Raw genomic sequence first — 57,671 nt, forward strand, 5'->3', positions numbered from 1 at the left:
ACCAGACGCAGGGATGCGCCGAGCTCGGTGACGATGGCACGCAGCTCACCGGCGGGCGATTCGCTGCGCAGTTCGTGCTGTTCTCCGGTGGGTGCGCTCATCGTTCCAGACTATCGATCGGGGTGGTGATCACGTCGAGGCCGGCGGATCGGAGGTCGTCGAGGGCGGCCGGCGTCGCGGCGGCGTCGGTGATGAGCGTGTCGACCTCGGCCAACCCGGCGATGCGGCCGAGGTGCACGCGCCCGAGCTTCGATGAGTCCGCGACGACGATCGCCCGATGGGCGGATCTGAGCATGCGCGTCTTCACGGCCGCCTCGGGAAGGTTGACGTTCGTGACACCGGCGGCGACGTCGACCCCGTTGCAACCCAGGAAGGCGATGTCGGCGTGGATGCGCTCGAGCACGACATCCGCCAACGGATCGACGAGCGAGTGCTGCAACGGGCGGAGCGCTCCGCCCGTGACGACCACCGTGAAGCGAGGGATCTCGCCCTCGAGCTCGAGGGCGATGGAGATGCCGTTGGTGACGACGGTGACGTCGTCGAGGTCGCTCCGGGCGCAGAGGGCGCGGGCGACGGCGAGCGTCGTCGTGCCGACGTCGAGAATGATGCTCTGGCCGCTCCGCACGAGCGATGCGGCCACCTCGCCGATTCGCTGCTTGGGCAGCACGGATGCGACAAGCGACTCCTCGAAGGACGTCTCGCGTTCGGCGCGATCAGCTGCCGCAGGCACCGCTCCGCCATGCACCCGCAGCACGTGACCGGCGTCGACGAGCGCGTCGAGGTCGGCACGGGCCGTCACGCCGGAGACGCCGAAGCTCTCCGCCAGTTCGCTGACCCGCACGAAACCCCGTTCAGCCACCGCGACGCGGATGCGCTCGCGGCGCACGACGGCGGGGAGGTTCTCATCCGTGGTCACGATCTCGATCTTTGCTTTCTTTGGTTTTCTTATCAAGTCGCAAGTCTTTGTTTCGACAAGCGAAGTCTTCTACAGTGGCAATGCCATGGACAACGACCTCCCTTCCTTCGTCGCCGACGACCGGATCGCGCGACGTCGCGACCTCCTCGCCGATGGACGCGAACTCATCTACTTCGACGACGCCGACACCACGCTCGGCCCCGACCGCGCCGTCGACCGGCGGACGCTCGACGCCCGCCCGGCGACGGCGACCATGCGGCAGGACGCCCTGACCGGCGAGTGGGTCTCCATTGCCGCGGCCCGCCAGAACCGCGTGTTCCTGCCGCCTGCCGAAGCCGATCCACTCGCTCCGCAGTCACCGACGAACCCCTCCGAGATTCCGAGCGACTACGACGTCGCCGTGTTCGAGAACCGCTCGCCGTCGTTCGGCCCCTTGCTCGAGGCGCCCGACGCGCCAAGGGGGTTCGACGACCTCGCCGCGATCGGCCTCGGCCGCACCCGCACGAGCGTCGGCCGGTGCGAGGTGGTGTGCTTCAGCCCGGAGCACACCGGCTCGTTCGGCACGCTCAGCGTCTCACGCGCCCGCACGGTGATCGAGGCGTGGGCCGAGCGCACCGCCGCCCTGTCCGCCCTACCCGGGATCGCGCAGGTCTTCCCGTTCGAGAATCGCGGGGAGGCGATCGGCGTCACGCTGCACCATCCGCACGGCCAGATCTACGCCTACCCCTACGTCACACCGCGCACCATGAGACTGCTCGCATCCGTCGCCTCCTACGGGCCGACGCTGTTCGCCGACATCCTCGCCAGTGAGCAGGCCGGCGAGCGCGTCGTCCTGCGCGGGGAGCACTGGACGGCGTTCGTGCCCTTCGCCGCACGATGGCCGATCGAGGTGCACATGCTCCCCCACCGCCACGTCGCCGACTTCGCCGGGACGACCCTTGCCGAACGCGACGAGCTCGCCGTCCTCTACCTGCGACTGCTGCGCGGCATCGATGCGCTCTACGAGACGCCCACCCCGTACATCGCGGCGTGGCACCAGGCGCCCGTCGACGTGGGTCGGGACGACATCCGCCTTATGCTGCAGGTGACGAGTCCGCGTCGCGCGGCCGACAAGCTCAAGTACCTCGCCGGCAGCGAGGCCGCGATGGGGGCGTGGATCGGCGACGTGACTCCCGAGCAGGCTGCCGCGGCCATCCGTTCCGCCATCGAACGGGCGGATGCGGCGACGCCCGTCACCGCAGAAGGAGCCAGCCGATGACCGACAGCAGCATCCTCACGCGCTTTCGCGACGCCTACGGGCGCACCGCGACAGGCGTGTGGTCGGCACCAGGGCGGGTCAACCTGATCGGAGAGCACACCGACTACAACCTCGGATTCGTCTTCCCGTTCGCCATCAACCGACGCACCGTGCTCGCGCTGGCGCCGCGGGAGGATCGTACGCTGCGGGTGGCGTCGTCGTTCTCACCCGACCCCGTCTCGATCTCGCTCAACGACCTCTCACCCGATCGCTTGCACGGCTGGTCGGCCTATCCGCTCGGCGTAGCCTGGGCGCTCGGGCAGGTGTCCCAGCTGCGCGGGGTGCGCACCGGGGTGGACGTCTACATCGACTCGAACGTGCCCATCGGGGCCGGCCTGTCGTCATCGGCAGCGATCGAGAGCGCCATGGCCGTGGCCCTCAACGACGTCTGGCGGCTCGACCTCGACCGGCGCACCCTCGCCAAGGCGGGCCAGCTCGCCGAGAACCGGGCGGTCGGAGCCCCGACCGGCATCATGGACCAGTCGGCCTCGCTGCTCGGGCGCACCGACTCCGGCGTCTTCCTCGACTGCCGGAGCCTCGCGGCCGAGGTCATCCCGCTCGGATTCGAGGATGCCGGACTCGAGGTGCTCGTGATGGACACGCACGTCAGCCACGCGCACGCGACCGGTGGGTACGCCGCCCGGAGGGCGTCCTGCGAGGCCGGCGCCCGCGCCCTCAAGGCGGATTCGCTGCGGGATGTGCAGCTCAGCGACCTCCCCGAGGCCGAAGAGGTGCTCGACGAGGAGACCTTCCGCCGCGTCCGCCATGTCGTGACCGAGAACCAGCGCGTTCTCGACACCGTGCGCACGTTGCGCGAGAAGGGGCCGCACGCCATCGGGCCGCTGCTCGACGCCTCCCACGTCTCGATGCGCGACGACTTCGAGATCTCCTCCCCCGAGCTCGACCTCGCGGTGTCGACGGCACAGGCATCCGGGGCCGTCGGAGCGCGGATGACCGGCGGCGGCTTCGGTGGCGCGGCCATCGCGCTCGTGGATCGCGCCGATACGCAGTCCGTGCGCGACGCGGTCGCCGCGTCCTTCGCGGAAGCCGGATACCGAGCGCCCGACACCTTCACCGTGCGGGCCGCGCAGGGCGCCGGGCGCGAGCAGTAATCCGCCGGCTCCGACCTCAGCCGGTGACCGCGCTCGGCTCGCCCCCGGTGATGCGCACCAGCTCGTCGAACGTGGTCGGGAAGACGGTGTGGGCGTGTCCCGCCGCGGCCCAGACGGTGTCGAAGCCGGCCAAATCGGTGTCGACGACGGTGCGGATGGCAGACGGATGGCCCACGGGGGCGACGCCGCCGATCACCTGACCGGTCGCCTCCTTGACGGTCTCCTTCGAGGCCCGCTCGATGACGCCACCCAGTCGCTCGCCGAGCCACGCCGTGTCGACGCGGTGGGCGCCCGACGTCAGGACCAGCAGCGGCTCACCGTCGATCGTGAAGACGAGCGAGTTGGCGATGGCGCCGACAGTCGTGCCGATCGCCGCGGCCGCAGCCTCAGCGGTCGGCGTCGCCACCTCGAACCACACGATCTCGGGCGCGAGACTGTGGGTGGCGAGCGCAGCGCGCACGCGATCGACGGCCGGATGCGACGTGTTGACCATGCCGAGATCCTGCGGTGGCGGCAGCTAGGGTGATGGCGTGAGTGTTGACGACGCGGCGATCATCCGAAGCCTGGCCGGCGTCTCCGGCCCCGACATCGCCGCCAGCGCCTTCGTTGCCGCCGGAGCAGTCGTCGTCGGCGACGTCGAGCTGCGCGAGGGATCGAGCGTCTGGTACAACGCCGTTCTCCGGGCGGAGGCCGCGCCCATCGTGCTCGGCGCCGGGTCCAACCTCCAGGACACCGTGGTGTGCCACGTCGACGCCGGCTTCCCACTCAGCATCGGCAGCGGCGTCTCGGTCGGGCACGGGGCCGTGCTGCACGGCTGCACCGTCGAGGACGACTGCCTCATCGGCATGGCGGCGACGGTGCTCAACGGGGCCGTGATCGGCGCCGGCTCGCTCGTCGCGGCCGGAGCCGTCGTGCTGGAGGGCACCGTCGTGCCGCCGGGATCGCTCGTCGCGGGCGTGCCGGCCAAGGTCCGGCGCGAGCTGTCCGATGAGGAGCGCGACGGCATCCGTCGCAATGCCGATCACTACCTGCGGCACGTCGCCGAACACAGCGCTCCCCTCGACTGAGACGGGCGGATGCCGACGAGCCGCCGTCAGGGGCGCCCGGCCGGCTGCGGCAGCTCGAGCGGCGCGGCGTCCTCTCGCGCACCCAGGAGCGTCCGGAGTGCCTTACGGCCTCGTCGCAGGGTCCAGCGGACCGGAGCCCCGATGACGGCCGCCGCCGCGCCGAGCGTTCCCGTGTCGTAGGTACCGAGCACTCGCCGCCGTTCGTAGGCCGACCGCAGGGCTCCACCGGTCAGGTTGTGGACGCGGGTGCGCTGCGGCAGCCCGGACGCGGCGCGCCGGTCGGCGAGGGCGTTCAGGTGCGACGCCCAGTCGTCGAACTCGTCGCCGTGGAAGTAGTTGTCGTCGAGCCACGCGGGGTCCGGGTGCCGGTAGCGACCGGCGATGAGCTCGCGCGACGAGGCGAGCAGCCCGCTGCCGTCGAAGACGGTGTTGATGAGCGCCCGGTCCACACCGAAGTCGTCGACCATCACGACGGGCACCCCCAGGGCGATCGCCTCCAGAGCGGCCGTCGAGCTGATCGTCACGAGGGCGGCCGCCTGGGCGAGGTGCTCGGCCATGGGCCCATCCTCGACGACCAGATTGGCCGGCCGGCCGGCCAGCCGCGCGAGGACATCCGGCTCCGAGAGCAGCTCGGCGAACCCGTACTCCTCTCGGTGGGTCTGGGCCTCTCCGGCGATCGCCCGCACCTTGACGACGACTCGGTGCTCGGGTTGGGCACGGGCGGCGTCGGCGAGCCAGCCGAGCAGCCGGATGCGATCCTCGCGCTCGGCGGGAACCTTGGCCTGCGCCGCGAAGACGACGGCGTTTCGGATGGCCGAAGCGGAGCCGACCGACGCCAGGAAGGGGAAGGTCGCCAGTCCGAACGCGACGTCGACTCCGAGGTCGGCCGCGTTCGCGCCGAAGTCGCGCACCTCGCGCCGGCTGTGCAGCACGATCAGGTCGACGAGTTCGCGGAAGATCACGGCCTTGCGCTCAGCCGGGATCGTGATGCCCGGGAACCCGCTGAGAAGCACAGGACGATTCGGCATCCGCATGATCAGCGGCGAGACGACCCTCACCAGCGGACCGCGGAGCGAGAGCAGCACGGCATCCGGCTCGTCCGCCGCGATGAGGGTCACGAGGTCATCGACCGCCGTCTCGCCGACGACCTCCGGCGCGAACCCGGTTCCTTTCAGGGCGATGCGCAACTGCCGAGGGCTCGGCATCACCGGCGAGCGCAGCACGACGACGCGCGCCGTCCAGTCGGCGGGCAGTCGCGCCGCGAGCGCGGCCCCCCACTTGACGTACGAGTCGGAGTCGGCGATGACGAGCATCCGACGCGGCGAGCTCACGGGGTGAGCACCCGACGGAGCTTGGCGCGGGGCGCGATCTCGCCCGGGTAGACGCGCTTGATGCCGTCGCCGAGCGCCTCGCTGATGATGCGGATGTCGCGGACGAGGTGCTCGAGACCCTGCGGCTCGAGCGATGCGGCCTGATCGGAGCCCCACATGGTGCGATCGAGCGTGATGTGGCGCTCCACCGCGACCGCGCCCAGCGCCACGGCGGCCAGCGAGATCTGCAGCCCGCGCTCGTGCCCGGAGTAGCCGACCGGCACGCCAGGGTAGAGGTCGCGCAGGGTCGGGATCATCAGCAGGTTGGCCTCCTCGGTCGGCATGGGGTAGCTCGAGGTGGCGTGCATCAGGATCAGCCGCTCGCGCCCGAGCACATTGACGGCGGCGTCGATCTCCTCGATCGTCGACATGCCGGTGGAGAGGATGACGGCCTTGCCGGTCGCCGCGATCGCGTCGAGCAGCTCGAGATCGGTGACGGATGCCGAAGCCACCTTGTGGGCGTTCACCCCGAGGTCCTCAAGGAAGTGGACAGAGGGAACGTCCCACGGTGAGGCGAACCAGTCGAGGCCGCGGAGGGTGGCGTAACGGCCCACCTCGACGTAGGCATCCCGATCGAACTCGACCCGGCGACGGTAGTCGAGGTAGCTCATCGTGCCCCACGGGGTCTCCCGCTGAACGTCCTTCATGTGCTCCGGCGTCGCGAGCTCGGGCGTGCGCTTCTGGAACTTGACAGCCTGCACGCCCGAATCCGCGGCGACGTCGATGAGACGCTTGGCGATCTCGACATCGCCGTTGTGGTTGAGCCCGATCTCGCCGATCAGGTAGACGGGGTACTCGGATCCGATCGGGGTGTCTCCGATGTGCACGGTCGCGGTTTTCATGTGGGCTCCTCCTGGGTGATGGTTCTGCCGGCGAGCACGCGCTCGGCGAGTTCGCGCACGGCTCCGCGGCCGCCCGCTGCGGACAGCACGACATCGGCCGCTGCCAGGACGGCGGGATGCGCATCCGCCACCGCGACAGCGCACCCGACGGCGTCGAAGCAGGGCAGATCGGCGAGGTCGTTGCCGAGGTAGGCGACGCGGTCGAGGTCGATGCCCGCTCCCGCCGCCCAGGCGAGGAGCGGCTCGCGCTTGGACTCTGCGCCCGAGATCGCCTCGACGCCGAGCTTCGCGGCGCGGGCGCTGACGACCGGGTTGCGCTCGGCGGAGAGGATGAGCAGGGGAATGCCGGCCTCGCGCAGCATCCTCACCCCGTGTCCGTCCCGGCGGCTCACACGCACGCTCTCCTCGCCCGACTGCGTCACCGTCACGGTGTCATCGGTGTGGACGCCGTCGAAGTCCGTGACGACGGCATCGATGCCGGGCAGGGCATCCGCTCCGCCTCGGCGACTCGTCGCGAGAGCCGAGGCCAGCCGCAGGTCCGCGGGGGTGTCGATCTCGATGGCGTCCGCCTCGTCGACGACCTGCACGCCGATGCGCCCGAAGAAGCGATGCCGGGCCGCACGGAACCCCGCCGCGTCCATCACGTAGAAGGCGCCCGTCTCGCGGTACTCGGGCGGTCGATCCTGCCGCCGTAGCCGCTCGGTCGAGCGATGGTTCACGCCCTCCACTCCTCCGTCCGCATCGCGCCAGAGGAACGCATGGCTCGGTGCGGCGGAGAAGACGACGTCCTCGGTGCCCGCGGTGACGCGGGCGATCGCTGCGCTCAGCGCGTCCTGGTCGATGAAGGGGCTGGTGGCCTGCAGGAACACGACGACGTCGGGCTGGGCCTCCAACACGTCGAGCGCGTGCAGGAGTGCGGACTCGGAGCTCGCCGAGTCATCGGCGAGTTCCGCCGGCCGCTCCAGTGTCTCCGCGCCCGCCGATCGAGCGACACGCGCGATGGCCTCGTCGTCCGTGCTGACCACGACGCGGTCCACGCCCGCCGCGGTGGCGGCCCGCGCCGCCCGGGCGATGAGCGGGACGCCCCCGACCGGTGCGATGTTCTTGCCCGGCAGTCCCTTCGATCCGCCGCGCGCCGGGATGAGGGCGAGGACGAAGGGCATGCAGCGAACCTATGTGCGCCCTATGAGCCAGGGGCGACGCGCACATGAACGCGAGCGCTACACGAGGTTGCCGAGAGGGGCGCGGTCAGCCGAGCAGCTCAGCCGCCTTGACGACGTTGGAGAGCAGCATCGCGCGCGTCATCGGACCGACCCCACCCGGGTTGGGTGACAGGAAGCCGGCGACCTCGCTCACGTCGGGCCGCACGTCGCCGGTGAGCCGGCCCTTTCCGGTCGCGGGATCCTCCACGCGGGTGATGCCGACGTCGAGTACCGCCGCGCCCGGCTTGACCCAGTCCGCCGTGACGAGGTGGGGCACGCCGACCGCCGCCACCACGATGTCGGCTCGGCGCACCTCGGCGGCGAGGTCGACGGTACGCGAGTGCGTGAGCGTGACGGTGGCGTCGAGTCCCTTGCGGGTGAACAGCAGCCCGAGGGGTCGACCGACGGTGAGGCCCCGGCCGATCACGGTCACGTGCCTGCCCGCGATGGGCACGTCGTACCGCCGCAGCATCTCGACGATGCCGGCGGGCGTGCACGGCAGCGGCGAATGCAGCTCGCCCTCGATGCCGAGCACCAGGCGCCCCAAGTTGGTCGGGTGCAGTCCGTCGGCATCCTTGGCTGGATCGATCGCCTCGAGGGCGGCGTGCTCGTCCAGACCCTTCGGCAGAGGAAGTTGCACGATGTAGCCGGTGACCTCCGGCGCGGCGTTGAGGTCGTCGATCGCGGCGAGCACATCGGCCTGGGTCGCGGATTCGGGCAGGTCGACGCGGATCGATTCAATGCCCACCTCCGCGCAGTCGCGATGCTTTCCGGCAACGTAGGCGCGCGATCCGGGGTCGTCGCCGACGAGCAGCGTGCCGAGACCGGGACGGATGCCGCGATCGTGCAGCACGCGGATGCGCTCGGCGAGCTCGCCCTTCACGGCGGACGCGGTGGCGACGCCGTCGAGCGTGACCGCCACCACTACTGCACCAGGCCCGGGTAGAGGGGGAAGGCGGACGTGAGGGTCTGCACGCGCTCGCGGAGGGCGGCGACATCCGCTCCGGGCTTGAGGGTCTCGGCGATCACGTCGGCGACCTCGACGAACTCCGTCTCGCCGAACCCGCGGGTGGCGAGGGCGGGCGTTCCGATGCGCAGGCCCGACGTGACCATCGGCGGGCGCGGATCGAACGGGACGGCGTTGCGATTGACGGTGATGAGCACGTCGTGGAGCGCATCCTCGGCCTGCTGACCGTCGATCGGGCTGTTGCGAAGGTCGGCGAGCACGAGGTGCACGTCGGTTCCGCCGGTGAGCACATCGACGCCGGCCTCGCGCGAGTCGTCTGCGACGAGACGGTCGGCCAGGATCTGCGCACCGCGGATGGTGCGCGCCTGCCGGTCCTTGAACTCATCGGATGCCGCGATCTTGAACGCCGTCGCCTTCGCGGCGATCACATGCATGAGCGGACCGCCCTGCTGGCCCGGGAAGACGTTGGAGTTCAGCTTCTTCGCCAGCTCCATGTCCCGGGAGAGGATGAAGCCCGAGCGCGGGCCGCCGATGGTCTTGTGAACCGTGGAGGACACCACGTCGGCGTGCGGAACCGGCGAGGGGTGCAGGCCGGCCGCGACGAGACCCGCGAAGTGCGCCATGTCGACCCAGAGCTTGGCGCCCACCTCGTCGGCGATGGCACGGAACGCGGCGAAGTCGAGCTGGCGCGGGTACGCGCTCCAGCCGGCGATGATGACCTGCGGACGGTGCTCGAGCGCCTTGTACCGCACGACGTCCATGTCGACGAGGAAGGTCTCGGGGTCCACCCCGTAGGCGACCGCGTTGTAGAGCTTGCCCGAGAAGTTGAGCTTCATGCCATGGGTGAGGTGGCCGCCGTGGGCGAGCTCGAGGCCGAGGATGGTATCCCCCGGCGTGGCGATGGCCGAGAGCACGGCCGCGTTGGCCGTGGCACCGGAGTGCGGCTGGACATTGGCGTAGGCCGCACCGAACAGGCTCTTCGCTCGCTCGATCGCCAGCGACTCGGCGATGTCGACGAACTCGCAGCCGCCGTAGTAGCGACGGCCCGGGTAGCCCTCTGCGTACTTGTTGGTGAGCACGCTGCCCTGCGACTGCAGCACGGAGACGGGCACGAAGTTCTCGCTCGCGATCATCTCGAGGTAGTCGCGCTGACGCCCGAGCTCCAGCTCAAGCACCTCGGCGATCTCGGGATCGACCTCCGACAGAGGGGCGTTCATCATCGAGCGTGAAATGGCGGTATCTGACACGGGCGTCTCCTGACTCATCGGTAACGGATCTCTCTACGTCGTGGCCCAGGCGAACGGCCACCAACCGATTCAGTCGCTCCCCGATGGTCACCCATCCGAACGCCAGTTGCGACGCGTCGAGCTTAGCAGTCCGTCACTCCGAGCGACCCTCTTGCGAATTAGTAAGGACGCCTGACATACTCGGCGAAACGAGGAGGACGGATGCGCTCCACCCGGCTGCTCGCAATCGGTTGCACCCTCGCCGCCATCACCGCCCTACTCGCCGGGTGCACCGCAGCACCCGCATCCCCGGAGAACGCCATGCCGCGCATCGTGCCCCAGCCCGCCACCGTCAGCGCTCAGGACGGCGGCCGTTTCGAGCTCACGTCGTCGAGTCGCATCGTCGCGTCGGGCGACGGCGGCCGGGCGGTCGCGGAGTTCCTCGGGGAGCGCCTGCGCACCGCGACGGGGTACGAGCTCGCCGTGAGTGACGGGACGGATGCCGGAGCGCATGACATCTCGCTGGCGATCACGCCGGATGGCACCTCCGCCGAGCCCGAGGCCTACGGCATCCGCTCGTCGACTGAGGGGATGCAGCTCACCGCCGCGACCGCCGAAGGGCTGTTCCGCGGCGCGCAGACCGTTCGCCAGCTGTTCGATCCGACCATCGAGGGGCAGGTGCCCGTGCAGCAGGACTGGACGGCACCGGCCGTCACGATCGCCGACCATCCGCGCTTCGCCTATCGCGGCGCCGGTCTCGATGTGGCGAGGCACTTCTTCTCCGTCGCCGACGTGAAGCGCTACATCGACGACATCGCCCTGCTGAAGATCAATTTCCTGCACCTGCACCTCACCGACGACCAGGGCTGGCGCATCCAGATCGACGCGTGGCCGAAGCTCACCGAGATCGGCGGCACGGGTGCCGTGGGCCTGGCCAGCGGCGGCTTCTACACGAAGGCCGACTACGCCGAGATCGTCGCGTACGCGGCCAGTCGCTTCATCACGATCGTCCCCGAGATCGACCTGCCCGGCCACACCAATGCGGCACTCGCCAGCTACCCGGAGCTCAACTGCGATGGCGTCGCGCCCGCGCCGTACACGGGCATCGAGGTGGGATTCTCGAGCCTGTGCATCGACAAGGACGTGACGTACACGTTCGTGTCGGACGTGCTGCGCGAGCTGGCCGCCATGACGCCGGGCCCCTACCTGCACCTCGGCGGCGACGAGTCGCTGTCAACGCCGCCGGCCGACTTCGAGCGCTTCATCCAGCGGGTGACGACGGATGCCGCCGCCCAGACGGGCAAGACGATCATCGGCTGGCACGAGATGGGCAAGGCGACGGGCCTTCCCGCCGGCACCATCGGTCAGTACTGGAGCTTCGTGCAGCCGCAGGAGGGCGCAGAGGATGAGACACGCACCTTCGTGAACGGCGGCGGCAAGATCATCTACTCCCCCGCCGATGTGGCCTACCTCGACATGATCTACGACGACGACACCCGGTTCGGACTGTCGTGGGCGAACGGGCCGACATCCGTCCACGAGGCCTACATGTGGGATCCGACCGAGATCGTGGACGGCATCGGCGAGAAGGACATCCTCGGGGTGGAGGCTCCGATCTGGACGGAGACGCTCACCAATATGGACGATGTCGAGTACATGGCCTTCCCCCGCTTGGGATCGATCGCCGAGATCGCCTGGTCGCCCGCACCGAAGGATGGAAAGCGGGACTGGGATGCATTCGCCCCGCGGGCGGTCGCCCTGTGCAACCGGCTCGCGGCACTCGGGGTGGGGTTCTATCACGCGCCCGAGCTGCCCTGGGACTGAGCGCCCCGCCGCCGTCCCATCCACGAACCTGGATTCAGGCAATAGCTCGCCATTCAGGCGCCATTCGAGCATTCCTGCCTGAATGGCGTGCTATTGCCTGAATACGAGGTGTGGGCGTCCGTCCTCCCCACCGCCCCCAACCGTGCAGTCCTCCCCAGATCCGCGGACATCCCGCCTCCGTGACGCCCGAACACGAGCACCATCGAGGGATGCGCCTCGTGGACTGGATTGATGAGCATGACGGCATCCGTCATGTCGATGACGCGTTGGGTGCCGGGTACACGCGCTACGCCATCCGCCGTGCGGTCGAGCGCCGTACAGTTTCACGGATTCGCCGTTGGTTGGTGACCCCGACCGCTCGAATCGAACACCGGCGCGCGGCATCCATCAGCGGACGCGTCGCGTGCATCAGCGCTGCTCGCGAACTCGGGCTCTGGACAATCGACGACGGACGATTCCACGTGGCCGTCGCTCACGGCGCATCTCGATTCGACGCCGGCGATGCCGTGGTGCACTGGGGCGCCGGGCCGGTCGATCCTCACCGCTTCGAACTGGTCGAGCCCGTCGTGAACGCCATGGTCCAGCTGGCGGACTGCCAACCGCTGGAGAACGCGCTGGCGACGTGGGAGTCCGCGCTGCGCACCGGCACGACCACGCTGTCATTCCTCGAGCGCCTGCCATTGCGGAGCGCCGCTGCCCGGCGCGTGCTCGCCGGTGCGTCACAGCTCTCCGCCTCGGGCATCGAGACGATTCCGGTGGCGCGCTTGCGACGGATCGGGATCGTGGTGCGCCAGCAAGTCCTCATCGACGGCCACCGCGTCGACGGACTGATCGGCGAGCGCCTCGTGCTGCAGATCGACGGCTACGACTTCCACCGCACCGCTGCCCAGCGCCGGGCGGATATCGCGCACGATCGAAGGCTGACCCTCATGGGATACACCGTCCTGCGGTTCGACTACCGGCAGGTGCTTTTCGAGTGGGACACGATCGAGGCGGAGGTGCGCCACGCGATGGCCGTCGGGCTCCACGCGGCGTGATGCTCCGCGTCGCTCCCGCATCGCACGCGGCTCAGGCACTCGTGCGCGATGCAGGCTCGAATGCCGAGGATGTGCCTGAACGACGCGCTATTGCCTGAATCGCGTACGGTGCCTCCGCGCCACCCTGACTCGCGAGGCCGACGCGCCATTGCCTGAATCACGCGCGGGGCCTCCGCGCCACCCTGACTCGCGAGGCCGACGCGCCAGCCTGAATCGCGCGCGAGACCCCCCTCCACGTGAACCCGCGCAGCCCACGGGCCAGCCTGAATCACGGGCGAGGCCTCCCCCGGCCTGACCCGCGGGGCCGACGGGCTAGCCTGATCGCACGAGCGGCGTGACGAGCGCAGCACCGGGATGCGAGATGGGCGGAGGACGAGCGGATGGCCGGCACGGGATTCACCAGCAACCTGCTGCGGCCGACGACCGGGGAGGAATCGCACCGCGTCACGTTCGTCGAGCTGTTCTTCGACCTCGTGTTCGTGTTCGCCGTAACGCAGCTCTCGCACAGCATCCTGGCCGAGCCGACGCTGGCGGGATTCGGCGAGGTGCTCATCCTCGCCGGCGCGGTGTGGTGGGCTTGGGTGGACACCACGTGGATCACCAACTGGCTGAATCCCGAACGCGGCGCCGTGCGCGGAATGCTCATCGTCCTCATGCTGTGCGGCCTGCTCATGTCGAGCGCCATCCCCGAGGCCTTCGCCGACAAAGGCTGGTTGTTCGCCATCGCGTTCGTCGCCATGCAGCTCACGCGCACCACGTTCGCATTGTTCTCGTTCATCGAGCAGCGCCGCCGTGAGAATGCGCTCAACGTCGCGCGCATCCTGGGCTGGTACGTGTTCTCCGGTGCCCTGTGGATCTGGGGCGGATTCGCCTCCCACGACGCCCGTGTCTGGATCTGGCTGGTCGCCCTGGCGGTCGAATTTTCCGGACCCATCAGCCGATTCTGGCTGCCCGTGATCGGCCGCTCCCCCGTCGAGACCTGGCAGGTGTCGGGCGAGCACATGGCCGAGCGCGTCGGCTTGTTCTTCATCATCGCTCTCGGCGAATCGATTATCGTGACCGGGTCGGTGTTCGCCGCCCAGCCCGTGAGCGGCGAGGGCATCGCCGCTCTGCTGGCCGCGTTCACCGGCACTGTGCTGCTGTGGCTGCTCTACTTCGCCCACGGCGAGCGCAGCGGCTCGACGTTCATCTCCCGCGCCAGCACCACCGGCACTGTCGCACGCACGACGTACACCTACATCCCCATCCTCATGGTCCTCGGCATCGTGCTCTCGGCGGTCGGCGACGACCTGGTGCTGGCGCATCCGCTCGGCCATCATGGCGCGACGGATGCCGGCAGCGCCGCGGTCATCTGCGGCGGGGCGGCGGTCTACCTGTTCGGCACCGCGCTGTTCAAGAAGTCCATCGGCGGCCCCTGGCTCGTGACGCACCTTGCGGGAGTGCTGGCCCTCGTCGCACTGTTCCTCGCGCACGACGCCCTCAACCCGCTCGCGCTGACGTGGAGCGTCAACGGCGTGCTCCTCGTGGTGGTCGCGATCGACGAATGGCGCTTCCGGCGGATGGCCGATGCGGAGGACGAGTCGGTCGAACTGGGCTGAACCCGCCCTATTTCACGCTTCCCGCGGTCAAGCCTCCGACGAGGCGCTTCTCGATGAGCATGAACAGCACCACGACCGGGATGATGGCCACGACGGAGACGCCGAACACGTACTGCCAACTGGTCTCGTATTGCCCGACGAACTTGGTCAGCGCCACCGAGAGGGGCTGGTTGCCCGCCGTGGAGAGGATGACGAGCGACGCGGCGAACTCGTTCCAGCAGGCCACGAAGGTGAACACGATCGCCGTCACGATGCCCGGCCAGACCAGCGGAAGGTTGATGCGGAACAGCACCGCCACGCGTCCGGCGCCGTCGATCTGCGCCGCCTCGTCGACCTCGCGCGGCACGCCGGCGAAGAAACTGTGCATGATCCACACGGCGAAGGACAGATTGAACGCCGCGTTGACGAGGATCATCGCGAGCCAGGTGTCGCTGATGCCGAGCGTGATGAACTGCCGGAACAGCCCGGAGGTCAGCACCGCGGGCTGCAGCATCTGCGTGACGATCACGAGGAAGAGGAACACCATGCGTCCCGGAAAGCGGAACCGTGCGGTGTAGTACGCGGCCGGGAGGGCGACCAGCAGCACGAGCAGGGTCGCGCATACGGCTATCACGATGGTCGAGATGAGGTTCTGCGGCAGCGGCGTCTCGGGCGTCGACCACATCGTGATGTAGTTCTCCCAGTGCCACTCCGTGGGGAAGTAGGTGGGGTTCACGCTGCGGATCTCGGGCTTGGTCTTGACCGACCCGAAGAACATGATCGTGTACGGGAGGATGAAGACCAGCAGCACGACCAGACCGGCCGCCATCCGCCAGGCGACGCGGCCGGCCGAGACCTGGTCCGCGGTGTACCGGCGCTTGCGTCGTGCGGGCGGCACGACGGACTCGGATGCCGGCGCGGGGGCGGGGGCGGTGACCGTCATGCTCAGACCTCCTTCATGGGCTTGACGGCTCTGACGTAGACCGCGACGATGACGAGCACGATGAGGAAGGCGACGACGCTGAGGGCACTGGCCACGTCGATCCTGTGCTGGTTCTGGATGTACTTGAAGATGAGCGTCATCACCGTGTCGGCGTCGTAGCCCGGGATCGATCCGGTCATCGTCTTCAGGATCGGGAGCGAGTTGAAGACGTTGATGATGTTGATGAGGATGGCGACCGAGAGCGCACCGCGCAGTTGCGGGAGCACGATGCCGAAGTAGGTGCGCGCCGGACCGGCGCCGTCCATCTTGGCCGCCTCGAGCCCCTCGGCGGGGATGGTCTGAAGTCCGGCCAGGATCGTATAGGTCGTGAAGGGCAGCGATACGAACACGGCGACGACGATCGACCAGGCGAACGCGGTGTCGGCGTGCTTGGTCCATCCGTAACCCTCGGGAGTGCTGACCAGCCCTAGGTCGACGAGGAACGTGTTGATGATGCCGAAGTACGGTTCCAGCCCGTAGTAGACGACGAGCGTGGTCATGACGACGCTCGCTGCCCACGGGATGATGACGGCCAGACGCACGAGCTGCCGGCCGGGGAAGGCCTTATCGAGCAACTGGGCGAGCCCGAGGGAGATGAGCACCGTGAGTGCGACAACGGCCACCACCCAGACGACCGTCCGCCCGAGGATCGGCCAGAAGTAGGGGAACGAGAACACGGCGACATAGTTGTCGAGGCCGACGGAGCCCTGATCGAGCCCGCTGAGGCTGATGTGCCGTGTGGAGTTGTAGAACATGACGACCGCGGGATAGAGCACCACCCCGAAGATCAGGATGAGGGCGGGCCCGATCCACGGGAGGGCGTGCAGCAGGTCCTTCCCGGTCGTGCCCGCTCCGCGGCGGGGTCTGCTCTCCGTGCCGCCCGCCCCACGGACGGGGCGGCTCGTGGCCGCCCCGTCCGTGGTCGATGAGGTCTCGACAGTGCTGCTCATGCGTCCTTCATTCATCGGTGGCGTTGCGTGGCGTCGCGGCGTGCTCAGCCGGCGTCGGCCTGAGCCTGGATCTCCTTCAGCACGTCAGCGGGAGCCTTGCCCTGCGCGATCTGGCCCATGAGGCTCTTGAACGCGGCGTTGGTGGCGTCCCACTTGGGGTTGGTGTTCGGGTAGAACACCGCGGACGGCAGCAGGTCGAGGAACGGCTTTAGCGCCTCGTCGCTGTTGAGCTGCTCGGCTCCCGACTTGGTGGTCGGCAGGAAGCCCTCGGTCTTCACCCACGGCACGTAGACGTCCGGCGTGTAGTAGTAGTCCAGGAACTTGGTGATGGCGTCCTTCTTGGAGCCGTCGTTCTTGAACGCCATCAGGTGGTCGGCGACACCGAGGGAGACCGGCTTGCCGTCGGAGGTCGGCATCGGCACGATCTCGTACTTCAGAGCGGGGTTGCCGGTCTTGATCTGGCCGACGGTCGGCGGCAGGCCGACCTGCATGCCGACCTTGCCCTGCACGAAGATGTCCATCAGCGGGCTGCGGTCGGTGGCACCGGCATCCGCCTCCGTCGCACCTTCGGTGACCATCTTCTGCATGAACTGGGCGGCCTCGAGATTCTTCGCGTTGCCGTCGACGGTGATCTTCTTCTCATCGCCGAAAGTGCCGCCGTTGCCGTAGAACCACATGGCGCTCTCGGCCTGGGCCTCCTCGGATCCGAGCGGCATGCCGTAGCCGGCGATGCCGTTGCCGAGCGCCGAGATCTTCTTCGCGTCGGCCAGCAGGTCATCCCACGTCTTCGGAGCCTCGGTGATTCCGGCCTGCTGCATGAGGTCGGTGTTGACGAACAGGGCGCGAGCGGATGCGATCAGCGGGGCGCCGTATTGCACCCCATCGACGGAGGAGACCTCGACGAATGACTTCTGGAAGTCGCCCAAGGTCTTGGACGAGACCACGTCCTTGATCGGGTAGAGCAGGCCGTCGGCAGCGAAGCCGGCGAAGGGGCCGCCGTTCATGATGTCGGGAGCCTGGTTGGCCTGGATCTTCGTCGTCACAACGTCGTTGAGGTTGTCCCACGACTGCACCTCGAGCTTGACCGTGATGTCGGGATACTTCTTCTCGAAGCCCGAGATGACGGTGTCCCACAGCTTCTGCGTGTTGTCCGAGTAGCTCGGCACCAGCAGGTTGAGCGTCGTGGCACCGCCGCTGGTGCTCTGGGCGTTTCCACCTCCGAACCCGCACGCCGCCAAGGAGACGGATGCCAACGCGGCGACCGTCAGAGCGGCCCCCCATCGCACAGACTTGTTCATTCGTAGCCTCTCTCATCTGGTCGCTCGACCGGCGGCGCCGCGGATTCTCCGCTGGCGCGCGAGACACCGGTCGAGGGACGGGGTGTCACGATGAGGCAGCCACACCTGCCTGCTGTTCCGACCGTCCGATCGCGACGGGTGCATCCGTGCATGCGAGAGGAGGGCCGGTGCTGAGAGTTTATTAATCGTCCCGACCGCAGCACAAGACTGTTGTTTTTCCAGTTTGTTAACTATCGTGTGCCACCCGTCCGGGGGTGGTCAGGCGGAGGGTCGGCCGCTCCGTCGCCGCGACGAGACGAGCACGATCAGGAAGGACGCGAGGACGACCGCGGCGTACACCCACGGCAGCGACCCGACGCCGAGCCAGTCGTACAACACCGCGCCGAGCAACGCTCCACCACCGATTCCGACATTGAACGCCGTCGTGTAGAACGCGCTTGCGGTGTCCCGGAAGCGTGCGGACGACGCATGCAGCAACCGCGTCTGCAGCAGCGGAGGGAGCATGCCGAACGCCACGTTCCAGACGATGAACGCGACCAGGCTCGGCACCGGCATACCCACGAGCACGCCGATGGCCGTCACGGCGACGATGATCGTGCCGAGGGCGATCAGCAGTCCTCGGGTGGGATGCCGCCCGAACAGCCATCCGGCGAGCACGAGGCCGACGGCACCGGCGATGCCCGCGGTGAACAGCAGCGGGCTGATGGCTCCGGCATCCACCCCGCCGAGTTGGATCGCGTATGGCGCGATGTAGGTGTAGAAGGCGTAGTGGCCGATCATCGTCACTGCGGTGACGACGCACACCACGATCACCGCGGGAATGGTGGGATCTGCTCGTGCCGGCGTCGCCGCCGTGTCCACTCCGACGGCGGGACGGGAGACCGGGGGCAGGAAGCGCCAGACCAGAACCGCAGCGAGGATGGTGAGGCCACCGACGATCGCGAAGGCCGCCCTCCATCCGACCGAATGACCGAGCGCGGTGGCGAGCGGGACGCCGAACACGAATGCGAGCGTTCCTCCGCCGAGGGCTATCGACACGGCGCGCGCGATGTGCTCCTTGGCCACCAGGTAACCCGCGTACGCGCCGACGAGGGAGAAGAACAGGCCGTGCGCCAGCCCGCCCAGCACGCGCGTGGCGACGACAACCGGATAGCTGGGCGAGATCGCCGTGACGAGGTTGGCGACGCCGAGCACCACGACGGCGACGACCATGAGCGCGTGCCGCGGGAAGCGACGGGTGAGCGCGGTGATAGGGGCGCTCGTGGCGACCACCGTGAACGCGAAGACGCTGACGAGGATGCCGACGAGCGGCTCGCTCACACCGAGCGCAGCGCTCATGTCGGGCAGGAGTCCCGTGGGAAGCATCTCGCCGGTGACGGCCAGGAACACGGCGGACGCCAGCACGATGAGACCGAGCCAGGGGAAGGCCGTGCGGGCGGTAAGGGATGAGGTCGTGGACAAGACTGCGTCTCCGACAGGCGTTCCCCGGGAGGATCCATCCTTCACCGGGTCGACTACGCGCTCGTGTGCGCGCCCAGGGCCGCGGTGAGCCGCGACCACCGGCGAGTCTAGCGCAGCGCTGGTTCCACTAGCCTGAGCGGATGGAGTTCGACGCCGCCCGGCCGCATCCGTCGCCGCATCATCACTGGGTCATCACCATCTCGTGCGCCGACCGACCCGGCATCGTGCACGCCGTGAGCGGGGCGATCGTGGCGGCCAACGGCAACATCACCGAGAGCCAGCAGTTCTCGAGCGCGGACACCGGTCGCTTCTTCATGCGTCTGCAGGTCGAGTCGCCCGCCGGCCTCGAGGAGTTCGAGACGGCGCTCGCGCCCGTCATCGACGCCTACGCCATGAACGCCCACGTCGACGTGGTGGGTCGTCCCCTCCGCACGCTCGTTCTCGCCTCCACGGCTGCCCACTGCGTCAACGACCTGCTGTTCCGGCAGCGCGCCGGGCAGATCGCGCTCGACATCCCGCTCGTCCTGTCCAACCACGGCACCCTCCGCGACCTGGTGGGCTTCCACGGCGTGCCGTTCGAGTCGCACCCGGTGACGGATGCCGACAGCAAGACCGCCTTCGAGGCGCGGGTCCTGCAGGCGGTCGCCGAGCACGACATCGAACTGGTCGTCCTCGCTCGCTACATGCAGATCATCAGTCCCGACCTCTGCGAGGAGCTCGCCGGACGCATGATCAACATCCACCACTCCTTCCTGCCGGGCTTCAAGGGCGCAAACCCGTACAAGCAGGCGCACGCCCGCGGCGTGAAGCTCATCGGAGCGACGGCGCACTTCGTCACGAGCGACCTCGACGAGGGCCCCATCATCGAGCAGAACGTGGTGCGCGTCGACCACAGCCGCACTCCCGCCGAACTGGTGGCGATCGGTCAGGACGAGGAGAGCCGTACCCTGCGCCAGGCGGTGACCTGGTTCGCCGAGCGCCGCGTGCTCCTCGACGGCGTGCGCACCATCATCTTCCGGTGAGGCGCGATCGGTAGGATCGAGGGGTGACGGATGCCCCCACCCCGCCGAGGATCGGTCCCAACGACATCCTCCGGTTCGTGCTCGAGATCTTCGCGATCGTGACGCTCGGCACCTGGGGATTCACGCGGTGGACGCTCCCGCTCCCCGGAGTCATCATCGGCATCGGCGCACCGCTCCTCGCCATCGTGCTGTGGGGCCTGTTCCGGTCGCCGCGCGCCGTGTTCCACATCGACGTGTTCGGCCGGGCCCTCGTCGAGATCGCCGTCTTCGGCGCCGCGGCACTGGCGTGGTGGGACATGGGTCAACCGATCGTCGCGGCGGTGTTCGCACTGGTGGCCACCGTGTCGGGAGTCGTCAACGGCCGCAAGGAACTGGCGTGAGCATGCTCGTGCACGGCGCACGCAAGCTCGACGCCGACGGCATCGTCGAGGACTTCTGGTTCGCGACCGACGGAGCAGTCATCTCGGCGACCGGCACCGGTGACGACTGGCGGGCCACGATCGACGGGCACGACGTGACGGATGCGGCCGGAGGCTGGCTCACCCCCGGCTTCATCGACCTGCATGCCCACGGCGGGGGCGGGGCCGACTTCGACCACGATGCCGAGGGGATGCGCAGGGCACTCGCGGTGCACCGGTCGCACGGCACGACACGTTCGGTGCTCAGCCTCGTGACCGCCCCGATGGACGCCTTATGCGCCTCCCTCGGCGCGATCGCCGACCTCGCGCGAGAAGACCCCCTGGTGCTCGGGTCGCATCTGGAGGGTCCTTTCCTGTCGCCCTCCTACACAGGCGCCCACGACCCGACGCTGCTGGTCATGCCGCGATCGGAATACGTCAACACGCTCCTCGCCGCGGCCGACGGCACACTGCGCCAGGTGACCATTGCGCCCGAGTTGCCGGAGGGCTTGGACGCCGTCGAGGAGTTCGCCACGGCCAGCGTCGTCGTCGCGGTCGGTCACACCGCCGCGGATTACCGGATGGCGCGCGCAGCGTTCGACCGGGGAGCACGGCTGCTCACGCACGCGTTCAACGCGATGGCGGGGATCCACCATCGCGCTCCCGGCCCGGTGACGGCCGCCATCGAAGACGAACGGGTCACCCTCGAACTCGTTCTCGACGGGGTCCACGTGCATCCGGCCGTCGCCCGCATCGCCTTCGCCGCGGCCCCGGGCCGCGTCGCCCTCATCACCGACGCGATGGCTGCCGCCGGTGCCGGCGACGGCGACTACCGCCTCGGCTCGCTCGACGTCACCGTTCGAGGCGGAATCGCGCGCATCGCCGGAACCGACACCATCGCCGGGTCGACGTTGACCATGGATGCCGCACTCCGCATCGCGGTGGAGCAGGCGGGCATCGATCCGGTCGCGGCGGTGGCCGCGCTGACGCTGACGCCCGCCCGGGTGCTGCAACGCGCCGACCTGGGCCTGCTGCGACCCGGCTTCGCCGCGGACGCGGTGCTCCTCGACGTGGGGTTCGCCGCCCAGCGGGTGTGGGCGAACGGGCGCCCACTACGCTGAGTCGCCGCGCCGCGGTCAACTGATGCTGATCAGAGCGGGACGCCCGTGACACGGTTGGCCCAGGCGTAGCGGTAGTAATCGGCGTGGGCGAGCTTCGACGCCGCTGCCTCGTCGACGATGACACTCACGTGCGGGTGCAGTTGGATGGCCGATCCGGGCAGGCTCGACCCGATCGGACCCTCGACGGCGCCGGCGACGGCATCCGCCTTGCCCTCCCCGAAGGCGAGCAGCACGAGGTGACGGGCGCGCATGATGGTGCCGAGGCCCTGCGTGATGCAGTGCGTCGGAACCTGCTCGGGCGAGTCGAAGAAGCGGGCGTTGTCGATGCGGGTCTGCTCCGTGAGTGTCTTCCAGCGGGTGGTCGATGCCAGCGACGAGCCCGGCTCGTTGAACCCGATGTGACCCGTCGTGCCGATGCCGAGGATCTGCAGGTCGACTCCCCCGGCCTCGACGATGAGCGCCTCGTAGGCGTCGCCGGCGGTGCGGATGCCGTCGAGCGAGCCGTCCGGCACGTGCACCAGCTCCGGCGTGAGGCCGAGCTGCTCGGTCACCTCGCGACGGATGACGGAGTGATAGCTCTCCACATGGTCCACGGGCAGTCCGACGTACTCGTCGAGGGCGAACGCCTGCACGTTCGAGACGTCGATAGCGTCGTCGCGCACGCGCGCGGCCAGAGCGCGGTACGTCGTCAGGGGCGTCGAGCCCGTCGCGACACCGAGGACCGCGTGCGGATCGGCGAGGATCAGCTCGGCTATCGCGTCGGCGGCGATCACGCCGGCCGCCTCGGCATCAGGAAGGATGATGACTTCAGCCATTGTCGACTCCGGTCAGGGCCGCTCCCACGGCGGCGGCGGGGAAGCCGAGCGGCAGGACGCGCACCCGCCCGGCGATGTCCAGGGACGACAGAAAGGGCGACACGCGCGCGCCCGCCGTGAGCGATGCGCATACCCCGTCCAGCAGCGGCGTTCCGAGCGCGCTGAGGCCGCCTCCGATCACGACGACGTCGACGTCGGCCGCCAGCACGAGGATGCGCACGGCTGCTGCGACACCCTCGAAGAAGCGCGACTGCACGTCGATCGCGATCGGATCGCCCGCGCCGGCCGCTTCGAACAGGTCCACTGCGGGCAGGGCGGCATCCGTCGGCCACATGCGGGCGATCGCCGAGCCGCTGGCTATGGTCTCGACGCAGCCCACCTGGCCGCAGCTGCACAGGGCCCCGTTGGGATCGATCGGGATGTGGCCGACCTCGCCCGCGACTCCATGACCGCCACGCAGCAGCCGGCCGCCGAGGACGATGCCCGCCGCGAGCCCGGTACCGAGGTTGAGGTAGGCCATCGACTCGAATCCGTTGGCCATCCCGGTCTCCGCGAGCAGGTGGTGGGCGCCCATCGCGGCCGCTTTGACATCGTTCTCCACGCGTACCGACACGCCGAGGCGCTCGCTGATGGCCGCCCCCAGGCGGAGGTCGTGGACGCCGAGATTCACGGCGTGGCTGACCCGCCCGGTGACCGAGTCGACGGCGCCGGGGATGCCGATGCCGATCGAGCTGACGTCGGCGAGCGACCTGCCCGACAGCGCCGTCACCTGCTGCGCGACGTCGACGGCCGTCGCGATGACATCGGCGTCTCCGAACCCGGTCGGCTGGCGCACCTGCTCGCTGAGACGTCCGTCCGTGTCCATGGCGACGGCGGCCGTCTTGGTGCCGCCGATGTCGATCCCGATCCTCACTGCTGACCCTCCCCGTCGAGCATGGCGAGAACTGCCTCGCCGAGCAGTCGCGACGCGCCGAAGGTGGCGACGTCGGCGTAACGGCGATCGTCCGACGGCCAGCCCATGTCCACCACGAGCACCGGCCGGCTGTCGGCGCGCCAACCGTCCACCGCACTCCGCGCGAACGCGTGCCGGTGGATGTCCTTGCCGACCACGATCACGGGAGCGCCTGCGGCGATCGAGGCGTTCGGCACCCCCGCAGACAGGGCGATCGGAGCGCTCCACACCGATCCCTTCGCGGCGGGATGTTGCGCCAGTGCGGCGAACGGTCCCCACGGTGCCACGCCGACCGCGATGTTGGCCACCGTGTCCACGCGCACGACCGCGGCCGCGCGGACGCCGCCGTCGAGCCAGGCGTGCGCGGCGGCGGAAAGGTCGAACGCGCTGATCACGTGGTCGAGGTCGAAGCTGGGGTCGATGGAGACGGATGCGCTCGCGAGCGCCCGGCTGGTCGACGACCCGAGAGCGTCGACGCGCTCGGCGGCCTCCCGAAGCCGTCGGGCGTCGAGCCGCCCGCTCTCGATGGCCGCCAGCACGGCGTCCTCGATGTCGCGCAGCTGCGCATCCGTGTTCTCCGTGCCGATGCAGAGCAGGTCGCAGCCGGCGTCGATCGCCCGCACGGCGGCCTCGGGGATGCCGTGGACGCCGCTGGCGCCCTTCATGTCGAGCGCGTCGCTGACGATGACGCCGGTGAAGCCGAGCTCGTCACGCAGCAGGCCCTGGAGGATGCGACGCGAGTGCGTCGCCGGGAAGTCGGGATCCACGGCCGGGATGAGGATGTGCGACGTCATGATGGTGCGCGCACCGGCATCGATCGCGGCCCGGAACGGCACCAGCTCGCGGTCGCGGAGGGTCTCGAGCGAGGCGTCGATCACGGGCAGGTCGAGGTGGGAGTCCGTCGCCGTGTCGCCGTGCCCCGGGAGGTGCTTGGCGCTCACGGCGATGCCGGCGCCCTCGTGCCCGCGCACCCAGGCGCCAACGTGACGGGCCACGGCCTGCGGATCGCTGCCGAAGCTGCGCGTGCCGATGACCGGGTTGTCGGGGTTCGAGTTCACGTCGGCATCCGGCGCGAAGTTGAGCGTGCAGCCGACGGCGGCGAGCTCGCCCGCAACGGTCGCACCCACCCGCTCGGTCAGGGCGAGGTCGTCGATGCGCCCGAGGACGGCCGGGCCGGGATAGGGCGAACCCTGGTCGTAGTAGAGCCGGGTGACGTCTCCGCCCTCCTCGTCGATCGCGATGACGACAGAGGGGTTGGCGGCGCGCATGTCATCCGTCAGCGTGCGCAACTGCTCGCGCGAGGCGATGTTCATGCCGAACAGGCAGACGCCGCCGAGCCCGGCGCGCAATCGATCGGCCAGCCACTCCGGCAACTCGGTGCCGACGAAGCCGGGCATGAGCGTGCTGGCCACCAGACGGCGGAGGCTCTCGAGATCGGTGGACTGCTCGGATTCGACGGCGTGCCTGCCGCTCATCCCTTCACCGCGCCGCTGACCAGCCCACTCGTCATGCGGCCCTGAACCAGGAGGAAGAACACGATGACGGGAATGGCCATGAGGGTCGACCCGGCCATGATCGCCGCCCAGTTGGTGGTGCCGGTGAGCGTCTGGAAGGTGCGCAACCACACGGGCAGCGTCATGGCCTCGGGGCGTGCATTCACCACGAGGGCGAGGAGGAACTCGTTCCACGCCTGGATGAACCCGAACACGCCGGTGGCGACGAGGCCGGGCGCGAGCAGGGGGAAGGTGATCTTCCAGAAGGCACCCGTACGGGAGAGTCCGTCGATCATGCCGGCCTCCTCGAGCTCGGCCGGGACGCCGTTGACGAACCCGCGGAGGGTCCAGATGGTGAACGGCAGCACCGTGGCGACGTACACGATGGTCAGGCCGCCGATCGAGTTGAGCAGACTCCAGCCGTCGAGCACGCGGAAGATCGAGACGATCATGGCCTCGCCCGGGATCATCTGCACGATGAGGATCGCGATGATGAACGCCTTGCGGCTCTTGAAGCGAAATCGGGTGACGGCGAGGGCCGCGAGGAACGCGAACACGAGCGCGATGGCCACGGTGAGGATCGTGACGAGGATTGAGTTCATGAACGCCGGGCCGAACTGCGCCCGGTTCTGGTCGAACAGCACCGTGCCGTAATTGCGCAGAGTGAAGTTATCCGGCCAGAAGTGCAGCACGCGGGCGCGCACCTGGTTGTTGGGCTGGAAGGACGTGTTGATCATCCAGTAGACGGGGAACACGGAGAACAGGAAGACGATGACCGCGAGGATGCTGAGCACGACGGTCGTGGCGCGCTTCTTGCCGGCGCCCGTTCGACGGGCCGTGGTGTCGATGGCGGCTCCGGCCGCGGTGGGGCGGGCGGTGGCGGTGATGGCGCTCACAGGTCCTCCTCCTTGATGGTCTGGCGAACGTAGTAGATCGAGATGGCCATGAGCAGGATGACGACGATCACCGCGATGGCGCCGCCTGTTCCGTACTCGCCGCCTGCGATCGACACCGAGTAGATGTAGGTGCCGAGCACGTTGGTCTGCTCCTTGATGCCTCCGATGCCCTGCAGCGCGAAGATCTGCGTGAAGACGCGGAGGTCCCAGATGACTTGCAGGATGATGACGACTACGAAGATCGACCGGAGGTACGGGACGATGATGAAGCGGAACCGCTGCACATAGCTGGTGCCGTCGAGCTGAGCCGCCTCGAGCACTTCGTCGGGAACCTGGGTGAGACCCGCGTAGACCGTGAAGGCCACGAACGGCACGGCGCCCCAGATGACGACGACGGCTGCGACGAGGAAGAACGAGAGCGGGTTGATCAGCCAGGAGTGCTGGGTGAAGTCGGTGAGTCCGAAGAGGTTCACGAGCACGTTGTTGATGACGCCGTAGTCGGTGTCGAAGATCCAGCCCCAGACGATCGTGGCCGTGAGGGCGGGCATCGCCCAGGCCAACAGCAGGCCGACCGTGAGCAGGAGTCGGAAGAACTTGCCCAGCCGCATCATCATGAGGGCGATCAGAGTGCCGAGCACCATCGTGAGCACGACGCAGACGGCGGCGAACGCGAGGCTCCGCGCCACGACCTGCCAGAAGGTGGGGTCGGTGAGGATCTTGGTGTAGTTGTCGAACCAGACGAACTCGGGCGGGGCGCCGAAGACCTGCGCGCGGCCGAACTTCTGGAACGACATGATGATGAGCTGGAAGAGCGGCCAGCCCACGATGGCGATCAGGATGACGAGCGACGGGACCAGCAGGGCGTACGGGGTGAATCCGCCCGGCCGCCGCCTGCGCGGCTTGGCTGCTGGCGCCGGTGCGGTCATCCGCTCGCCGTCGATCGCGGTGGGCGCCGCGTCCATCGCGACGATGTTCGAAGACATAGGAGTCATTCCCCTTTTATGATTGCGGTACCCACGCGTATTCCTAGGGCGCGGGAGAAACACCACTGCCCGGCGCGACATGCACGGTCGCGCCGGGCAGTGCTGTGTGGTTCGCCGGGCCCGCCGATGTGTGGGCAGCGGGCCCGACGGTCCAGTGAACGACTAGCCGTTGAGCGTGTCGTCGATCTTCTTGTCGGCGTCCTTCGCCAGCGACTCCACGTCGCCGCCCTGGGCGATCTTGACGAAGAGGTCGGTGAGGACACCGGATGCCTCGACATCGGCCCACTTCGGCGAAGCCGGGGTGAGCTTGGCGTTGGCGGCGGCCGCGGCGATGGCCTTGGCGACGTCGTCGGTTCCGAGCGTGGGCGCCAGCGACTTCAGCGACGGAACGAGTCCGTTCTTGCCGTAGATCGTCTGGAAGCCCTTGCTCTCGATGATCTTCAGCGCCGAGAGCGAGAGCTCGGGGTGCTTGGTCTTGGCGGAGATTCCGATGTTGGAACCACCGGCGAAGACCTTCGCGGCTCCTCCGTTCTTGCCCGGGAGGGCGTAGACGCCGAGGTTGGCCTCCTGGTCGGGGCAGCCGGGCGTGTCAGCGTCGGCAGCGGCCAGGATCGACCACTTCACCCAGCTGGGGGCCGAGAGCTGCAGCGTGGTTCCGTCGCAGAAACCGACCTGGGGGTTGGTCTCCTGGCCATCCTTGGGAGCGGCAGAAGCCTTGGTCATGACCTCCTGCACCTCCTTCAGTCCCTTGACGGAGTCAGCGGAGCCGAGCTCGGAGACCCACTTGCCACCCTTCTGCACGGCGATCTCTCCGCCGTTCTCCCAGATGAAGGGGAGGGCGTTGTACCAGTCCTGGCCAGGCCACCAGATGCCCGACTTGCCGGGGTTGGCGGTGGCGAGAGCCTCACCGTTGGAGACGTAGTCGTCGAGCGTCTTCGGGACGGAGAGGCCTGCTGCGGCCAGAGCGTCCTTCTTGTAGAACACCAGACGTGCACCCGAGTACAGCGGCGGAGCGTAGAACTTGCCGTCGTACGAGCCCGCCTCGACGAAGCCGGGGAGCAGGTCGTCTCCGCCGAGCTCCTTCTTGTGCGACGTCAGGTCCATGAATGCGCCGGCCGACGTGAACGCCGCAGCCTGCGTGTTGCCGACCTCGACGACGTCGGGGCTGTCGCTGCCCGACAGGCTCGTGGTGAGCTTGTCGACCAGGCCGGTCCAGCTCTGCTCCTCGATGACGATCTTCGATCCGGGGTTCTCCTTCGCGAAGGTCTTCTCGAGGTACTCCCGAGCGTCCTTCGGCGTGTCGGTTCCCACGAACCAGACGCGGATGTTCGCCTTGTCGGCGCCTGACGTGGAAGCAGCGTTGCCTCCCGAAGCGCAACCGGCGAGAGCAAGCGCAGCCGCGGCACCGATGGCCACGAAAGCGAGTTTCCTCATTGCGTTGTTTCCTTTCCTAGGGCTGAGGTGAAGGCAAGGGAGCCGCCACCATGGTGCAAGGGCTCTTACGAGACCCCGAGTTGTCCTGAGAGGACCATGACGGCCGCGCCGCGCAGAACGATGTCCTGCCCTTGCGTGGTCATCCGAAGCGTCAACGCACCCGTGAACTGGGCCATCGTGCGCGTTCGGATCGTCTCGATGGCCGCTGTCGCCAGTGGGCCGTCGAGAAGCTCGGTCGGGCCGCTCAAGACGATCTCCGAGAGATCGAGGGCTCCGACGACGGGGGCGAGGGTGATACCGAGCCGGCGGCCCGCCTCCCGAAGAATTGTGTCGCGCTCGGCGGTGTCGTCCGGTCCGAGCGGGGCGAGCCGTGCGGCCAGACGCGGGGCGGCTAGCCAGGCTTCGAGGCAGCCGGTCTTGCCGCACGCGCACAGCGGGCCCCCGTCGGTGCCGACCACGACATGGCCGATCTCTCCGGCCGCGGATGCCGAGCCGAACAGCGGCATGCCGCCGAGGAGCAGGCCGGCGCCGACGCCGTGGCCGACCTTGACGAGCATGACGTCGCCGTCCGCTCCGCCGAAGCTGTGCTCCGCGAAGATCGCCGCGTTGGCGTCGTTGGCCACCAGGACGGGGACCTCGAAGCGCTCCGCGAGCGTCGCCTGCAGAGCGACGCTCGTCCACCCCAGGTTGGGCGCGGTCAGCACCACTCCGTCGGTGTTGACGACGCCCGGCGAACCGACGCCCATGCCGAGGACCGGGCCGTCGGCGAGCGCGACGGCGGCATCCGCGACCTCGATGACCTTCGCGATCGCCTCGCTGCCGACAGCGTTCTCGAGGGGGACCTCGGCGCGAGCGAGGATGTCGCCGCCGAGGTCGAGGACCGCTCCGCGGAACACGTCGTCGTCGCTCAAGTCGATGGCGATGATCTGGAAGGCGCTGCGGTCGAAGTCGAGCAGCGTCGCCGGCTTTCCCGGACGGGCGTCCTCGCGCTGGCCGAGCTCGACGATGAGTCCCTCGCCGATGAGTTCGGCGACGAGGTCGGAGACGGTGACGCGAGTGAGCCCGGTCTCGCGCGCCACGTCCGCACGGCTGAGCCCCGCTGAGCGGTAGAGCGTCTGGAGCACCAGGGAGCGATTGTGCCCCCGCGCGTGCTCGGGCAACACCTTGGCAGTGGGCCGAAGGGCCTTGCCGTGTGAGAGCTGCGTTGCCGTCATGGTTTGTAAGTAAAGCTTACGAACAATCAGCGCGCAAGCACGGGAGGGAAATTAGTCAGGCTTCTTTACAAACCTGTGACCTTGACGAAACACAGACACACGAAGGCCCCGGGTGCATGCACCCGGGGCCTTCCTGATTGACCCTCTAGAAGAGGATCACGAGGTAGCTCGCGGCACTCTTGGAGCCGCTCACCTCAGGCGTACCAGCGAAGCTCGCCTTCACCGAGTAAACACCCCTGCCGAGCTTCGGCAGGGTCAGGGTGACCTTGCCCGCGCTGTCCAGCACGCCCGTGACCGTCTTGCCGCCCACCTTCACCTTCACAGGCTGGCCGGCCACATCGCCCTGGGAGGCGACCGTGATCCGAGCCTTGACGGTCAGGAACGACAGGCTCACCGGCGTCGACAGCTTGAGCGAGATGGTCGATCCGTATGGCACCATCACGGCATCCGACGTCGCCGTTCCCGACGGGCGGTCAGCAGCGCTGGCCGTCACGACGACCGTGAGGCTCGCGCCCTGATCGGCCTTCGTCACGACGTAGGTCGCCGACGTCGCTCCCGCGATGTCCACTCCCCCGCGCTGCCACTGGTACGCGAACGTGAGCCCATCCGTGTCCCACGTACCCGGGCTAGCCGTCAGCGTCGACCCGACAGCGGGCGTTCCGCTGATGGTCGGCGGCGCGGTGTTGACCGGTGCACCCGGAGCGGGAGCCTCACCCGACGCGACGTTCACCTTGGTGAACAGCCCCGTGTCGCCGTAGCTGACGAGACCGAGGTAGAGCGTCTCGGGAGCAAGCCCCGTCCACGATGCCGTGTACGTCGCCGGCGTGCCCTGAACGGTGTTGAGCACCGTCGGGTTCACCGTGAACGCTCCGTCACCCGAACCCGGCACGACCTGGAAGGTGCGCAGATCCCACGCGGTGGAATCCGAGCCCTCGGGAATCGAGAACACGTCCACCTTCACGTCGTAGGTTCCGGCGGTCGGGTTCGGGATGTCCACACGCTCGTCGCCCGATGCCGTTGCCGACACGTACTGCTCGTCTGCGTTGCCGTCGGCATCGAGGTGAGTGACGGTCAGGTCGAGATCGGCCTTGTTGTCGAGCGCGTCGAGATCGAACCGCGCCATGGCCAGGCCATCGGCGATCGTCGTCGTGTAGTGGAACGAGTCCTTGGCCTTTCCGGATCCCGAGTGGGGCGCAGCAGCGCCGGTCGGGTCGGGAACGATCACGCCCGGAGCGAGCCCGGCCGTCGCGAGAGGCAGTTCGCCCGTCTCACCCGGGGTGACCGTCACGTCCACCGATCCGTTGATCCCCGTTCCGGAGACCGATTCGGGAGCGGCGACCGCGACGGGGCGGACGGCGATGGGGCTGCGCGCCACGACGTCTCCGCTCGTCCACGAGAGCGATCCCGTGGCGAACGTGTCGAGAGCGGCATCCGTGCGCGTGAACGTCACCGTGTAGGACTGGGTCTCGCCCGCGGCACCGAAGGTGAGCGTCGACGGGGTGACCGCCACGTCCACACCGTCGAGACCGGCGGTCGACGCCGTGAACGTGCCCGCCTGGGTCGAGGTGACCGTGCGGGTGACCGTCTGCGTTCCCGCGAGGGATCCGATGGCGATCGACGCCAGGTTCAGGTCGCTCGGGTCGATGGCCGTGACGCCGTTCAGGCTGCTACCGGAGTATCCAGCGCCCTTGATGTAGGCCAGCCAGTCCGCCGGACCGTTGAGGTAGAGCAGACCGGGCGAGAACATCTTGGTCGGGTCCTCGTGGCCGGCTCCCTGGGTGAAGGGATCCGTCACGGGGGCGCCGTTGGCGTCTACCGTGTCGTAGGCCGTCGTCATGAGTGCCGACTTGATCTCGGCCGGGGTGGCCTTCGGGTGAACGCTCAGGTAGAGCGCCGCCGTTCCGGTGATGTGAGGAGCCGCCATCGACGTCCCGGAGAGGAACTCGAAGCTCGGCTTCTCGCCCTCGGCGTTGGCACCGGCCGCGAGGATCGCGACGCCGGGCGCCGTGATGTCGGGCTTGAGGATGTCGCTGCCGTCGGCCTCCACCGGTCCGCGCGAGCTGAACCCGGCCACCTGGGGAGTGGCAGGCTCGATGCCCGTGAGGTTGCCGTCCTGAAGGGTGACCGTGGCTCCCGGCGTCGCCGAGTACGCGTAGGTCGCGTCCCAGGCGGTGTTCTGCAGGTGCACAGTCGGAACCGCGTGCGCGTCGGTGTCGAGCGACGACGGCGTCTTGTTGACGAGAACCATGCCGATGCCGCCGGCGCGCTTGACCTCGGCCGACTTGTCGGTGCGGGCGTAGACGCCGCGCTGGCAGAACACGATCGTACCGGCCACCTTGGTCGGGTCGAGCGATCCCGGTGCGCACAGCAGGGTGTCTGCCGCGGTCGTCGATCCGTTGCCGACATTGTCAGCGCGGACGAACGGTCCGGTGAGCGGCTCCTTCGGCGCGGTGATCGAGGCACCGGCGAACGCGGATCCGTTGCCGAGCGTCGCCGTCGCCTCATAGGACGGGATGGTCGACGCGGCGACCGTGGTGTACCACGGCGAGGCGTTGTCGAGGGTGGAGGGGGCCGGCCCCGAGTTGCCCGCCGAGGCGGACACGAAGATGCCGGCCGTGGCTGCGGACAGGAAGGCCTGGTCGGTCAACGAGACCGTCGTGGCCGCTGCGCTGCCGCCGATGGAGAAGTTGATCACGTCGACGCCGTCCTTCGTGGCGTCGTCGATCGCCTTCAGCATGTCGGCGGTCGTACAGCCGTCATCCGTCGTGACGGTTGGGTCGGGGCCCGACCAGCACACCTTGTATGCAGCGATCTTGGCCGCCGGAGCGACACCGGAGATGTCGCCGAAACTGCGGTCGAGCACCGAGGACTCGACGCCGTTGTTCCCGGCTGCCGTGCTCGCGGTGTGCGATCCGTGTCCGTCGCCGTCGCGTGGGGAGACGTACTCGCCTTGCGCGACGCTTCCGAGGTTCTTCTCCCCGAAACCGTCCACGTAATACCGGGCGCCGATGATCTTGGTGCTGCAGTCGGCGGCGGTGAATTGGACGCCCGTCTGGCAGATGCCCGTGAACGTGTTGCCGTCAGCTTTATGGAAGGTGATCGTCGAACCGTTGAGGTACGGGGCGTCACCGTCAGTCGTGCCGAGCGGGTCGCCGGCGAACGAGGGGTGCTCGGGCGCGATGCCGGTGTCGATGTCACCGACGACGACTCCCTTGCCCGCGTTGCCGACTCCTCCGAGCTTGTCCCACACTCCGCCGGCACCGTCGAGGCCCAGGAACGTCGTGGACGGTGTCGCATCCGGGTGGGCCATCTCGTCGGGGACGAGGGCGAGGACGCCCTGCTGCTGCGAGATCGCCTTCGCCTGCGCGGGGTCGAGCGCGGCCGAGAAGCCGTTGAGGGTGACGGTGTAGGACTGGTCGACGGATGCTCCGACGGCCGCCGCTGCATCGTCCTGCTTGCCCTCGAGGTACTGCGAGTAATCCTGAACGGGAGCCGAACGGGCATTGAGCTGCTTGCCCTTCGACTGCGTCGCCTGCAACCCGTCGACTCCACCGTCGTAGGTCGCGGCCGGCTGATCGTCCAACAGGACGATGTAGCGACCGGCGTGATAGTTCGTGCTGGATTGGACCAGCGGCGCCCAGTTGCCGGGCTTCGTCGGCAGTGGTGCTGCCGCTGCCGGTCCCACGACACCCGCAAGCGCCGTGGTTACGAAAACGGCACCGCCCAGCAGTGCTGCGACGGTGCCTTTCAGTCCGGAGGATCGTGTCCTCCGTGTAGCGGTCAGTTCCACTACGTCCCCGTTCGATAGATTCCCGTTCACGCCCCCGGATGGGGGGCACATGAGAGAGAACCTATCCCGCGGGTGCCGTGCCTGAGAAGACCCTCAGGTAAATCAGTTGTTACGGATTTCCGCCCGCCGATCCGGGGTACAGGGCACGACCGGGGTACAACGCGAACGGCCCGCCTCCACTGGAGACGGGCCGTCGCGATGCTGGAACTCAGCCCAGGCGAGCCTGCAGGTTCTTCGAGATCGACTCGAGGAACTGCTCGGTGGTCTCGTAGCCCTGCTCAGGACCGACGAGCAGCGCGAGGTCCTTCGTCATCGAGCCGCTCTCGACGGTCGTGATGACGACGTCCTCGAGGGTGTTGGCGAACTCGATGAGCTCCTGGTTGCCGTCGAGCTTGCCGCGGTGCGACAGGCCGCGCGTCCACGCGTAGATCGACGCGATCGGGTTGGTCGAGGTGGGCTTGCCCTGCTGGTGCTGGCGGTAGTGGCGGGTCACGGTGCCGTGGGCGGCCTCAGCCTCGACGACCTTGCCGTCGGGAGTGGCCAGCACCGAGGTCATCAGTCCGAGCGAGCCGAAGCCCTGCGCCACGGTGTCGGACTGCACGTCGCCGTCGTAGTTCTTGCAGGCCCAGACGTAGCCGCCCTCCCACTTGAGGCTGGAGGCGACCATGTCGTCGATGAGGCGGTGTTCGTAGGTGAGCCCGGCCGCGTCGAACTTCTCCTTGAACTCGGAGTCGAAGACCTCCTGGAAGAGGTCCTTGAAGCGGCCGTCGTAGGCCTTGAGGATGGTGTTCTTCGTCGAGAGGTAGACGGGATAGTTGCGGTCGAGACCGTAGTTCAGCGACGCGCGGGCGAAGTCCCTGATGGAGTCGTCGAGGTTGTACATGCCCATGGCGACGCCCGACCCGGGCGACTGGAACACCTCGAACTGCTGGGGCTCTCCCCCGTCCTTGGGCGTGAAGGTCATCGTCAGCGTGCCCTCGCCCTCGAAGCGGAAGTCGGTGGCGCGGTACTGGTCGCCGAAGGCGTGGCGACCGACGATGATCGGCTTGTTCCATCCCGGCACGAGACGGGGGATGTTGGAGATGATGATCGGCTCGCGGAAGATCACGCCGCCCAGGATGTTGCGGATGGTCCCGTTGGGCGAGCGCCACATCTTCTTGAGGCCGAACTCCTCGACGCGCGCCTCGTCGGGCGTGATCGTCGCGCACTTGACGCCGACGCCGTGCCTGAGGATCGCGTTGGCCGCGTCGACGGTGATCTGGTCGTCCGTCTCGTCGCGCTTCTGGATGGAGAGGTCGTAGTACTCGAGGTCGATGTCGAGGTACGGGTGGATGAGCGAATCCTTGATGGCCTGCCAGATGATGCGCGTCATCTCGTCGCCGTCGAGCTCGACGACGGTGCCTTCAACCTTGATCTTGGACAATGGGTGATCTCCTCGAACGATTACGGGCCGATCGGCCCCGACAATCCTACAAGAGGTGGGTAACTATCTTGACATCGAGATAGTTGTGCCGCTCTGGGCGAACGGCGACGTGCCTCACAGCATCCGGCTACCGGCGGCAGGCCCGCGCAGGCTAGCCTTGCACGCATGGGTGAGATGAGACTGGAAGCACTGTCGGCCTCGAACATCGCTGCCGCGAACAACCTGGGTCTGAAGCCCGGTCAGGAGCAGTTCATCACGCCCGTCTCCTACTCCGCCGAGACGGCCGTGATCGATCCCGGCGCCGCCTGGCAGCGTGTCGCGGTGCAGGAGGAGAAGGTCGTCGGGTTCATCCACGGCAACTTCGATCCCGACAACGACCACGAGGAGTTCCGCGCCTGCATCTGGCGCATCAACGTCGACGCGGATGCCCAGGGCCAGGGCGTCGGACGATTCCTCGCCCGTGGGCTCGCGGAGGAGGCGCGCTCGCGCGGCATCGAGCGCATCACGGTCATGTGGGAGCCGGGCAGTGAGGGTCCCGAGGCGTTCTTCCTCCGCATCGGTTTCGTCGACATCGGCCAGACCCAGTACGGCGACGTGATCGGGGCGATGACGCTCTGAGCGCCTCGCCTCCCGCGGGCTTCGTCGAGGCCGTCCTCGACATCGTCGACCGGATCCCGCCCGGACGGGTGGCCACCTACGGCGACATCGCGGCCATGCTGGGCTCCCGCGGCGCTCGGGTGGTCGGCCAGGTGATGGCCTACTACGGGTCGGATGTCGCGTGGTGGCGCGTCATCCGCGCCGGAGGTCATCCGCCCCGCGAGCACGAGGACCGCGCGCTGACGCACTACCGGGATGAGGGCACCGCGCTGATCGAGACGCCCGCCGGCTACCGCATCTCCCCCAGTGCGCGGTGGCACCCGGAGTTCGCGGACGAGTAGGTCACCGTCCGTCGGTGCTCTCGGCACCGACGGACGCGCGCTCGGCGTCCGTGAGCGCCGGGACCTCGGGTGAGCCCTCTGGCGGGATGCGCGCCGTCACCGTGGTGCCGCGACCGTCGAAGCTCTCCACGAGCACAGTCCCGCCGATCGCCTCCATCCGGTCGACCAAGCCGATCAGACCGCTCCCTCCGCCGAGCGTCGCCCCGCCGCGACCGTCATCGGAGACGCTCACCTCGAGTCCTCCGGCCCCCACTCGCACGCACACCCGCGCCGCCGATGCGCCGGCGTACTTGGCGACATTGGTGAGGCACTCGGCCACGAAGAAGTAGACCGTCGCCTCGGTGAGCGGCGCCAAGCGGCCGGGCACGTCGAGCTCGACCTCGACCGGCACCGGAGTCCGCGCCACGAGTTCGGCGATCGCCATCCCCAGCCCTCCGACGGTGAGTGAGGAGGGATGGATGCCGCGCGCCAGCTCCCGCAACTGCCGGAGCGCGTCGGTGAGTTGTTGCAGTGCCCCCTCCAACTCGTCGACGAGCGCCTCGTCGCTCGCCGCTCGCGCGCTGCCGATGGCCATCCGCAGGCTGAGCGCCAGCGAGACGAGCGACTGCTGCGATCCGTCGTGCAGGTCGCGTTCGATCTGGCGCCGCGCGACGATGCCCGCCTCGATGATGCGCACCCGCGACTCGCGAACCTCCTGCAGCGTGGCTTCGAGCTCCGTCCGCAGGCGCGAGTTGTCGACCGAGAGTCGCATGGCGGATGCGACCGCGTCCAGCAGCCCCTGGTACTCCCGCAGCGCGACGTCGTGGTCGATGAGCGCCAACCGGCCGCTGGCACTCTCGATCGCGAGCCGTGTCCGCAGGCGCCCCGGCGTCGCGTCGGTGTCGAGCTGCTCACCGCCGCCATCCCGGTATCGGCCCCGGGTCACGTCCCACCAGAACACGCGCAGCCGCGGATCGCGCAGGGTGTCGGCGAGCGCGGGCTGCCAGAACTCCCGTTCGACGCCGTCGCGCGTGAGCACGACGAGGTCCGAGACCCGGCCGCGCATGCTGCGGATGTACATCAATCCGGCCACGAAGCTGATCGGGATCGATGCCGTGCCGAGGTAGCCGAGATAGACCACGAGCGGCAACGCGGTGACGCCGAAGGCATCCGACGCAACCTCGTAGGCGATCGCGGCGCACCACAGGATGAGGGCGACGGGCATGACGAAGGCGATGTAGCGCGCGGGGGTTGTCCCGCGCGACCATCGCACGATGACCGTGACGATGATCAGCACGATCAGCAGGATGCCCACGCCGCGGTAGGCGAGGTTGATGACGTTGTACAGGCCCCAGTCGGGCACCACGACGTAGGCGTTGGGGGCGCAGCCGCACTCGGGGGTCGCGTAGGGCGCCAGGAAGAGCAGCGCGAGCATCCGCACCAGCCCGCCGCCCACGCCGAGCGCCAGTGCCCAGAACTCCAGCCGCCCCGGCAATCGCCCCGTCGGGTAGATCACGACGAGCGCGGCCTGGAGGACCGCCCAGACCACCACCAGCGATTCGAAGATCGGCCACACCGAGCCCAGCGGCCAGGTCGCGGCGATGAAGGGCGGCGGGATCCAGAGGAGGGCGATGACGATCATCAGCCGGCCGGGGACGGGCGAGTCGGCCACCTGCCAGGCCAGCCACGCGCAGACGGCGTAGGTGAGTCCGGCTGCGGTGTGGATGACGGTGCGGGTCAGGGAGTAGGGCACGGGCATCGCGGCCGCCGTGTAGCCGATGACCTCCTCGGTGATGATGATCGCCGAGGCGAGGAGTACGAGCAGGAGCCTGCGCACCTGCAGCGCGGTCATGACGGTCCGAGGAGGCGCAGCACCGCGAGCACCCGGCGGTGGTCGTCGGGCGATTCGTCGATGCCGAGCTTGGACATGATGTTGCCGATGTGGGTCTCGACCGTCTTCAGGCTGAGGAACAGCTTGGACGCGATGCCGTGGTTCGACTTGCCCTCGGCCATCAGCGCCAGGACATCCCGTTCTCGCGGGGTCAGCACCTGCACGGAGGCGTTTCCCGGGCGGGAGACCAGCTGCGCGACGACCTCGCTGTCGACGACCGAGCCGCCGGAGGCCACTGTGCGCACCGCCTGCACGAGTCGAGCGGGTTCGGCCACGCGATCCTTCAGCAGGTAGCCCGTGCCGCCTCCCGCACTCATGGCACGGATGGCGTACGCCGGCGTCGCGTACATCGACAGCAGCAGCACGCCGACCGTCGACCCCGACGACCGGAGCTTCTCGAGCGCGACGAGTCCTTCGTCGGTGTAGTCCGGTGGCATGCGGATGTCGAGCACGATCGCGTCGACGGGCCGTTCGCGTACGGCCTCGAGCAGCTCGCCGGCCGTGCCGACCGAGACGACGACCTCGCAGCCGCCCGCCTCGAGCACCGAGGTGATGCCCGTGCGCAGCAGCATGGCGTCGTCGGCGATGGCCACCCGCAGCGGGGTGGTGGTCTCTGAATCCTGCTGAGCGTTCATCGGTGTCCAGTCTCGGAACAACTCTGTCGTGCGGGCGGCTCAGGCGACGAAGGCTCGAAGCCCCGGTCCGGAGAGCTCATCCTTCGGGATGAAGCCGTCCGCGCCGCTCGATTCGATCCTGCTGCCGTAGTCGCTGCGATCACGACTCGATGTGAGAACGATAGCGAAGGTTCCGAGCCCGCGCAGCGTCGGGACGACGTCGAAGCCCATCGCATCGGGCAGCATGACGTCGAGCAACACGAGATCGGGCAGCATGTCGCCGATCAGTTCCACTCCTCGGGCGGCGGATGCGGCGTCGCCGACGACCTCGAAGCCGTCGGCTTCCAGCAGCCGACGCACCTGATCGCGAAACACGTCGTGATCGTCCACGATCACCACCCGAGAACTCATGCCCCCATTCTGTGACCCGACCGGCCGCGCATCCGAGCCCCACGATGAAGATCGGGGCTGGCCCTGAGAGCACCTGCGGGGAGCACACCGATGCCGCACACCCGGTCGGGGGTGGACCATGTGAGGGAACTCGCGATCAGGACGCGCCGGGCACAGCGGCAGCAGACGATCGCATTCCAGGGCCATCCTCCGAACCCGAGCGCGGAGAGGCTCAGCGGAGTTCGACAGGAAGGGCGACCCGAACCCGACGGGTCGCCTTTCCTGTGTCTGCAGGCGTCCCGCGCGGCCGTGACCCCCGTTCAGGGCTGCCACCCCGGTGGCCCGGTGCTCGCCCGGTGTCGAGCGTTCCGCCGACGGACGAGCATCGCAGCATGAGCCGCCACCGTGGACGGAGCACACCGTTCGTCTGGATCAAGCGCTACCTCGTTCCCGAGTTCGTCGGGACGGGGGCGTCGCTCCTCGGCGCGTGGAGCGGGTACGCGACCACCGGCTCGCTCGTCGTGGCAGCCATCGTCGGAACCCTCGCTGAGACGATCGGCTTCTACGGCGTCATCGCCGCGCGGACGGCGCTCGGCCACGCCCGGTCGGGGCGCGTGCGAGCCTCGTCCCCGCGCTCGCGCGGCGGGGTCGTCGCCCTGCTGACCGTGCGATCCATCGTCGCGGAGTTCGTTCCGGCCGAGGTCGTCGACACCCTCGCGGTTCGGCCGCTCCTGCTCTACGCGGTCCCGGCGGCCACCGGCAGTGGGCTCTCGGGATGGCTGCTCGGCAAGCTCGCCGCTGACCTGGTCTTCTACACGATCGCCGTCACGAGCTTCGAGGCCGGCCGCCGACTGATCCTCCCCCACTCCCTCAGCACCCGGAAGGCGCACTCCTCATGAGCATCACCTCGATCGCGTTGTTCTCCCCCGAACCGACCGTCGCGCCGGTGCGTCGATTCCCGTCGCACCGCGAGCGCGTCCGCTCCGACCTCGCCCGCTACTCCCGCTCGATCGACCTGTTCTCGCTCGTGCGCGAGCACGGCTCACCGCTGTTGGTGCTCGATCCCTCGCGCATCCGTCGACAGGTGCGACGCCTCGCGCAGCAGCTTCCCGGCGCCGCAGTCCACTTCGCCACCAAGACCCTCCCGCATCCGGCAGCCCTCCGCGCCGTCGCCGACGCGGGCGGCTCCTTCGAGGTGGCGTCGCGGAGCGAGATCGACCAGCTGCGATCGCTCGGAGTCGACCTGTCGTCGGCGATCCACACGCATCCCATCCGCTCGCGGCTCGACATCGACCACGCCCTGGCCGCCGGGGTGCGGCGCTTCGTCGTCGACAACCCCGGCGAACTGGCCAAGCTCGCCGACCTGCCGGCGGACGCCGACATTCTGGTGCGACTGAGCTTTCCCAATGCGGAGGCGGGGTGCGACCTGTCGACGAAGTTCGGTGCGACGATTCCCCAGGCCGTCCCGCTGGTCGAGGCAGCCGTGCGACTGGGCATCCGGGTGGCGGGCTTCAGCTTCCACGTCGGAAGCCAGACCACCGCGGCAGCGCCGTTCGTGGAGGCGATCGCAGCGACGACACGCCTCATGACCTGCCTCGAGATCCGCCTCGGGCTGCACTTCGACGTGCTCGACATCGGTGGAGGGCTCCCCGTCGAGTACGACTCGCCCGTCGCCAGGCTGCCGAGGCTGGCATCGGGCATCCGTCACGCCATCCGCTCGTCCGGGCGGCACGATGCCCTCGTGCTCGAACCGGGCCGCTTCGTGACGGGCTCGGCGATGACCCTCGTGACTCGGGTCGTCGGTTCGTCAGAGCGCGTGGACGGCACCTGGCACTACCTCGACGACGGGTTGTACGGGAGCTACTCGAACATCCTGACCGAGGGGGTCCATCCGCTCGTCTTCGCCGCCAGCGAGCTGCGCGGAGACGCACCGCGCCGCCGGGAGCCGGTGACGCTGGCCGGACCGACCTGCGACAGCATCGACGTGATCGCTCGGGGTCTCGAGCTTCCTCCGCTGCACGAGGGAGACCTGCTCGTGAGCCCGATGATGGGCGCGTACACCACCGCGACGGCGACGGGCTTCAACGGCCTGCCGCCGACGCAGGTGGTGGTGCTGGATCGCTGAGGCTCAGACCAGCGAGTCACGCCACGCAGCGTGCAGCTGGGCGAAGCGCCCGGTCCCGTCGATGAGCTCGTCGGGTGATCCATCCTCGACGATGCGTCCGTTCTCCATCACGAGCACACGATCGGCGATCGCGACCGTCGAGAGGCGGTGGGCGATGATGACGGCGGTGCGATCGGCGAGCAGGGTCTGCAGGGCCTCTTGGACGAGTCGCTCGCTCGGGATGTCGAGCGAGGAGGTCGCCTCGTCGAGGATCAGCACCGCGGGATCGGCGAGGAACGCGCGCGCGAACGAGATCAGCTGTCGCTGTCCGGCGCTCACCCGCCCGCCGCGCTTGTTAACGTCGGTGTCGTAACCGTTCGGGAGGCCGCGAATGAAGTCGTCGGCACCCACCGCCTGCGCCGCGTGGATGATCTCATCCATCGAGGCCCCGGGACGACCGATGGCGATGTTGTCCGCCACCGATCCCGAGAACAAGTAGGCCTCCTGCGTGACCATGACGATCGCGCGCCGCAGGTCCTTCGGATGCAGGTCGCGCAGGTCGATTCCGTCGAGGCTGACCCGTCCGTCCGTCGGGTCGTAGAAGCGCGAGATGAGCTTCGCGAGGGTCGACTTGCCGGCTCCCGTCGACCCCACCAACGCGATCGTCTGCCCCGCCGGGATGTCGAGGTCGAACCGCGGCAGGATCATCCGGTCGGCCCGATAGGCGAACTCGACGTCCTCGAACCGCACCCGACCCTTCGCCGACCACAGGTCGACGGGCTTGGCCGGGTCGAGGACGCCGGGCTCCTCCTCGAGCACGCCCGAGATCTTCTCCAGCGCTGCGGCGGCCGATTGGTAGGAGTTGTAGAACATCGCCATCTCCTCGATCGGGTCGAAGAAGCGCCGCGTGTAGAGCAGCGCGGCCAGCAGCACGCCGATGGCCAGCTGCCCCTCGATCACGCGGAACCCGCCGACGAGCAGCACGATGCCGACGGTCACGTTGCCGATGAGCACCAGGCTGGGGTCGAACACTCCGAACAACTGGATGACGCGCGCGTTGACGTCGCGGTAGTCCTCGGTGAGGTCGCCGAACTCCTTCTCGTTGCGCTTCTCCACGCGGAACGCCTTGACGGCACGAATGCCCGTCATGGTCTCGACGAACTTGACGATCAACCGGGCCGACGCGACCCGCGAGCGCCGGAACAGCGTTTGCGAGCGCCTCTGGAACCAGCGGGTGAGGAAGAACAGCGGCACCAGCGAGCACATCAGCACGACACCGGAGACCCAGTCGAGCCAGAACAACGCGACCGCGATGAAGCCCATGTAGAGCACGCCGCGGATGAGATTGTTGATGCCCTCGTCGAGCAGCTCGCGGATGGAGTCGAGGTCGCTGGTCTGACGCGAGATGATGCGCCCCGACGTGTACGACTCGTGGAACTCGAGGCTGAGCCGCTGCGTGTGCAGGAAGACGCGGGTGCGCAGGTCGATGAGGATCGCCTGCGAGATGCGCGCGCTCAGCACGGTGTACCAGGAGATCAGGGCCGCGCCGGCGACACCGGTGAAGAGGTAGGCCCCGCCGGCGAGCGCCAGCGGCATCCAGTCCTGCTTCATGAGGGCGGGAAGCCCTTGGTCGATGCCGATCGCGATGAGGGCGGGCCCGGCCACCTGGAAGGCGGTCGAGATCACGATCACGGCGATGCTGATCGCCACCCGCTTGCGCTCGGGGCGCAACAGGCTGCCGAGCAGGCGCAGTGACCGGCGGCGGATCTGCCGCGACTCCTCGGGAGTGAAGTCGTGGCGCTCCTCCCCCTGTACACCGATGACGCTCATCGGGTCACCTCCTCACGGTGTTCGAACAGATCTCGATCGCCCTCGCGGGCGCGTTCGCGCTTCTCCTCGTCCTCGAGGCTCGAGATGACGAAGCGGTAGTGCTCGCTGGAGGCCAGCAGTGCCGAGTGCGTCCCGACGGCGGTGATGCGGCCGTCCTCGAGGAGCGCCACCCGATCGGCCAACATCACCGTCGAGGGGCGATGAGCGACGATGAGCGCGGTCGTGGAGGCGAGCACCGTGCGGAGGGCTGCCTCCACCAGCGCCTCCGTGTCGACATCGAGGGCGGACAGAGGGTCGTCGAGCACGAGCACGGCGGGCTTGGCGGCCACCGCCCTGGCCAGCGCCAGCCGCTGACGCTGGCCGCCCGAGAGGCTCATGCCCTCCTCGCCGACGAGCGTGTCGACGCCATCCGGCAGGTCGTAGGCGAACTGCGCCTGCGCGATGTGCAGGGCCTCATCGAGCGCCGCATCCGCCTCGGTGCTGCGCTCCCCGAACTCGGGACGCCCGAGCAGGACGTTGTCGCGCACCGAAGCCGAGAACAGGGTGGCGTCCTCGAACGCCATCGCGATGTGACGACGCAGCTCCTCGCGGGTGAGGTCGCGCACGTCCACGTCGTCGAGGCGGATGCTGCCGCCGGTGACGTCGTAGAGGCGCGTGGCCAGCGCGGTGATGGTCGACTTGCCCGAACCGGTCAGGCCGACGAGGGCCATGGTCTCGCCGGGCTCGAGCTCCAGTTGCACGCCGTCGACGAGGTCGTCGAATCGCTCGGGCGAGTCCTGGTAGCGGAAGTGCACGTCGTCGAATACCAGCCGGCCACGCGGATCGTCGATGGTGACCGGCTCGTCGGGGTCGCGGATGGAGTTCTGCTCGTCGAGCACGTCGAAGAACCGGTCGGTGGCCGTGCGCGTGTCGAGGGTCATCGACAGCAGGAAACCGATCGACTCGATCGGGAAGCGCAGCACGGTGGCCGTCGCGAAGAACGCGACCAGCGTGCCGACGCTGAGCGCTCCGCTCACCGAGAGTCCGGCGCCGACGACGAGGCAGATGGCGAACGCCACGTCGGGCACCATGAGCAGCCACAGCCAGATTCCGGCGATGGCCCTGGCCTTCTCGATCTCGGTGCCGCGCAGTGCCTCGGCCTGCGACGCGAAGTTCTTCAGCGCGTACTTTCCACGCCCGAAGGCCTTCAACACGCGGATGCCGTGCACCGACTCCTCCACGGCGGTGGCGAGGTCACCGGCCTGGTCCTGGCTGCGCCGAGCGATCTGCGAGTACTTGCCCTCGAAGACGAACCCGTAGATCCACAGCGGCACCGAGCAGACCAGGAAGATGAGCCCGAGCACCCAGTTCATCGACACCAGGATGCCGAAGCCCACGATGATGGTGAGCACGTTGACGACCAGCAGGATGATGCCGAAGGCGAGCCAGCGGCGGATGAGGCTCAGGTCTGTCATCGCGCGCGAGAGCAGCTGACCGCTCGGCCAGCGATCGTGGAAGGCCACGGGCAGGTCCTGCAGGCGTGCGTAGAGCGAGTTGCGCATGCTCGCCTCGACGTGCGTTCCCGGGGTGAGCACGAACCACCGGCGCAGACCGATGAGGATCGCCTCGAACACGCCGAGGCCGATGACCGCGAGCGAAGCGGGCACGATCGCCGACGCATCGCCGTCGGTGAGAGGACCGTCGACGAGGAACTGGAGCACCTGCGGGATCGCGAGCGCGACGAGGCTCGCGATCATCGCTACCGTGGCGCCCGCGATGAGGCGCGGCACGGCGGGCTTGACGTAGGGATACAGCCGAAGCAGCGTTCGGATGGTTCCCTGGCGCTCGGGAGCGGGTTGCTGGCGGGGGACGGTGGCAGCCATGTCTGGTCCTGAGAGGTGCGTCGAGCGCGGCGGATGGCCGTCTCGAGGTGCGGATGCGGGGTGTGGCCGGCGGCTGGTTAGCCGGTCCGACGTGCGCTGATCCGGGCGGCGGGCCCGGGCGTGAGGGTGCTGGGCGGTGGTCAGCCGATGGCCGGTCGGGAGGCGGACACGACGACGCGGCCGAGGTGCCCGAGGGTCCGGGTCGTGATCTCGGTGGTCTTCATGGTGTCCTCCAGCGCGTTCTTCGTGTTCATCCGTGCGCCCGCGGGCGGCGAGCAGCCCTACAGGATATGCCGGGCTCGTCGATTGCGCAAGCACTGCATCCGTGCCCGTCGCCGGCGGGCGTGCATCGGCCACTACTGTGGAGAACGCCTCATGGCGAGCGCGAAGGGAGTGGTGTGCGCACAGTCTCCCTCGTGCTGCGCCGTTCACGCGCCCGGGCCGCCCTCCTCGCCGTGTGCGCGCTCGTCGTGCTCCTGGGCGCGGCAGGGTCCACGGTGATCGCCGGCGGGCTGCTCGCTCGCGCCGAGGCCGGCGTTGTGTCGGTGCTGGGGGCGAACGACGACTCCACGCGGTTCGACGTCGTCGCGACCGGGGTCGATCCCGATGACCGCGCCCGGGTCGGGGCAATCATCGACAAGGCGCTCGCGCGCCTGGGAACGCTCGCGACCCGGGTGGACGAGACGAGCGCGGACACGGGAGGAGACCAGTCGAGCGTCACGCGATCGGTGCGCCCGAGCGCGCAGGCGCTCAGCGTCCCCGGCGCGACCGCCCTCTCCGAGCGACTCGATCGGGTCGTCGCGTCGCTGCAGCCGGATGCGGTGGAGGGTACTCAGCTGACGACGTCAGGCGGGCTGCCCGACCTGCTTCACCAGATCCGGCGCGGGATGCTCGCCGAATGGTCTGTCGCCCCGATTCCCCTCGCCCTCGTGCTCGTGTTCGCTCTGATCGCTCTCGTGCAGGTCGCCTCGCTCCTCGTCGAGGCCCGGCGCAGCGAAACCGCCCTGCTCAGCGGCCGCGGTGCGACGCCCGTGGATCTGGCGGCGCTCGGGCTCGTCGAAGGCCTCGTGGTCGGCGCCCCCGCCGCCGTCTGCGGTTGGGCGATCGGGGTCGCTGCGGCGGGGCCGGCGGCCCTGTCGAGCTGGCCGCTCGCCGGCGTCACGGCCGCTCTCTGCGCGCTCGCGCTGAGCGTCACGGCGGCGCTCGCCGGGCGCCGGACGGGCATGGCCCGGCGCAGCGCTGCGCCTGCGGCCCTCGTGATCGGCACCGTCCTCCTGGTCATCGTCGCCGTCACCACCACCGGCCAGCTCATCCGCAACGGCGCCATCAATGGCGATTCGATCGACCTGATCGCCCTCTGCTCCCCGGTCGTGCTGCTCGTCTCAGGGGCCCTGCTCGCCGTGCTGGTCTTCCGGCCACTCGCCGGATGGTACGCCGCTTTCGCGGCTCGTCGACGTGGGTTCTCCCCGTCGTTCGGCGCCCGCCAACTCGCCCGCCGCACCACCGTGATGCCCGTCGCCGTGCTGAGCATCGCCTTGGCGACCGGGGCGGCCGTCTTCGCTGCCGGCTACTCCGCGACCTGGACAGCCGACGCGAGCGCGCGAGCCGACCGAGGGAACGGAGCGGACGTGAGGGTGCGCTTGGCCGACCTGCCCGACGGTTCCGACAGCACGTCCATCTCTCCAGCCGAGGCGGTCCAGCGTGTCGCGTCGATCACCGGCGTGAGCGATGCCGCACCGTTGTCGACCGCATCCCTCCGTATCGGTTCGGATCCCGCCGACCTCGTCGCCATAGCCGGCTCGCGCGTCGCGGCGATCATGAGTCCGGTCGGCGGCACCGTCGATCCGGCGGCCATCGGGCGAGCCATCACGACGGCGGCGCCCGGACTCGCCCTGCCCCCCGGCGCCGCGGTGGTCAGCCTCGACGTGGGCATCACGGCGCCGGCCGATCAGGCTCGCGGCAGCGTGATCGCCACCATCCGACTGGCGGATGCCGATGGCGCGCTGGTCTCCGTGCCGGCCGGGTCGCTGGCCGTGGATTCGGGGAGAGGATCGCTGTCCGCCACGGTTCCGTCGCATACCGGTGCATGGCGGTTGCTCGCCATCGACGTCGAACTCCGCGATGCGAACGGTGCGTCGGGCATCGCCGCGTCCGTTCGATCGGCGTCCGCCGACGGAACCCCGCTGGCCGTGCCCAGCGGCCCGGTCGACCTGTCGTCGTTGAATGCGTCCGGTCGCGTGATGGCTAAGGTCGACGGGTCGCCCGTACCCGCCGTCGTCTCCCGAGCGCTCGCCGATTCCTCGGGCCTCAAGATCGGCGACCCCCTGCCGATCAGCTTCGACGACGCCGTGCGCTCCACCACGGTAAAGGTCGCCGGCATCGTCGCCGTCGTGCCGGGCAGCAGTATGGACGCAGCACTCGTCGCCGACCTTCCCAGTCTCGACGACGCCCTCCTGCGCGGCAACGACACGGCGAGCCCCACCGACGAGGTCTGGGCGAGCGCGGGCGATCCGGCGTCCGCAGCCACGGCCGCACGCGCGGCGATCCCCGACGCGCAGGTCAGCATCGCGGAGCCGAACGGCGCCACGAGGCTCGCGGGCGCCGCGATCGGCGCTCTGTGGATCGGCTTCGCGGTATCCGCCGTTCTCGCCCTGGTGTCCGTCGTCGCGGTCGCCATCACCCTGACGATGACACGCCGAGAGGAGTCCGCCGTGCTGCGCGCGCTCGGCGTCGGAGCGCGCGAACAATCGCGCTCGAGAGGGCTCGAACTCGCGCTGCTGGTGGTGCTCTCCATCCTCCTCGGCGTCATCAGTGGGCTGGCCGCGGTCTTCGCCGCCGCCGGCCCGCTCGCGCGAGGAGCGGTGGTCGCGGCGCCCCTCCCCGTACCGCTGGCTCCTGACGTCGATGCGCTCGCCCTGACCGCTGCCGTACTCGGCCTGGCCGTCGGTCTGGGAGTCGTCGTGTCGGGCTACACGCTCGCGGTGCGATCCGGCGCGACGACGGCGCTGGTGAGAGGGGAACGGTGATGGCTCGACGATCCACCAGCACCGGCTCATTGCTCGGCCGTCACCTCGCGGCCCACCCCGCCGGCGCCGTCACGCTCGCCGTGCTCGTCATCGTGCTCAGCGCCGTGGCAACGGCGGCGCCCCGCGCGGTCGCCGCCATGGACTCGTCGGCCGTGCAGCAGCAACTCAGCGCCCTCACGCCCGCTCAGCGCGACCTGGTGAGCTCCGTCGTGGGCGTGCCCGAGAAGGGCGGCTCGGCATCCCCGCGACTCGAGCCGGCGAGCGATGCCGTCTGGGGGCAGTTCGACGACGCCGTGATGCGGATGCGGGCGGAGTACCCGCAGCCGTTGCGCTCATCGACAGGCGAGCCCGACTACCTGCTGGCCGTCGATCCACTCGACATCACCTACCTCGGGACCGGGCATCACACCCGGATCTCGCTCGGATTCGACCCGCGCAGCGAGCACCACGTGCGCTACGTCGAAGGAACCGCGCCCGGCGCCTACACCGGGGACGTGCTGGATGTCGCCCTCGATTCCGCGAACGCCGACGCGCTGGAGTGGGCAGTCGGTGAGACCCGCACCTTCTCGCAGGGCACGGGGACGGTGACCATGCGGCTGACGGGCTTGTTCGCTCCGCGCCACGGCACAGACGACTATTTCTCGCACGCACCGCTGCTGCTGAGGCCGTCCATCGAGCAGCAGGGCCTCGGCCCGCCCATCTACACGGGCACGGCGCTCGTCGACCCCAGCGCGGTCGAGTTCATCGGCACGCTTCCCGTCGCCCCTCGGTTGCAGATCTGGTTCCCGCTGGACGTGTCGACCGTCACAGCCGACAGCGGCGACGAGTTGCTCACCCAGCTGCGAGAAGTGGAACGCACACCGCCCACGATCAGCATCGTGCGCCCGGGCTTCTGGGGCTCAGACGTGACATTCCGGGCGCCAGCCGCCGACGCGCTCGAGCAGGCTCTCGGTGCACGAGCGGCCTCCGACGCGGTCATCGTGATGATGGCGGCCGGGCCGTTCGGCGTGATGATCGCGGTTCTGGCCCTCGGCTGCCGGGTCGTCGCACGACGTCGGGCGGATGCGCTGCGCCTGCTCGGAGCCCGCGGTGTCTCTCCCGCCGGTCGCGCGAGCCTGCTCGCCCTCGAGGGTGTCGTCATCGCGCTGCCCGCCAGCGTCCTCGGCTCCGTCATCGGCCTCTTCGTCACCCCGGGCGGCTGGAGCGCAGGCCTCATCGTCGTGCCACTCGCGTTCGCAGCCATCACGGCGCTGCTCCTGACGACCTCGCTGCGCGCCACGGAGGGCACCGCTCGCGCCGACCTCTCGCCGGCGGCGGGTGACCGGTGGCGCGTCGCTCTCGAGCTCACCGTCGTCGTGCTGGCGATCCTCGGCACACTCGCCCTGCTCCAGCGGGGCGTGAGCGGCGGCATCGATCCCCTGCTGGTCGCGGTGCCCCTCCTTCTCGCCGGGGCGGCATGCGTGATCGCCCTGCGCCTTTATCCGTTGCCGCTTCAGGCGCTGGCCAACCGCGCTCGCGGGAGGGCGGGCCTCGGAGGGTTCCTCGGACCGAGTCGAGCGCTGCGCGACCGTGCGATCGGCCTGGCGCCGGTGTTCGCGCTGCTCGTGGGCACCGCCGTGGCCGTCTCCTCCGGCGTGCTCCTGACCTCGGTTCAGAACGGTGTCACGGCCGCGGCCCAGACGGCGGTCGGCGCGGACATGCGCGTCTCGGGTACGGGCGTCGGCGCCGACCAGTTGCGTCGAATCGCCGCGATACCCGGTGTGGCCGAGACCGCTGCCGCATCCGGCAACATCGACGGCATCATCGACAACGACGGTCGACGTACCAACATCGCCGTGGTGTGGGTCGATCCGGGCGAGCTCGCGCAGGTTCAGCGCGGATCGGCGGGGGCGATCCCGGTCGGCGGTCTGGACGGCGGCTCCCCGGGCGGGATTCCCGTGCTCGTCTCACCGTCCGTGGCGAGCGCGATGGCGGGAAGCTCGAGCACGCGCGTCAACGGCGAGAAGGTCCGGGTCGTCGGGACGGTGGCAGCCCCGAACGCGCTGACCGACCGCTCGGGCGTCGTCATCGTCGCACAGAGGAACGCGGATGCCCTCGCGGATGCCGAGGCCGACCCGCGTACGGTCCTCATCCGTCTGGAGCCCGGCGCACGCATCCCCGACGTGAGCCGCGCGGTGACGGCGGTGACGGGAACGGATGCGACGGTCGAGTCGGCGAAGGCGGCCGCGGCCGAGCGCGCGGCCCTGCCCGTCGCCGCCGGACTGCAGGCCGCACTGACGGCGGCCATCGCGCTGAGCGGGGTGCTCGGAGGGATCACCCTCGTGATGACACTCGTGCTCGGCGCACCGGCGCGCGCGCGGACGGTGACCCTCCTGCGGATGCTGGGCGCGCGTCGCGGGGAGGAGAGCGCCCTGGTGGCCTGGGAACTCGGTCCGCCGGTCGTGGCGGCCGTAGTCGTCGGCGTCGCACTGGGCATCGCGTTGCCCACCGTCGTGCTCAGCGGCGTCGACCTGCGCGCCTTCACCGGCGGGAGCATCCAGCCCGCGCTGAGCATCGATCCCGTCGCGACCGCGGTGCTCGTGATCGGGTTCCTGGCGGCCACAGCACTGTTCACCGCCGTCGCACTCGTCGCATCGCGCACCGCGCGGGCGTCGAGCATCCTGCGTTCGGTCCCGGAAGGATGAAGACATGAGCGACGCCGAGATCGTCTGCACCGACCTGGTGCGCATCTTCACGGCCCAAGGGGTCGAGGTACAGGCCCTGCAAGGACTCAATCTGCGCGTGGAGTCGGGAGGGCTGGTCGCCCTCGTCGGGGCGTCGGGCTCGGGGAAGTCGACCCTCCTCGGCATCCTCTCGGGCCTGGATGCACCGACCGCCGGCACCGCTCGGGTGGCCGGGCACGACCTCGTCGCGATGAGGCGTCGCGAGCGGGTGGGCTTCCAGCGCAGCAGCGTCGGCTTCATCTGGCAGCAGACCGCCCGCAACCTGCTGCCCTATCTCGACGCAGCGGGCAACGTCGCGGCGGCGCTCGCGGTCGCGGGACTCAGGAAGGGCCGCGACGAGCGCGTCCACGAGGTGCTCTCGGCGCTCGACGTCGATCACCTGGCCGACCGCCGGCCCGCGCAGCTGTCGGGCGGCCAGCAACAGCGGGTCGCCATCGCCGTGGCCATCGCCAATCGGCCGCGCGTGCTGCTCGCGGACGAGCCGACCGGTGAGCTGGACGACGCCACCTCCGCCGCCGTGCTCGAGGCGATGCGCAGCGTCAACGAGCGGCTCGGGGTGACCACGCTCATCGTGACGCACGACGCATCCGTCTCGGAGCACGTCGCCCGCACGGTGCAGATCCGCGACGGGCGCACGTCGACCGAGGTGCTGCGCAGTCGCCGCACCGACGAGGAGGGTCGCGAGCACGCGACCGCCGAGGAGTTCGCCGTGCTCGACCGCGTGGGCCGCCTGCAGCTGCCGCAGGACTTCGTCGCCGCCCTGTCGCTGCGCGATCGGGTGCGGCTCGCCCTCGAGGACGACCACGTCGGGGTCTGGCCCGAGGCGACGGATGCGGCACCCACCGGAGAGGACCCGTCATGACCCCGGCACTGCTCGCCACCGACCTGATGCGCGTCTACGCGTCGCCCGGGGGTGACGTCCGCGCCTGCGACGGGGTGTCCGTCGAGGCTCACGCCGGTGAACTGCTCGTCGTACGCGGATCGTCGGGCGCGGGCAAGACCACCCTGCTCAACCTTCTCGGCGGCCTCGATCGGCCGGACTCCGGCGAGATATGGATCGACGGCGTGGCCATCGGCGGCCTCGACGACGACGCCCTCGCGACGCTCCGGCGCGGCGGACTGGCCTACATCTTCCAGAGCTTCGGCCTCATCCCCGTGCTCACGGCGGAGGAGAACGTCGAGGTGCCACTGCGGCTGGAGCGCACCGATCCGATCGAGCGCGATCGACGGGTCGCCGAGGCGCTCGAGCTGGTCGGCCTGTCCGATCATGCGAAACAGCGACCGGGAGAGCTCTCGGGCGGCCAGCAGCAACGGGTCGGCATCGCGCGCGCCCTGGTCACGAATCCGCGCATCCTGCTGGCCGACGAGCCCACGGCCCAGCTCGACAGTGGAACCGCCGCGACCATCATGGACCTCATCGCGTCACTGGTGCGCGAGCGCGGGATCGCCGCGGTGGTGTCCACCCACGACCCGGTCCTGGTCGCTCGAGCCGATCGCGTGCTCGAACTCCACGACGGTCGCATCATCCGTTCGGCGCACGCCCACGCGACCGACCAGTCGATCGAAGCCGACGACGCACCCGAGTCGGACTCGGAGGTCGGTCAGCAACGCGGCCGGCACCGGAGCGTCGACTGACGCCGCGGGCTCACACGGTGAGCGGCCGGTGCAGGCGCTCGGCGGCGAGGCGTTCGGCCGCCTCGAGGGTGGTGATGCCGGAGGCCTCGGCATCCGCGAACACCCGCGTCACGGTGTCGGCGATGCCATCGACACGACGCGCGATGCCGTCGAGATCGGCGTCCGGTCGCGACGCCGCGTCGAGATAGATCACGCCGCCGGCATTCACGACGAAGTCGGGTGCCCATAAGATGCCGCGCCCCGCCAGCAGGCGAGCGCCCGTGCGGTCGGCGAGCTGGTTGTTCGCCGCGCCGACGACCGCCTTCACGCGCAGGCCGGCGATCGTGGCCGAGGTGAGCACCCCGCCCAGACCGCAGGGCACCAGGAGATCGGCCTGCGTGGTCAGGGCCTCGTCCGGCGCCACCCACGCGGCGCCCAACTGATCTGCGAGCGCTCGCCTCGCCCCGTTCACGTCAGCGACGGTCAGCCGAGCCCCCGCTGCGGAGAGAGCACGAGCCACGCGGGAGCCGACATTGCCCAGCCCGGAGATGACGATGTGACGTCCCTCCGCGTCGTCCGTGCCGTCGAGACGTTGCAGGGTGGAACGGATGGCGGCCAGGACACCCTCCGCCGTGGCGTCCGCCGGCTCTCCGACGCCGCCCTGCTCGGGCGGGAGACCGCAGACATGCGCGGTCCGCAGGGCGACCACGGCCATCAGTTCGGCGCTCGTGCCGACGTCCTCGGCGGTCATGTAACTGCCGCCGAGGCTTTCTACCGCGTCTCCGAGGTCGAGCATCGCGGCACTGCGGCCCTCCTCGGTGAGGGTTGTTCCGCGGGGGATGACGATGACGGCCTTGCCGCCTCCGCGCGAGAGGCCGGCTGCCGCGTTCTTGAGCGTCATCGCGGCGGAGAGACGAAGGGCGTCGGCGAGGCCGTCCTGCCAGTCGTCGTACGCCCAGAGGCGGGCGCCGCCGAGAGCCTGACCCAGGACGGTGGAGTGCACCGCCACGATGATGACCAGACCGGATCGGGCGCCGGTGACCACGAGCACCCGCTCATGGTCGAAGTCGGGAAGTTCGATGCGCTGGGCGTCGTGGGGCTGGTGTGCTGCGGATGCGAACGCGGGCATTACGAGAGTCATCGTCGAGTCTCCTGAGTGTGCTGCCTCGTGGGCAGATCGGTGCGGCGCGGGGTGTGCGCCTCTCTCAGGGTACCCGCCGGAGACGCCGTCTAGGCAGCGACGGCACGGCGGGACTCGTCAGTGGAAGAAGTGCCGCTCGCCGGTGAGGTACATGGTCACTCCCGCCGCATCCGCCGCCGCGATGACCTCGGCGTCGCGGATGGATCCTCCGGGCTGCACGATCGCGCGTACGCCGCCCGCGATGAGGATCTCGGGCCCGTCGGCGAAGGGGAAGAAGGCGTCGGATGCCGCGACCGAGCCAGCGGCGCGCTGACCCGCGCGCTCGACGGCGAGCTTGCAGGAGTCGACCCGATTGACCTGTCCCATGCCGACACCGACGGATGCGCCTCCGGCGGCGAGCAGGATCGCGTTGGACTTGACCGAACGACAAGCCGTCCAGGCGAACTCGAGGTCGGCGCGCGTGGCCTCGTCGGCAGCGGGTCCGGCCACGAGCGTCCACTCGTCGAATGGCGCGAACCGGGCGTCGGTCTGCTGCAGCAGGAGGCCACCGGAGATCTGCTTGAGCTCGACGCCCGTCGGCTCGAAGTCGGCGGGCAGGCGCAGCAGTCGGATGTTCTTCTTGGCCTGGAGGAGTTCCAGGGCCTCGGCGTCGAAGTCGGGCGCGACCAGCACCTCGGTGAAGATGCCGGCGACCGTCTCGGCCATCGCCCGCGTCACCGTGCGGTTCGCTGCGATCACTCCCCCGTAGGCCGACACCGGATCGCACGCGTGGGCTCGCTCGTGCGCGGACGCGATCGGGTCGCGGTCGTCGTCGCCCGCGATGGCGATGCCGCAGGGATTGGCGTGCTTGATGATCGCGACCGCGGGCACGGCGAAGTCGTAGGCCGCGCGCACGGCGGCATCCGCATCGACGAAGTTGTTGTACGACATCTCCTTGCCGTGCAACTGCTCGGCCTGCGCGATCCCGCGCCCGCGCGTGCTGCTGTAGAGCGCGGCGGCCTGGTGCGAGTTCTCGCCGTAGCGCAGAGCCTGCTCGCGCGTCCACGCCTCGCCGATCCAGCCGGGGAACGGATCGCCGTCCGGCGCGACGGCGGCTCCGAGCCACGAGGCGACGGCGACGTCGTATGCGGCGGTGTGACGGAACGCCTCGAGCGCGAGGGACTGCCGCTGCTCGAGGGTGGTGCCCCCGGACACGACGGCGTCGGCGATCTGCGGGTAGCGGGAGGGGTCGATCACGATGGCCACGTTGCCGTGGTTCTTGGCCGAGGCGCGCACCATCGCCGGGCCGCCGATGTCGATCTGCTCGACGGTGTCGAGGTTGGTCGCGCCGGACGCGACGGTGGCTGCGAACGGATAGAGGTTGACGACGACGAGCTCGAACGGCGCGATGCCGAGCTCCAGAAGCTCCGCCTCGTGGTGTTCGAGGCGCAGGTCGGCGAGCAGGCCCGCGTGGATGGCGGGATGCAGGGTCTTCACCCGGCCGTCGAGCGCCTCGGCGAAGCCCGTGACACTCGCGACATCCGTCACGTCGAAACCGGCGTCGCGGATGGTCGCCGCGGTAGTCCCGGTCGAGACGAGTTCGACGCCCTGGCCGGCGAGCGCCGCGGCCAGTTCGACGAGACCCGTCTTGTCGCTCACCGAGAGCAGCGCGCGGCGGATGGGCACCCGGTCGCGTTCGCGATACAGGCTGTTGTCGTGGCGGGGACCGCTCATGATCGGGAGAGCTCCTCGAGGCTGATGTGGGCGTTGGCGATGTCGAGGACGGTCTGGATGAGCAGGCGCCGCTCGACCGGTTTGATGCGCTCGTGCAGGGTGGTCTCGGTGTCTCCGGGGTGCACGGCCACCCGCTCCTGCACGATCACCGGGCCGCCGTCGACGCTGTTGTCCACGACGATGACGCTCGCACCGGTGAGGTCGACCCCCGCGGCAAGGGCGTCGCGCACTCCGTGGGCGCCCGGGAACTCGGGTAGGTAGGCCGGATGCGTGTTGATCATGGCCGGGCTGAGGGCCGCGACGACGCGCGGCGGGAAGATGCGCATGAAGCCGCTGAGGATGACGAGGTCGGCATCCCACGCACGGATCTGCTCGAGCATCGCATCGCCCCAGGTCACGCGGTCGGCGAAGGCCGTGTAGGTGACGGTGAAGGTCGGGATGCCGTACTCCTCGCCGAGCGCGAGACCGTCGGCGTCGCGATCGGCTCCGATGGCCACGACGCGGGCGGGGAACTCGGCGTCGCGCGAGGCGTCCAGGAGCGCACGCAGATTAGATCCCCCTCCGGAGATCAGCACGACGAGCGAGAGCACTCCCCGAGCCTACCGGCTGAGGGTGGCGGCCTCCGACGGCAGCGACGTCCTCCGCTGGGGTTCCGGATCCTCATCCGCCCACCGGCCTCGCAGTCCCGCGAGCACCGCGAGCAGCGCGGCGGGGACGCCCACCTCGACGGCGGCGAGAGCCCCGGTGACCCACGGATCGGGCCCCACCTGCGCCAGACGACCGGGTCCGACGGCCCCACCCGAGAACCAGGCGAGCACCCCCAGTGCGATTCCCGCCATGGCACCCGCTCCGAGACCTGTCGCGAGACGGGCCATCGTCGATGACCCGTCGGGCAGGCGTCGACCGGCCACCCATCCGCCCGCCGCTCCCAGCAGCACGGGCACCACGAGACCGAGCCATCCGACGCTCGCCGCACCGTGCGGGAGGGCGCCGAACAGCGGCAGGCCGGGCAACGTGCCGATGGTGGTTCCCGCGGGTGAGACCGCGGTGCCGACACCGAGCGCGAATCCCGGGCCGATCAGCCAGGAGGCGGCCCAGACGATGACGTTGGGAAGCAGCGCGAGTTGAAGGACGGTGATCGCGGCGCCGCCGATCGCCCCGGCGTGCAGGGTCTCGTACAGGCTCGTGATGGTCGAGTAGTTCGTGACCAGCGCGATGGTCACGAGCACGGAGGCAGCGGCGATGATGCCGGAGACCGCGACTGTCGCTCCGCGGGCGGCAGCCGCCACACCGGAGCGGAGTCCGGCGGGCCATCGCGCGATCAGGCGCCGGATGGTGCGCGCCGTTCCGTCCTGTTGGGCCGCCGGCAGTCGGGAGGACTCCCACTCGGAACCGATGATCGCCGCCGCGGCGTAGAGGAGCACCGGCAGGAGGAGTCCCTGCACCCGCGACGGACGGGCGATGACGTCCCCCGCGCTGAAGAGCACGACAGCGGTGAGTGCTGCGAACACGATGACCGCGACGAGGATGCCCACCATCCGCGACCCGCTGATCGCCGCCCGTCGGCCCACCCGCACGCCGAACACGGCCGTCAGCGTCCCGAAGCCGAGCAGGGCGATGGTGATGAAGAAGGGCTGCTCCGCTCCCGGCAGTCCGGTGCCGGCGGCCAGAGTGCTCGGAAGGGTCACCAGCACGTCCACGCCATGTCCCAGCAGCCACACGTCGGCGGCCGCGCGCCAGAAGCCGATCCAGTCCACACCCATGCCGAGACTGACGCCCCAGACGACGGTGAGGGCGACGGTGGGGATGGCGAGCCCGACGGCGACGGCGATGAACGCCTCGAGAGCGGCGAGCAGTGCTGTCGTTGTGCGGTTCATCCGACTCGCAGCCTAACCGCCGCGACGCTCAGGTCAGCCGACGACGACCGGGGTGTCCTCCTCCGCCTCCTCCGGCACCACGATGACCGGACGCTGGAGCAGTTCGCTCACGCCGAGGAGGACGAGCGCGATCACAGCCGTCCAGACGATCTCCGCGGGAGTGAGCGGTCGCACGAACAGGATGACGGCCGCGGCGATGACGCCGATCGCCACCCGCACCAGCACGCGCTGCCGGTAGAGCCACGCGCCGAACCGGCCGGTGGTCACGCCGCGGGCATCCCCCGTACGGCGAAGCGCTGATACCCAGCCGCCGTAGACGGAACGCAGCGCGACGGGAACCCGGTAGGAGGAGCTGAGCCAGGTGACGACGGCGACCGTGATCGCGAGGACCGCCACGGCGAGGATGGTCGCGTCGACGAACCGCACCACCGCGTCGTAGATGGAGCCCGCGGCATCCGTCGGCATCACGAGCGGCGAGAGCGAGGCGATGAAGATGATCCGGCCGATCCGCAGCCCGCTTCCGAGCAGGATCATGATGATCGCGAGCGAGATCGAGGTGGCGAGCAGTGCGATGAGCCTTCGTCTGGCCACGAGCACTCCGGCGACGAGGAAGGCCAGAGACACCCACGGCAGCCAGGCACCGGCGGCGACGCCGAGGCCGTAGGCGGTCTGCAGCGTGGCGGCGCGATCCGACTGGGCCACCACGATGGTCTTGTCGATGGCCGGGAGGTTCTGCGCGAACGTGAGTCCGTTGTTCACGAGGGCCGTCTTGACCTGCGCGATGATGGGCCCGAGCTCGATGCCGATCTCGCCGTTTTTGCTGATCGACACGGCGGCATTCGGATCGCCCGCGAGGGTGGCGTTGAGCTGCCCATGCGTGATGCGCAGGGTCTGAGCGAAGGTGTCGGAGAACGCCTGCGATTTCACGAACTTGTTCACCGTGTTGTCGATGAGGGAATTGATCCCGGACACCGCCGGCTTCCGCAGGAGCTTGAGGGCGTTGGACGCCGCAGGCGGCAGGCCCAGGCTGTCGATGCCGTCGAACACCTGATCGGTGATGCCCTCGACATCGAGGTTCGCGTCGATCGTCGTGACGATCTCGTCCGCGACGTACGCCTGTACGGCCGGATCGTCGGCCAGTGGCGCGAACGTCGCCACGAACCGGTCGGTGTCGGTCAACTCGTTGGCCGCCCAGTTGGCGACCACCGCGGCCGGGGCGAGGACGAGTCCGATCACGATGAGGCAGACCGAGAGCACGGTCCACCAGCGGCTCCGACGACCGCTCGTCGCGACGACATGC

Annotated in this window: 48 protein-coding genes and 1 riboswitch (2 of these 49 cut by a window edge); of the genes, 17 read left to right on the forward strand and 31 right to left on the reverse strand. The window is 69.3% G+C overall.

What is annotated here, in order from left to right; translation table 11 throughout:
- On the reverse strand, positions 1-101 hold the beginning of the coding sequence (locus E6C70_RS07065; RefSeq protein WP_136423548.1) for an aldose 1-epimerase family protein. The gene continues 841 nt to the left of window position 1, outside the view; 101 of the gene's 942 nt are visible here — the first part of the coding sequence; the start codon lies at positions 99-101; the stop codon falls past the left edge of the window.
- Entirely contained in the window at positions 98-916 is an 819-nt protein-coding gene (locus E6C70_RS07070; RefSeq protein ID WP_136423550.1) for a DeoR/GlpR family DNA-binding transcription regulator, read from the reverse strand. Before E6C70_RS07070 ends, E6C70_RS07065 begins: the two co-directional genes overlap by 4 nt.
- A gap of 85 nt (positions 917-1,001) precedes the next feature.
- On the opposite strand from E6C70_RS07070, the gene galT reads away from it, so the two are divergent.
- Entirely contained in the window at positions 1,002-2,174 is a 1,173-nt protein-coding gene (gene galT, locus E6C70_RS07075) for a galactose-1-phosphate uridylyltransferase (protein WP_136423552.1), read from the forward strand.
- Complete coding sequence (galK, locus tag E6C70_RS07080) at positions 2,171-3,325, forward strand: galactokinase (protein ID WP_136423554.1); 1,155 nt, start codon at positions 2,171-2,173, stop codon at positions 3,323-3,325. The genes galT and galK overlap by 4 nt, the downstream gene beginning before the upstream one ends.
- A gap of 16 nt (positions 3,326-3,341) precedes the next feature.
- On the opposite strand, the gene E6C70_RS07085 is transcribed toward galK, so the two are convergent.
- Positions 3,342-3,818 carry a YbaK/EbsC family protein gene (locus E6C70_RS07085; RefSeq protein WP_136423557.1) on the reverse strand — a complete coding sequence of 159 codons (477 nt, stop codon included), beginning with the start codon at positions 3,816-3,818 and terminating at the stop codon, positions 3,342-3,344.
- Positions 3,819-3,855: 37 nt separating this feature from the next.
- On the opposite strand from E6C70_RS07085, the gene E6C70_RS07090 reads away from it, so the two are divergent.
- Positions 3,856-4,392, forward strand: coding sequence for a gamma carbonic anhydrase family protein (locus E6C70_RS07090; protein ID WP_136423559.1), 537 nt, complete (start codon positions 3,856-3,858; stop codon positions 4,390-4,392).
- A gap of 26 nt (positions 4,393-4,418) precedes the next feature.
- Here the strand turns inward: E6C70_RS07090 and E6C70_RS07095 are convergent, their stop codons facing one another.
- From E6C70_RS07095 to glyA, 5 genes are all read right to left on the reverse strand, one after another.
- Positions 4,419-5,723 carry a DUF6716 putative glycosyltransferase gene (locus tag E6C70_RS07095; protein ID WP_136423561.1) on the reverse strand — a complete coding sequence of 435 codons (1,305 nt, stop codon included), beginning with the start codon at positions 5,721-5,723 and terminating at the stop codon, positions 4,419-4,421.
- The gene (locus E6C70_RS07100; protein ID WP_136423563.1) at positions 5,720-6,604 is read right to left on the reverse strand and encodes an N-acetylneuraminate synthase family protein; all 885 of its coding nucleotides are present in this window, start codon (positions 6,602-6,604) and stop codon (positions 5,720-5,722) included. The genes E6C70_RS07095 and E6C70_RS07100 overlap by 4 nt, the downstream gene beginning before the upstream one ends.
- Complete coding sequence (locus tag E6C70_RS07105) at positions 6,601-7,767, reverse strand: acylneuraminate cytidylyltransferase (RefSeq protein ID WP_136423565.1); 1,167 nt, start codon at positions 7,765-7,767, stop codon at positions 6,601-6,603. The genes E6C70_RS07100 and E6C70_RS07105 overlap by 4 nt, the downstream gene beginning before the upstream one ends.
- Positions 7,768-7,852: 85 nt before the next feature.
- The gene (locus tag E6C70_RS07110; protein ID WP_136423567.1) at positions 7,853-8,731 is read right to left on the reverse strand and encodes a bifunctional methylenetetrahydrofolate dehydrogenase/methenyltetrahydrofolate cyclohydrolase; all 879 of its coding nucleotides are present in this window, start codon (positions 8,729-8,731) and stop codon (positions 7,853-7,855) included.
- The gene (glyA, locus tag E6C70_RS07115; protein ID WP_136423820.1) at positions 8,731-9,993 is read right to left on the reverse strand and encodes a serine hydroxymethyltransferase; all 1,263 of its coding nucleotides are present in this window, start codon (positions 9,991-9,993) and stop codon (positions 8,731-8,733) included. The genes E6C70_RS07110 and glyA overlap by 1 nt, the downstream gene beginning before the upstream one ends.
- 63 nt (positions 9,994-10,056) lie before the next feature.
- Positions 10,057-10,140, reverse strand: a riboswitch (ZMP/ZTP riboswitch).
- An 81-nt stretch (positions 10,141-10,221) separates the two neighbouring features.
- On the opposite strand from glyA, the gene E6C70_RS07120 reads away from it, so the two are divergent.
- The 3 genes from E6C70_RS07120 to E6C70_RS07130 all read left to right on the forward strand — a co-directional run bounded on the left by E6C70_RS07120 (position 10,222) and on the right by E6C70_RS07130 (position 14,458).
- Positions 10,222-11,823 carry a beta-N-acetylhexosaminidase gene (locus tag E6C70_RS07120; RefSeq protein ID WP_136423569.1) on the forward strand — a complete coding sequence of 534 codons (1,602 nt, stop codon included), beginning with the start codon at positions 10,222-10,224 and terminating at the stop codon, positions 11,821-11,823.
- Between the two features lie 218 nt (positions 11,824-12,041).
- On the forward strand, positions 12,042-12,860 hold the full coding sequence (locus E6C70_RS07125; RefSeq protein WP_136423571.1) for a DUF559 domain-containing protein: 819 nt from the start codon (positions 12,042-12,044) through the stop codon (positions 12,858-12,860).
- A gap of 380 nt (positions 12,861-13,240) precedes the next feature.
- A complete protein-coding gene (locus E6C70_RS07130; protein ID WP_136423573.1) occupies positions 13,241-14,458 on the forward strand; it encodes a low temperature requirement protein A in 1,218 nt (405 codons plus the stop codon).
- 7 nt (positions 14,459-14,465) lie between these two features.
- On the opposite strand, the gene E6C70_RS07135 is transcribed toward E6C70_RS07130, so the two are convergent.
- The 4 genes from E6C70_RS07135 to E6C70_RS07150 form a co-directional block, all read right to left on the reverse strand.
- Positions 14,466-15,380 (reverse strand): carbohydrate ABC transporter permease, encoded by a 915-nt coding sequence (locus tag E6C70_RS07135; RefSeq protein WP_207670046.1) that lies wholly within the window; start codon positions 15,378-15,380, stop codon positions 14,466-14,468.
- A 2-nt stretch (positions 15,381-15,382) separates the two neighbouring features.
- On the reverse strand, positions 15,383-16,369 hold the full coding sequence (locus E6C70_RS07140) for a carbohydrate ABC transporter permease (protein WP_136423575.1): 987 nt from the start codon (positions 16,367-16,369) through the stop codon (positions 15,383-15,385).
- A 44-nt stretch (positions 16,370-16,413) separates the two neighbouring features.
- Complete coding sequence (locus tag E6C70_RS07145) at positions 16,414-17,667, reverse strand: extracellular solute-binding protein (protein ID WP_136423577.1); 1,254 nt, start codon at positions 17,665-17,667, stop codon at positions 16,414-16,416.
- A gap of 258 nt (positions 17,668-17,925) precedes the next feature.
- A complete protein-coding gene (locus E6C70_RS07150) occupies positions 17,926-19,128 on the reverse strand; it encodes an MFS transporter (protein WP_136423579.1) in 1,203 nt (400 codons plus the stop codon).
- A gap of 140 nt (positions 19,129-19,268) precedes the next feature.
- Here E6C70_RS07150 and E6C70_RS07155 point away from each other — a divergent pair, with 140 nt between their 5' ends.
- The 3 genes from E6C70_RS07155 to E6C70_RS07165 are packed head-to-tail and all read left to right on the forward strand — an operon-like array spanning position 19,269 to position 21,669.
- Positions 19,269-20,150, forward strand: a complete 882-nt coding sequence (locus tag E6C70_RS07155; RefSeq protein ID WP_136423581.1) for a formyltetrahydrofolate deformylase — start codon at positions 19,269-19,271, stop codon at positions 20,148-20,150.
- 23 nt (positions 20,151-20,173) lie between these two features.
- The gene (locus E6C70_RS07160; RefSeq protein ID WP_136423583.1) at positions 20,174-20,530 is read left to right on the forward strand and encodes a YrdB family protein; all 357 of its coding nucleotides are present in this window, start codon (positions 20,174-20,176) and stop codon (positions 20,528-20,530) included.
- 2 nt (positions 20,531-20,532) lie between these two features.
- On the forward strand, positions 20,533-21,669 hold the full coding sequence (locus E6C70_RS07165; RefSeq protein ID WP_136423824.1) for an N-acetylglucosamine-6-phosphate deacetylase: 1,137 nt from the start codon (positions 20,533-20,535) through the stop codon (positions 21,667-21,669).
- A gap of 29 nt (positions 21,670-21,698) precedes the next feature.
- Here the strand turns inward: E6C70_RS07165 and nagB are convergent, their stop codons facing one another.
- The 9 genes from nagB to E6C70_RS07210 all read right to left on the reverse strand — a co-directional run bounded on the left by nagB (position 21,699) and on the right by E6C70_RS07210 (position 34,669).
- Entirely contained in the window at positions 21,699-22,484 is a 786-nt protein-coding gene (gene nagB, locus E6C70_RS07170) for a glucosamine-6-phosphate deaminase (RefSeq protein WP_136423585.1), read from the reverse strand.
- Complete coding sequence (locus tag E6C70_RS07175) at positions 22,477-23,397, reverse strand: ROK family protein (RefSeq protein WP_136423587.1); 921 nt, start codon at positions 23,395-23,397, stop codon at positions 22,477-22,479. Before E6C70_RS07175 ends, nagB begins: the two co-directional genes overlap by 8 nt.
- Positions 23,394-24,911 (reverse strand): beta-N-acetylhexosaminidase, encoded by a 1,518-nt coding sequence (gene nagZ, locus E6C70_RS07180; RefSeq protein ID WP_136423589.1) that lies wholly within the window; start codon positions 24,909-24,911, stop codon positions 23,394-23,396. The genes E6C70_RS07175 and nagZ overlap by 4 nt, the downstream gene beginning before the upstream one ends.
- Positions 24,908-25,825, reverse strand: a complete 918-nt coding sequence (locus E6C70_RS07185) for a carbohydrate ABC transporter permease (RefSeq protein ID WP_235833308.1) — start codon at positions 25,823-25,825, stop codon at positions 24,908-24,910. Before E6C70_RS07185 ends, nagZ begins: the two co-directional genes overlap by 4 nt.
- Entirely contained in the window at positions 25,822-26,808 is a 987-nt protein-coding gene (locus E6C70_RS07190; protein ID WP_136423591.1) for a carbohydrate ABC transporter permease, read from the reverse strand. Before E6C70_RS07190 ends, E6C70_RS07185 begins: the two co-directional genes overlap by 4 nt.
- 162 nt (positions 26,809-26,970) lie before the next feature.
- Entirely contained in the window at positions 26,971-28,242 is a 1,272-nt protein-coding gene (locus tag E6C70_RS07195; protein ID WP_136423593.1) for an extracellular solute-binding protein, read from the reverse strand.
- Positions 28,243-28,307: 65 nt separating this feature from the next.
- A complete protein-coding gene (locus E6C70_RS07200; protein ID WP_136423595.1) occupies positions 28,308-29,456 on the reverse strand; it encodes an ROK family transcriptional regulator in 1,149 nt (382 codons plus the stop codon).
- A gap of 145 nt (positions 29,457-29,601) precedes the next feature.
- On the reverse strand, positions 29,602-33,246 hold the full coding sequence (locus E6C70_RS07205) for a S8 family serine peptidase (RefSeq protein ID WP_235833309.1): 3,645 nt from the start codon (positions 33,244-33,246) through the stop codon (positions 29,602-29,604).
- 208 nt (positions 33,247-33,454) lie between these two features.
- Positions 33,455-34,669, reverse strand: coding sequence for an NADP-dependent isocitrate dehydrogenase (locus E6C70_RS07210; RefSeq protein ID WP_136423598.1), 1,215 nt, complete (start codon positions 34,667-34,669; stop codon positions 33,455-33,457).
- Positions 34,670-34,834: 165 nt separating this feature from the next.
- Here E6C70_RS07210 and E6C70_RS07215 point away from each other — a divergent pair, with 165 nt between their 5' ends.
- Entirely contained in the window at positions 34,835-35,287 is a 453-nt protein-coding gene (locus tag E6C70_RS07215) for a GNAT family N-acetyltransferase (RefSeq protein WP_136423600.1), read from the forward strand.
- Entirely contained in the window at positions 35,284-35,607 is a 324-nt protein-coding gene (locus E6C70_RS07220; protein WP_136423602.1) for an MGMT family protein, read from the forward strand. Before E6C70_RS07215 ends, E6C70_RS07220 begins: the two co-directional genes overlap by 4 nt.
- A 1-nt stretch (position 35,608) precedes the next feature.
- On the opposite strand, the gene E6C70_RS07225 is transcribed toward E6C70_RS07220, so the two are convergent.
- Genes E6C70_RS07225 through E6C70_RS07235 form a run of 3 tightly spaced genes read right to left on the reverse strand, consistent with a single transcriptional unit; the run spans position 35,609 to position 38,502 of the window.
- Positions 35,609-37,438 carry a sensor histidine kinase gene (locus E6C70_RS07225; RefSeq protein ID WP_136423604.1) on the reverse strand — a complete coding sequence of 610 codons (1,830 nt, stop codon included), beginning with the start codon at positions 37,436-37,438 and terminating at the stop codon, positions 35,609-35,611.
- A complete protein-coding gene (locus E6C70_RS07230; protein ID WP_136423606.1) occupies positions 37,435-38,112 on the reverse strand; it encodes a response regulator transcription factor in 678 nt (225 codons plus the stop codon). Before E6C70_RS07230 ends, E6C70_RS07225 begins: the two co-directional genes overlap by 4 nt.
- A 39-nt stretch (positions 38,113-38,151) precedes the next feature.
- Positions 38,152-38,502: a response regulator gene (locus tag E6C70_RS07235; RefSeq protein ID WP_136423608.1), complete on the reverse strand. Its 351-nt coding sequence runs from the start codon at positions 38,500-38,502 to the stop codon at positions 38,152-38,154.
- A 371-nt stretch (positions 38,503-38,873) separates the two neighbouring features.
- On the opposite strand from E6C70_RS07235, the gene E6C70_RS07240 reads away from it, so the two are divergent.
- Both E6C70_RS07240 and E6C70_RS07245 read left to right on the forward strand, forming a co-directional pair.
- Positions 38,874-39,380, forward strand: a complete 507-nt coding sequence (locus tag E6C70_RS07240; RefSeq protein ID WP_136423610.1) for a hypothetical protein — start codon at positions 38,874-38,876, stop codon at positions 39,378-39,380.
- Positions 39,377-40,606 (forward strand): type III PLP-dependent enzyme, encoded by a 1,230-nt coding sequence (locus E6C70_RS07245; protein ID WP_136423612.1) that lies wholly within the window; start codon positions 39,377-39,379, stop codon positions 40,604-40,606. The genes E6C70_RS07240 and E6C70_RS07245 overlap by 4 nt, the downstream gene beginning before the upstream one ends.
- A 3-nt stretch (positions 40,607-40,609) precedes the next feature.
- Here E6C70_RS07245 and E6C70_RS07250 read toward each other — a convergent pair whose 3' ends face one another.
- Together E6C70_RS07250 and E6C70_RS07255 are read right to left on the reverse strand one after the other, a co-directional pair.
- Entirely contained in the window at positions 40,610-42,415 is a 1,806-nt protein-coding gene (locus tag E6C70_RS07250) for an ABC transporter ATP-binding protein (protein ID WP_136423614.1), read from the reverse strand.
- A complete protein-coding gene (locus E6C70_RS07255) occupies positions 42,412-44,277 on the reverse strand; it encodes an ABC transporter ATP-binding protein (RefSeq protein WP_136423616.1) in 1,866 nt (621 codons plus the stop codon). The genes E6C70_RS07250 and E6C70_RS07255 overlap by 4 nt, the downstream gene beginning before the upstream one ends.
- Before the next feature lie 398 nt (positions 44,278-44,675).
- Here E6C70_RS07255 and E6C70_RS07260 point away from each other — a divergent pair, with 398 nt between their 5' ends.
- From E6C70_RS07260 to E6C70_RS07275, 4 genes are read left to right on the forward strand one after another with little or no spacing between them, the layout of a single operon-like run.
- Complete coding sequence (locus tag E6C70_RS07260; RefSeq protein ID WP_168770872.1) at positions 44,676-47,303, forward strand: ADOP family protein; 2,628 nt, start codon at positions 44,676-44,678, stop codon at positions 47,301-47,303.
- On the forward strand, positions 47,303-49,987 hold the full coding sequence (locus E6C70_RS07265) for an FtsX-like permease family protein (protein ID WP_136423620.1): 2,685 nt from the start codon (positions 47,303-47,305) through the stop codon (positions 49,985-49,987). The genes E6C70_RS07260 and E6C70_RS07265 overlap by 1 nt, the downstream gene beginning before the upstream one ends.
- 4 nt (positions 49,988-49,991) lie before the next feature.
- A complete protein-coding gene (locus tag E6C70_RS07270; RefSeq protein ID WP_136423622.1) occupies positions 49,992-50,888 on the forward strand; it encodes an ABC transporter ATP-binding protein in 897 nt (298 codons plus the stop codon).
- On the forward strand, positions 50,885-51,661 hold the full coding sequence (locus E6C70_RS07275; protein WP_136423624.1) for an ABC transporter ATP-binding protein: 777 nt from the start codon (positions 50,885-50,887) through the stop codon (positions 51,659-51,661). Before E6C70_RS07270 ends, E6C70_RS07275 begins: the two co-directional genes overlap by 4 nt.
- 10 nt (positions 51,662-51,671) lie before the next feature.
- On the opposite strand, the gene E6C70_RS07280 is transcribed toward E6C70_RS07275, so the two are convergent.
- The 5 genes from E6C70_RS07280 to E6C70_RS07300 form a co-directional block, all read right to left on the reverse strand.
- The gene (locus tag E6C70_RS07280) at positions 51,672-52,781 is read right to left on the reverse strand and encodes a Glu/Leu/Phe/Val dehydrogenase family protein (protein WP_235833311.1); all 1,110 of its coding nucleotides are present in this window, start codon (positions 52,779-52,781) and stop codon (positions 51,672-51,674) included.
- Between the two features lie 117 nt (positions 52,782-52,898).
- Positions 52,899-54,494 (reverse strand): bifunctional phosphoribosylaminoimidazolecarboxamide formyltransferase/IMP cyclohydrolase, encoded by a 1,596-nt coding sequence (purH, locus tag E6C70_RS07285; RefSeq protein ID WP_136423626.1) that lies wholly within the window; start codon positions 54,492-54,494, stop codon positions 52,899-52,901.
- On the reverse strand, positions 54,491-55,084 hold the full coding sequence (purN, locus tag E6C70_RS07290) for a phosphoribosylglycinamide formyltransferase (RefSeq protein WP_136423627.1): 594 nt from the start codon (positions 55,082-55,084) through the stop codon (positions 54,491-54,493). Before purN ends, purH begins: the two co-directional genes overlap by 4 nt.
- 9 nt (positions 55,085-55,093) lie before the next feature.
- A complete protein-coding gene (locus E6C70_RS07295; RefSeq protein WP_136423629.1) occupies positions 55,094-56,371 on the reverse strand; it encodes a cell division protein PerM in 1,278 nt (425 codons plus the stop codon).
- A 33-nt stretch (positions 56,372-56,404) separates the two neighbouring features.
- On the reverse strand, positions 56,405-57,671 hold the 3' portion of the coding sequence (locus tag E6C70_RS07300) for a hypothetical protein (RefSeq protein WP_136423631.1). 185 nt of this gene lie beyond the right edge of the window; the window shows 1,267 of its 1,452 coding nt (coding positions 186-1,452); the start codon falls outside the window, past its right edge; it ends in the stop codon at positions 56,405-56,407.

The organism is Orlajensenia flava (genome assembly GCF_004801905.1).
Taxonomy (GTDB): Bacteria; Actinomycetota; Actinomycetes; order Actinomycetales; family Microbacteriaceae; genus Orlajensenia; species Orlajensenia flava.

Coding starts and splice junctions, on each gene's coding strand:
- galT (WP_136423552.1), top strand. CDS start 1,002: ATGGACAACGACCTCCCTTCCTTCGTCGCCGACGACCGGATCGCGCGA.
- galK (WP_136423554.1), top strand. CDS start 2,171: ATGACCGACAGCAGCATCCTCACGCGCTTTCGCGACGCCTACGGGCGC.
- E6C70_RS07085 (WP_136423557.1), bottom strand. CDS start 3,818: ATGGTCAACACGTCGCATCCGGCCGTCGATCGCGTGCGCGCTGCGCTC.
- E6C70_RS07100 (WP_136423563.1), bottom strand. CDS start 6,604: ATGAAAACCGCGACCGTGCACATCGGAGACACCCCGATCGGATCCGAG.
- E6C70_RS07105 (WP_136423565.1), bottom strand. CDS start 7,767: ATGCCCTTCGTCCTCGCCCTCATCCCGGCGCGCGGCGGATCGAAGGGA.
- glyA (WP_136423820.1), bottom strand. CDS start 9,993: ATGATGAACGCCCCTCTGTCGGAGGTCGATCCCGAGATCGCCGAGGTG.
- E6C70_RS07120 (WP_136423569.1), top strand. CDS start 10,222: ATGCGCTCCACCCGGCTGCTCGCAATCGGTTGCACCCTCGCCGCCATC.
- E6C70_RS07130 (WP_136423573.1), top strand. CDS start 13,241: ATGGCCGGCACGGGATTCACCAGCAACCTGCTGCGGCCGACGACCGGG.
- E6C70_RS07135 (WP_207670046.1), bottom strand. CDS start 15,380: ATGACGGTCACCGCCCCCGCCCCCGCGCCGGCATCCGAGTCCGTCGTG.
- E6C70_RS07140 (WP_136423575.1), bottom strand. CDS start 16,369: ATGAGCAGCACTGTCGAGACCTCATCGACCACGGACGGGGCGGCCACG.
- E6C70_RS07145 (WP_136423577.1), bottom strand. CDS start 17,667: ATGAACAAGTCTGTGCGATGGGGGGCCGCTCTGACGGTCGCCGCGTTG.
- E6C70_RS07155 (WP_136423581.1), top strand. CDS start 19,269: ATGGAGTTCGACGCCGCCCGGCCGCATCCGTCGCCGCATCATCACTGG.
- E6C70_RS07165 (WP_136423824.1), top strand. CDS start 20,533: ATGCTCGTGCACGGCGCACGCAAGCTCGACGCCGACGGCATCGTCGAG.
- nagB (WP_136423585.1), bottom strand. CDS start 22,484: ATGGCTGAAGTCATCATCCTTCCTGATGCCGAGGCGGCCGGCGTGATC.
- nagZ (WP_136423589.1), bottom strand. CDS start 24,911: ATGAGCGGCAGGCACGCCGTCGAATCCGAGCAGTCCACCGATCTCGAG.
- E6C70_RS07190 (WP_136423591.1), bottom strand. CDS start 26,808: ATGTCTTCGAACATCGTCGCGATGGACGCGGCGCCCACCGCGATCGAC.
- E6C70_RS07195 (WP_136423593.1), bottom strand. CDS start 28,242: ATGAGGAAACTCGCTTTCGTGGCCATCGGTGCCGCGGCTGCGCTTGCT.
- E6C70_RS07200 (WP_136423595.1), bottom strand. CDS start 29,456: ATGACGGCAACGCAGCTCTCACACGGCAAGGCCCTTCGGCCCACTGCC.
- E6C70_RS07215 (WP_136423600.1), top strand. CDS start 34,835: ATGGGTGAGATGAGACTGGAAGCACTGTCGGCCTCGAACATCGCTGCC.
- E6C70_RS07225 (WP_136423604.1), bottom strand. CDS start 37,438: ATGACCGCGCTGCAGGTGCGCAGGCTCCTGCTCGTACTCCTCGCCTCG.
- E6C70_RS07230 (WP_136423606.1), bottom strand. CDS start 38,112: ATGAACGCTCAGCAGGATTCAGAGACCACCACCCCGCTGCGGGTGGCC.
- E6C70_RS07235 (WP_136423608.1), bottom strand. CDS start 38,502: ATGAGTTCTCGGGTGGTGATCGTGGACGATCACGACGTGTTTCGCGAT.
- E6C70_RS07240 (WP_136423610.1), top strand. CDS start 38,874: ATGAGCCGCCACCGTGGACGGAGCACACCGTTCGTCTGGATCAAGCGC.
- E6C70_RS07245 (WP_136423612.1), top strand. CDS start 39,377: ATGAGCATCACCTCGATCGCGTTGTTCTCCCCCGAACCGACCGTCGCG.
- E6C70_RS07250 (WP_136423614.1), bottom strand. CDS start 42,415: ATGAGCGTCATCGGTGTACAGGGGGAGGAGCGCCACGACTTCACTCCC.
- E6C70_RS07255 (WP_136423616.1), bottom strand. CDS start 44,277: ATGGCTGCCACCGTCCCCCGCCAGCAACCCGCTCCCGAGCGCCAGGGA.
- E6C70_RS07265 (WP_136423620.1), top strand. CDS start 47,303: ATGGCTCGACGATCCACCAGCACCGGCTCATTGCTCGGCCGTCACCTC.
- E6C70_RS07270 (WP_136423622.1), top strand. CDS start 49,992: ATGAGCGACGCCGAGATCGTCTGCACCGACCTGGTGCGCATCTTCACG.
- E6C70_RS07275 (WP_136423624.1), top strand. CDS start 50,885: ATGACCCCGGCACTGCTCGCCACCGACCTGATGCGCGTCTACGCGTCG.
- E6C70_RS07280 (WP_235833311.1), bottom strand. CDS start 52,781: ATGACTCTCGTAATGCCCGCGTTCGCATCCGCAGCACACCAGCCCCAC.
- purH (WP_136423626.1), bottom strand. CDS start 54,494: ATGAGCGGTCCCCGCCACGACAACAGCCTGTATCGCGAACGCGACCGG.
- E6C70_RS07295 (WP_136423629.1), bottom strand. CDS start 56,371: ATGAACCGCACAACGACAGCACTGCTCGCCGCTCTCGAGGCGTTCATC.